The following is a 57,671-nucleotide window of genomic DNA, read 5'->3' on the forward strand; positions in this document are numbered from 1 at the left end:
ACCTCGCTACGATATAAAAGCTATTATGTTAAAGATATTGAGGACATAAGAGTTGCCTATGAATCTTTTTTTCAATTAAAAATATATAATTTTTTCTGCCGCGAAGCTGATGTCTTAACTTTCGATTATATTGAAAACACAAAAGAAGAAGTGAATTATTACTCAGTTAACAGTCTGCTTCAAGAAATAAAAGAAACAATTAATTATAATATTGTTGATCCAAAATTAATGAATTTAATTGAAAAATTATTTTTTAAAAAAATTAAACCCAGTTTAAGTTACAACTTATATTATTATTGTTATACATTTTTATCATCCATACTAATGGATAAGTATCATAGGGACTATAGTAAAGATCTGTTGCAAAGCCACTCACCGCAAGAACTTTTTTTTTCGTCCATCGAACAAAAGTATAATGAATTTATTGAACTGCTTCATTTAATAAAAGGAGACCCTTCTAATCGACATATGATAAAAAACCCTATTGTTTTTCAGGCAATAGACCTGGTGCACAACCAATATCAAAACAGTATTTCTATTAATTATATGGCTAAACATTTAAACGTTAGTCAGCCGTACTTAAGTCAAATATTTACTAAAGAAATGGGAATTTCCCTACAAAAATACTTAATTACTTATAGAATGCAGAAAGCAAAAGATATGATATCTACCAGCCATGATCCTATTTATTCTATTGCCGCAAAGGTGGGTTACTTGGATGTAAAACATTTCTCCAAAACGTTTAAAAAAGTAACAGGCTTCTCTCCTATGCAGTACAAAAAAACACTTCAACAAAGTGGAAAAGGTAGAAGTGTATGCTAATATGAGAGCATACCGACAAACACCTTCCCATACGTTCACAAAGAACATATGGGAAGGTATTTCTATCATTACATTATCCCAGTAATATTGTTCAGTAAGCCGGTAAGTTTCGATTCAAAATTAGTGAATAAGAAAATCTATTATTCTTAATCAGTAAAGCACTAGTTTAAGAAGAAATTGTGGATGAAGTATGCTAATAACTAACGTCCTTATCGTCTTTTAGAACTTACTATCACTCACTTATGATATCTAAGCGTGTCAATAAAATCTTCAATATACATTCAGATCAAATCTTATTTCCAATCCCCATATCAATAGACGTGAAATCAATTGAAAGGACAACTTATTAACCACTTGCCATAACTATAACCACTTTTAAATGATGTAGCGCCAAACCAGCACAATAATACCAATAACAACGATTCCTATCGGAAGCCAGATAATATAAATACTAAACAAATTTGCTAAGCTTGACTCGCTGCTGTAGTTTTTATCTTCTACCTGAGTCAGTACAAAGGTAATGACAGCCGCTATAACACAAGTAATTATTGCAAGAATTAAAGAAAAAGTCATTCTCTTCCTCTCCTTTTATATTTGCTAATCTGCTTTCACCATTATAAATAGCAGCGACTGCTTTTTCTTCCATTCAAGTATAAAGAAGGTCGGAACTTTCGTATTTTGTATGTTCTCATTTTCTGAAATCCCAACAAACATGGCAGAGCCTAAAAAAAGGAACCTTCAATCTCCTGCCAGATCAAAGGTTCTTCGTCTTGTTTCTAATGACATGCTGTTATCTGCTCCATTTTTTTCTGTTTGTTTGATGTAACCTCTGCTTTTTTGAGCATTGTGTTTTCCGTTTTTCCATTCATACAAACAACACTCTTATGCTGCGTATACTTTTTCCTGTAACAGCTCAGTTTCTGTGTTCTGCCGCTGATTAACTAAACACTGGCTCTTCTTCTTGCAGACTATCATTCTCCGCTTCATTTAAGCCCAGTGCCTGCGCCGTGGAAGCATGGACCTCGCGCAGAAGCTCCGGATTTTCCATGAGAGACAAGCCATAAGAAGGAATCATTTCTTTGATCTTTGGCTCCCATTCTTTCATTTGTTCCGGGAAACATTTTTCAATAACTTCAAGCATCACATGAACAGCGGTCGAAGCGCCTGGAGAAGCTCCTAGTAACGCAGCAATCGAACCGTCAGAATCTGTAATTAATTCCGTACCAAATTGAAGAGTCCCTTTACCGCCAGCTTCTGTATCTTTGATAACTTGTACACGTTGTCCAGCTACGACTAAGTCCCAATCCTCTGACTTAGCGTTTGGAATAAACTCTCGCAGCTCTTCCATACGCTGTTCTTTTGACAACATGACTTGCTGAATCAAATATTTTGTCAATGGCATTTCTTTCGCCCCTGCTGCCAGCATCGTTAAGACATTATTCGGTTTGACAGAAGTAACTAAATCCAATAAAGAACCAGTCTTTAAAAACTTTGGCGAGAAGCCGGCAAATGGCCCAAACAGCAGCGACTTCTTATTGTCGATATACCTTGTGTCAAGATGCGGGACGGACATAGGCGGGGCACCAACTTTGGCTTTCCCATATACTTTTGCATGGTGCTTCTCCACAACATCCGGATTATTACACACCATAAATAAACCGCTGACCGGGAATCCGCCAATATGCTTCCCTTCCGGAATTCCGGATTTTTGCAGTAAATGGATACTGCCTCCACCAGCTCCTATAAAGACAAACTTGGCTGTATGACGCTCAACCGTACCGCTATCAAGATTACGTATTTTCATCTCCCACAAGCCATCGCTCGTGCGCTTGATATCATCCACACTGTGTTTGTAGTTGATATCGACACCTTGCTTTTCTAAGTGACCGAACAACACACGCGTTAACGCACCAAAATTCACGTCTGTTCCAGAGTCGATTTTTGTTGCTGCTATCGGCTCATCCGACGTACGTTCCTGCATAACAAGCGGAATCCATTCTTCCAGAGCTTTTGGATCATCAGAAAACTCCATTCCTTGGAAAAGAGGGTTTTTTGTAAGCGCTTCAAAACGATTCTTCAAAAACTTTACATTTTGCTCCCCTTGTACCAAACTCATATGAGGCAGCGGCATGATAAAATCATGCGGATTATGTATTAGCTTTCTGTTAACAAGATAAGACCAAAACTGCATTGAAACCTGAAACTGCTCATTAATTTTTACCGCCTTACTAATGTCTACAGAGCCGTCTTCTTTTTCGCTCGTGTAGTTCAGCTCACACAATGCTGCATGTCCTGTTCCTGCATTGTTCCATTCATTGGAACTTTCTTCCCCTGCATCCGCGAGCTTCTCAAAAACCTTTACTTCCCAGTCTGGTGCTAATTCTTTCAAAAGTGTTCCTAACGTTGCACTCATGACTCCGGCGCCAATTAAAATGACGTCTGTTTTGGTTTCTCTGTTGCTCATTTTTATCAACCTTTTCCTCTAGAATTGCAGAAAAGATGCAAGCGTCACACCAAATGAAAGCGAAGCCACACCTTTTCTATGTGGATTGTACTTATATCACAGCATATAACAGTTATTATAGATGACCATTTACTATTATATGATAATTTGACAATATTTAAAAGGTGGTAAAAGGTAGAAGTCCGTCATAAGTGGATGGAAGACCAGCGACTGCGTAAATGTTATCATTTTATACTAAACAGCTTCTTCCACATTCTAGTTCAAGGCAATCAGCTATATGCCTGCGAGAAAAGCAGCACCGGAGCATTCCTGAAGTATAAAGACCCCCGCTTCTCACAGCCCACAAGGGGACGAAGCGGGGGCAGTTCAAGCATTCATTGCTTCTTTCATTTCCCGTGAACAGCATCATACTCATCAAGAATATCCTGGCTTGGTTTTTTATCTATCAAACTTACCACAATAATAGCAATCATCCCCAAAACAAATCCTGAAACGATTTCGTACAAATCAAATAACCCTCCCTCAACTTGGGCCCAAAGAATCATAGTCACTCCTCCAACGATCATTCCAGCCAAGGCTCCCCATCTTGTCATCCGCTTCCAAAATAGAGAAAGAATAATCACAGGTCCGAACGCAGCTCCAAACCCGGCCCATGCATAACCAACCAAATCAAGGATGGTGCTGTCCGGATTATAAGCAAGAAATGTTGCAACAAGGGCAATGCCTAATACGCCAAACCGGCCTACCCATACCAATTCACGTTCGGTCGCTCTCGGCCTCAATAATCCTTTATAAAAATCTTCCGCTAACGCACTCGATGAAACGAGAAGCTGGGAGTCAACCGTACTCATAATCGCTGCTAAGATGGCCGCAAGCAAAAATCCAGCGACCCATGGGTTGAACAGAACTTGTGTAAAAATAATAAAGACGGTCTCTTCAGACCCCTCTGCAATCACTGTCCCTGGTCCGTTTCCTGTAAAGTAGGCAATGCCCACAAACCCGGTGAAAATAGATCCTAAAAGCGCAAAAACCATCCATGTCATGCCGATAAAACGTGCTTTCGGAATTTCTTTTTCCGAACGAATCGCCATGAACCTTGTAATAATATGAGGCTGGCCAAAATACCCTAATCCCCATGCCAGCATTGAAATAATCGAAATAACACTCATACCGGCAAATGCATCTAAATAATCTGGATTGACCTCTCCTGCATACTGAACAGTCTGCTGCCATCCATTCATTTCATTAATCGCGACAATCGGCACAACAATTAAAGCGAGAAACATCAAAATCCCTTGAAAAAAATCCGTCCAGCTAACAGCGAGAAATCCGCCAAGAAACGTGTATGTAATAATAATAATCGTTCCAACCCATAAAGCATTTTCATATGGCAGACCAAACGAAGATTCAAACAAACGAGCTCCACCAACTAACCCTGAAGATGTATAAAAGGTGAAGAATAACAATATAAAAACAGCCGAAACGATGCGTAAAACTTTTGTCCGATCGCGAAAACGGTTCTCGAGAAAGTCGGGAATCGTAATCGAATCGTTTGATTTTTCCGTATAACGGCGCAGCGGGCGGGCTATATACTGCCAATTCAAGTACGCACCAATAGCAAGCCCTACCGCAATCCACATTTCACTCATTCCATACATATAAATAGCACCAGGCAGAGCGAGTAACAACCAGCTGCTCATATCGGATGCTCCTGCACTTAAGGCTGCAACCCCGCCGCTGAGTTTACGTCCTCCGAGAACATAATCCGATAAGTTCGTTGTTAATCGGTAAAAGATAAGACCGATGCACAGCATTCCAACTAAATAAATAATAAATGTTAACAACGTAGGTAACGACATGAACTATTCTCCCTTCAACTTTGACCCAATATAAGAAACAAACGACAACACCACGAGCAGCGGCATTGGAATCAATAATAACAACCACGTGGCAAGCGGCAGTGAATATTCCACACTCAACCCCCCTTACTTTTTCATAACTATCATAGACAAATAACATGAGATGTAAAAACAGAGATATAAACAACATCACTGTATAATGAGTCCTTCTACTATTTATCCTCCACGAGAATCATTTTTATTATATAATTCCCTTTGTTACTACTGCAAATGACTATGACCACACCAGCCTCTCTAAACGTTTGCGATAATTGTCATGGCTTTTCCTGCATACTGCCACACATGTACCAATCAAAAAAATGTCCGTCCTCCTCAACAGACATTTAAGCAAAACTCGTTTTAAGAAAGAATGACGTTTTGTATGATTCGGTATGTATCATGCTTATCAATTTATACTCTTTCATCCTCTCTACGCCCGCTTTTTATCTACACTCCTCCAAACTCCTTATCCGCTTGTTATTACGACCTCTCATTCTTTTATTGTACGACAGCCCAAAATGAGGTATGTGACGTTTGCCCGACACCTCGTTAACATTGCGGATCAGCCGCCGAGCATTTACCGCTCCACCACAACATATTTTAATCATACATACAAACACTTGTAATCAGCATAAAAACCACTCATTTCTAGAAATGCATGCGCATCAAACCCGTTTGTGACAAGTGAAAGCAGCCACAAAACGGGTTTGATTTATTCTGAGTATTGATATCCGTGCAGGCAACACGCATTAATTTGCTTTTGCTGCCTTTTTTGTGTTTTCCTTGTGAAGATAATCAGCAAATTGCAGCACATTCGATAGGGATTTCTCTAACGCTTGACTGCCATGAGCTTTATAAAGCGACACTTTTACGCTTTGACTGTTGCATTCAATAAACTTAATATTGTCGTTCTGATCCAAAGCAAAATCAATTCCCATTTCCGCAAACATTCCATAATGATTTTCCGCTTCTTGATAAATCTTGTATAGAAACTCTTCGATATCAGACAATAGAGCAGCTTTTTTGTCAGATGATAATTTTAAACGTGTAAACAACTCATTGATTGTAACAGCTTTAGCATGTGTCGTTACTGGAGATTTTGCTTTCCCTACCCGGGCACTAATTCCGCAAATAGTGATCATTCCTGTTTCGTCCCGCTGCAATTCTGCACGTAAATCAACGCGTCTTTTATTAATTTCTAATAATGGAATAGCCTCTTGAATCATAAATGTTTTACCTTTATAGAAACTCTCAATAAAAGGAATTAATTCTTTCCGGCTTCTTGCCTGTATCGTCTCAACTTTTTTTGTGACAACGTTATAATACCTGTATCGATATTTTTTTGCCGATACTTTTTCTATTCGGATAACATTTTGACCTTTTCTTCCTGTCTTTCCTTTCAAATAAATAATCCGATGTTTTTTCAACATACTGTATAAATCACTTGGCTCTTTATACAAAATCGTTTCCTGTAAATATTTTTTTAAAGAATGGACTTTTTGAAAACGTTTATAAACATCCCAATTACCTAAAGAAGCTGGATTTAAGAAAATGGTGTTCCTTCTTTTACATTGCCGAAGAAATATATGATACGTTTTTTTATTTTTCTTCACTCCTCCCCGTCTATATAAAAAGTCCGGATATGGATAACGGGCTGTTTTAAACTTTCCTGCTTTATCATCATAATAAATCCCTCGTATCTCTTGTTTTTTGATATTAACTGTCATAACAGAAAAAAAATATAACCGGAATTTTATAGTCTCTTTGTTTACTTTAATTAACTTTTTCGTTCGAAAGTGAGCCTTTTGCTTCAATAGTTTTTGAAAATATTTATGTGAAATCAGTACGCCATAATAGGCCTGATCCTTTTTTTCTTTCGTTTTCTCCTTTATACTCACATTCCTTGGTTTTTCTAACGGTTTTAGTGGAGTAATCGTATCAGCCAATGGTAGTTCCCCTCTCCTTACAGTCGTATTTCTACTTTTACCTATATACAATTGACTCTACTATCTTATGCGCATTGGACATTTTACGGATAGATACTTATAGGAGGGAAAACACCTGTTTTCTAGTTATCCATTCAGGCGCACTTAGAACACGCTTATACACTAACCAACATCTCTGGTAATACAATACTCAGCATTCTAAACATTTCTCTTGCTTCTTCAAAAAAAGCAGTGTCACCGTTTTCTCATCTTCAGCAGGCAATGAATCATACAATCTTATTAGCGCTCTTTACAACCGAGCTTGTAATAATGCCCGGCTGTTCACCCCTGCTTTCCGGTAGATATTTCTTGTATGTTTGTTTACAGTATGAACACTAATGAATAATTTTTGGGATATTTCTTTAGACGTATATCCTTTCTTTAAGTAATAACAAATTTCTTTTTCACGTTCTGTTAATTTATCAAATATCTTGTCATTTTCTAATCTTTCTTCTGTCTTCGCTTTTTCTATAATAACAGCATAATGGCTTTCTTTAGATAGAAACACTTCCTTATGCGCAATAACCTGAATATTATAGCCTTGAAGCTGCAATTTAGACGAAGCGGTAAATTGATTAGAGAACATTGCTATTATATCTTTAATAAAACTGTCGATACTTTTATATAATGCCGTTTCTCTATGAATGTTCCAAACTGCTGGGTTCATATAAAGAACATCAAGCTTATCATCAAGGACAAGCAACCCTGTATTACTTTTATTGGCAAAAGCCTCCAATACCTCTTTTTCTTTACGCTCTTTTTCATACTCTTTTTCTAAATACAATAAATTCGATATAAATGGCGCAATCGCGCGAATTCTGTTTAGATCTCTCTCTGTAAATCTGTTTTCTGATCGCGACCTAGCTATGCCTATTGCTCCAACTAATGTATCCCGTGAATGAAGGAGGAGCACCATTTCATAGTAGTACCTGTGTTTTTTCATAAACTCTGTGTAGTAATTAGATGCCTCATACGTTTTCATAGGAATGACATCCTCTAATCGTAGAACAGTTTCTTTTCGATATGCATGCAGCAGCTTTTTAGGATGTAAATAGTCACGTTCATAAAAATAATTCAAATAATCCTCTACTAAATAATCACTAATGTAATGATTAAGCGGATCCGATAAGCTCCCTTCTTGATCAATTCTCCACAAAATGCTCGAGTGATATCCGAATATTTCTGAGAGTAAATGCTGCAAGCTGTGGGATCCTTTTTTAAAACTAGTGGACAAACCTGAAATCAATTTCATCACACGCTCATTATCAGATTTAGGTAAATGCACTGGAGAAACCATTAGAACCCCCGCCTTCTGATTTTTGGTACTTTATTTAGTACTTTTTTATTGCAAAATGGCTTATATCTGCCATTGTTGTACATGCTGTCTCTAATTTATCATAACATTATTCAGAATATTTTTAACAATATAATGAAAAAGGAGAGGACGGAAAAATGAGTGAAAAGTCTGTATACAAAGAAATAAACATTAAAAAAGAAGACAAGACAGAACTCTGGCAGTGGTCTGCATCTGAACTAGTGCGTGCGATTAAGGCCAGAAAGATTTCGTCCCGAGAAGTCGTGGAAAGCTCACTTGCCCGTATTGAACAAGTGAACCCTAAACTAAATGCACTTGTCGAGGTATATGGAGATGAAGCACTTCTAGCAGCAGATCAGGCCGATCAAGCTGTCCACTCCGGTAAGAACCTCGGCCCCCTTCATGGAGTACCAACATCCATTAAAATTAACAGTGACGAAAAAGGGAAGGCAACCACCAACGGAGTTGCAGCATTTAAAGAAAACATAGCGGCAGAAGACGCACCACATGTAGCCAATTTACGAAAAGCAGGAGCCATTTTTATTGGCAGGAACAATTCACCAGCTTTTTCATACCGCTGGTTTACTAATAATGATGTGCATGGCATGACCTTCAATCCATGGGACAAATCAAAAACTCCGGGGGGATCTAGCGGAGGCGCAGCAGCTGCTGTTGCAGCGGGAATGCTGCCCATTGCCCAAGGAAATGACATTGGCGGTTCAGTGAGATATCCTGCATATGCCTCTGGAATTTCTGGTCTTCGTCCAACTGCAGGAAGAGTACCAAGCCAATACGGGCCAGTGGACCAGGATCAGCCATTGTCCGTGCAGACAATGCTTACACAAGGACCATTAGCCCGAACAGTGGATGATTTACGTTTAGCATTGCAGGCCCTCAGTCCATTTGACCCTCGAGATCCCATTCATGCTTCTGTTCCTTTGGTTGGAGACTCTTTACGCAAGCCCATTCGTGTCGGTCTTTTAAAAGATGTAAATGCAGCTAAACCTGCTCCTGCAGTTGATAAAGCGCTTGACGATGCAGCAGCAAAATTAGCTGATGCAGGGTATGTGGTAGAAGAAGTAGACCTTCCTTTATTTGAAGAGGCGTACAAGCTTTGGTATTTGCTATGCATGGAAGAATTCCGCCAAATGATGCCGCTGGTAAATGAAGTAGGAGACCACGGAATGAAAACAGCTGCCGAACACTATTATGCGGTAGCAGAAGATTGGTGGGGCCCTTCCCCGGGATTAACAGAATATATGAATGGCTATGCACGAAGGGGAACACTCATTTCCAAGCTTCAAGAATTTTTGATAAAGTACCCAATTTTGTTAATGCCGGTGTCAGCTGAACAAGCATTTGAACAAAATGCTGACATTACAAGCGTCGAAAACATGAGACGTGTTATGGCGGCCCAGTGGTCAATGATGGCTGTTCCGTTACTCGGATTCCCAGCGTTATCTATATCAACATCCGTGGAAAACGGACTTCCGGTCGGTGTACAGCTATTAGGCAGAAGATTCCGGGAAGACACGATATTTGATGCTGCAGAAGTACTAGAAGCACATAGTAAAGTGCAAACTCCACTTGACCCGGCATGGTAAAAATAACGACAAAAAAGCGGGAAACCTTTCTGTTCCAGCAGCAGGTTTCCCTCTCTTTGTCTTGAAAGTTGATTGTTTAAACATAAATGCCGTTAAGTGCTTCCTCTACACATTATTGAATTTCTTTATGCGTGCTCGTAAAGGTTTGATCCCATTTACCTGACCTTTTTTAACAGCCATTTGTTTGTGATATGCTGGCTTTGCTTTATAATGAAGTAGAAAAAATCAACAAAGCAGCACACGAAAATCACTTCCCTGTTACTTAAGGCATTGTGTGCTTATGGAAAAAGGTGTTTGGCACAATGGAAATGAAGCATTTGGAATATTTTATTGAAGTCACCGATACTGGCAGTTTTACGCAGGCGGCAGAAAATCTGTATATTACGCAGCCTGCTCTCAGCAGAATTATTAAGTCATTGGAGAGTGAGCTGGGTGCCCCTCTTTTCATTCGTTCGAGAAAAAAGCTGCTGCTGACAGATGTCGGGCGTATCCTTTATAAACATGCTCAAGTCATTGAAAGGCAGCTCAGCCTTCTAGAAGCGGACATTGACAACTTATTAATACTGAAAAAAGGGCGTATTCGTTTAGGACTGCCTACCATTGTTAATTCCTTTTTTTTCTCTCAGCTTATGGCTTCCTTTCATCAACAGTACCCTGATGTGACGTTTCAATTAGAAGAAGATGGATCGAAGCGCATTGCAGAAAAGATTATGAATGATGACCTGGATTTCGGTGTCGTTGTTCTTCCTGAAAACCATGAGATGTTTAATTATTATAAATTTGTGCATGATCATTTAAAACTAGTGGTCCCCTTCTCTCATCGCCTGGCCGCGAAAGAAGAAATCGCCTTGCATGAATTAAAAGACGAATCATTTATCATGTTCAACCGGGACTTTGAGTTAAGAAACTTAATCCTCGAAGCTTGCATAGAAGAAGGCTTTGAACCAAATATCGTTTCTGAAACATCGCAATTGGATTTTATTGAAGAAATGGCGGCTTATAACCTTGGTATCACTCTTTTGCCGGAAAGTACTTGTATGGAGTTAACTAGTGATTTACAGACGATAACCATTGCTAACCCTAAAATAGAATGGAATCTTGCATTAATTTGGAAAAAAGATGCTTATTTGTCACAGGTTGCAAAAGAATTTATCAGATTTGCAAAACTCAAGCTGGTAAAAGAGAATAACCATGCTGATACCGACGAAGATGAATAAAGCAGACAGTCCCCCTATAAACTGCCTTCTCAAGCAGAGTGCGCAGCCAATATAAAAAAGCTAAACGACTTTAGCTCTATGTGCCAGCAGGCTAAGGGCGTTTAGTCTTTTTTTACAAGATTTACGGTCATTCCCCCTGGCTCCTGCCTTGTTTGCCCTCAAACGCTTCTTCCCCCGTACCCGTTACATAATAAAACAACAATACGTAACCCCGTGCACCCTGCGCTTCCTTTCTAAAAACCGCTTACATACTGATTCATTATAACCATCATGTGTGATTGGCATTGTACGTTAAAAGCTTCGCACCCTTATAATGATTTCTGTAACAACATGAATTTACTGCAAAGGTGATAATAATGGAATCCAAAAAAGTGAAAGAAACACGAGTCGTTCAAACAGACCAGGTTCTTATAAATGATTTGAACAATTACCATACTTTATTTGGTGGAGTTTTAATGAAAAAAATGGATGCCTGCGCAACACTTTCTGCCCGCAGACATTCCAGGATAAAAGAATGTGTGACCGCATCAACTGATTCTGTTAATTTCATTGAACCTATTCGTCAAAGTGATGCTGTTTGTATTGAATCATTTGTCAGTTACACCGGGAGTCGTTCAATGGAAATTTTCTGTAAGGTTGTAGCAGAAGATCTTGAAACAGCCAATAGACGCATTGCAGCTACTTCATTCTTGACTTTTGTTGCGCTTGATGAATACAAAAGGCCTGTTGAAGTGCCAAACGTTATACCGGAAACAGAAGAAGAAGCATTCCTTTTTGAAACTGGGAAAGAAAGAGAAAAAATCCGCAAATTGAAAAGACAGCAAAACAAAGAATTAATATCGCACCTCGAGTTGAAGAAGCCTTGGGACTAATACACCGTTATAAAAGGAGTGGTTGCATGATTACATCTCCAAGTTATCAGGAATTGTTAGAGGTAAAAAAAGCCATCGATGAATTAAATAATACGAACCCTGCTATTCACCAAAAATTCTTGAATGTTATTCAGCTTACACGTCAGATGCAATATGGATATCAATTTTTGGGCTGCTTCATGATGGATGAAGAGGCGGGAGATTTTCACCCCGTTGCTCAAGATGAGTATGTGTTATCTGTTTTTCATGAACAGGTAGAGAATGTAAAAACAGATCGAGATTTTCACCATTTACAAAGAATGCTGAATGAAAATAAACAGGTTAGCTATGCTAATATTTGCAAGATAGCATTAGGAACAAATCCAACATCACTGGTTGGGCCAACACTCATCCGAAAATAATAAAAACCTGTTGAAAAAGAAGCATGCTGCTGATTGGCAGATGCTTCTTTTACTACACTAAGGCTCTATCCTACAAGCACAATCACATTCATATACTATTAAAAAATAATGTTCCTGCCTTTGTGTTAAAGACTGTTTGAGAGAAATGCTTCATTAATATGGCTTCCCCCCTCAAACCATCTAAACTCTATTTCTAAATCATTATATTTAGCAGAATGAATGATTCTCGCATTCTTTAAGGAGAGGTAATTTTAGTTAAGTTTTTACCCATTAATACTAATTCATCTGCAAGCGCTGTCATTTTCTCCGCTGTTTTTTTATCAATAATTTTATTATTATCTCCAAAACTATTTCGATGAATCAGCATGTTATTTGTTGTCACATAGGCTTGATAATATCCGGCAATGGTTTTAAGCTGATTTTCAATGACAAAATAATGTTCACTAGATCCGCCTGTTGCCACAAAACCCATTACTTTTTTATGAAAGACAGAAGGAGGAATAAGATCCAGTGTATTTTTTAATGCTCCAGACATCGATGCATTAAAAATAGGTGTTCCAATAATATATACATCTGCATAGGACATTTTTTCAATTACTTTTCTTGTATCTGCATTATAATGATGTGCCTCTCGGCCATCACAAAATTCTATACTATATTCTCTTAAATCAATACATTCTGTTTCAACAGATGTATCTGCTTTTTTTACTTCCTCTAGTATGTGCTGTATAGCTACCGACGTTTTTGAACCTATAATGGTTCCAGACAGACCTATTATTTTCATATCAACCACTCCACATACTTGATTAATTGAAAAAGATTCACCACACTACTCCCCTGTCTCTTCACCCGCTATTCCTTACACTTTGTAGCCAACTAGTTCACGGTCCCACGTATCATCTGTCACTCCATCTTTTCGCAGTTTATATTTCTCAACTCTTAATGAAGTATTTTTAGGCAGTGCCTTCAAGTATCTAATATAACGAGGTACTGCAAAATCGGCTATGCGAGTTTTACAGTAATCAAGTAAATCTTCTGGCTTTAGATTATAACCATCTTTCACAGTAATCGCTGCAAGCACTTCTTCTTCTGAAAGTTCAGATGGGACTCCAATCACTGCAGATTCTTTCACCTTCGGGTGGTCATTCAAGACCCTTTCCACTTCATAGGATGAAATGTTTTCTCCTTTCCGCCGTACAACATCTTTCATTCTATCTAGAAAATAAAAATATCCCTCTTCATCCACCCAGCCCCGGTCTCCTGTATGAAACCAAAGATTTTGCCATGCTTTTACAGTCGCTTCTGACATTCCATAATATCCAGAGAACATAATAGAAGGCTCTTTCGGCCGCACGACAATTTCACCTGCTGTACCCGGCGGACATGGTTGATCGTTATCATCATGTATTTCGACTTCATATATCGGTACCGGCTTTCCGCAGGAACCTAATTTAAATGTATCAGCATGATTATAAATGGCCGTTCCTAACTCTGTTGAGCCGTAAACTTCAGAGATTTCTACTTGAAAACGTTCGATGAAATCATGATATATCTCTACTGGAGTGGGGGCCCCATATGCTTTTCTAACAGGGTTATCTGCATCATTTGGTTTTCTGGGCTGTTTCATCAGAATCGTCAGCATAGACCCCATAAAATTAAAAGAAGTGATTTGCTCCTTTCTGCAAATATCCCAAAATTTAGAAGCAGAAAACTTTTCATGCATGACTACGTCACAATCAGCCATGAGTGCTGTCAAAATAGTTGTGTAGCGGGCATTAATGTGGAACAGCGGAAATACAGTAAACAAACGATCTTCTGGTCCATAATCCATTAGATCACAAGCTGTCTGGGCAAGACTGAAATTTGCCCGGTGGCTTAAAATCACACCTTTAGAAGGTCCAGTTGTCCCTGACGTAAATAAAATAAGGGATGGATCCGTCGATTGAATGTCAACTTTCACGTGGGTATCCCTAGCATTCAGCATGAGGTTTTCATATGAATAAAAAGAAAAATTTTCCTCTTCAATCTCTACCTCTTCTCCTACCACAATGACATGTTGAAGATGTATTAATTCATCAGATAATTCTTTTACTCTCTCCACCCATTGGGAAGAAATTACTAGTGCTTTACATTCCGCTTTATTAAGAATATAAGCCAATAAATCTCCACGAAATGCGACATTAATGGGAACTTCTATGACACCTAGCCTTGCCAGCCCGACCCACATTGCTAAAAATTCAGGACTATTAGGAAGCATAACTGCACAGGTATCTCCCTTCGATAATCCCAAAGCAGCAATCACATGACTCACTTTATTTCCATTTTGATGCAGTTCTTGATACGTGAGATCATAGTTTTCAAATCGTATAAAACGTTCATATGGCTTGCTATCCGCACGATGTTCTACTATTTTTCCGAATGTCTCTACCCCTTCGTACATATTTCCCCCCCTAAGTCTTGATCAAAAATGTTTTCATAGCATAAAGATGTCAAAATATTATAATAATATTTTAATATCTTCTTCTAATTCCTCCGGTTCAACCGTAGGAGAATAACGCTTTACAACGTTTCCCTTCTTATCAACTAAAAATTTTGTGAAATTCCATCTAATGAGTGATCCTTCCAATAATTCTGGAACATTCTTTTGTAAATGATTGTACAAGCGGCTTTTTTTATCTAAATTAGTATCCTCACTGGCTTGTTCACGTAAATATTGATAAAGAGGGTGGGCGCCTTCTCCATTCACCTCTATTTTTTCAAATAACGGGAAGGTTACATTGTAATTCTTTGAGCAAAAACTTCTGATTTCTTCATTCGTTCCCGGCTCTTGGCCTCCAAACTGATCACAAGGGAATGCTAGTACAGTGAATCCGTTTTCCTTATATGTTCTATATAATTTTTCCAAACTTTCATATTGAGAAGTTAAACCACATTCACTAGCTGTGTTTACAATCAATAAAATATTATCCTTATATCTTTTCAAACTAACTTTTTGGCCGTTTGATAAACTTGCTTGGAATGAATATATCGACATTGTTATTTCTCCTTCATGAAATTGTTACTCAACTGCTTTTGTTTGGTACGCATGGACAACATTTCCGCCGTAAGAGTTACTATATTTATCTTGAACTAACCACATAGCCATTGCCGCAATAAACCCTGGTATAGCATAGGCGATAAAATTAATTTGAAGAGGAAGACTTAATTCGAGAATAATTCCCCCAACGGCTGGACCTATTATTGCTCCTATTCGCCCTAAACCAAGTGACGAACCGACGCCGGTAGACCGAACATAAGCTGGATAGAAGTTAGTAATATAAGCTAAATTAATAACCTGGGTCCCTTGTGAACCTGCTCCTGCTAGTGCAACCAAAAGATATAACAATACAATCCCTGGTTCCAAACCTAGTAAAACTAAACACAAACCACCACATGTAAAAAAAGTAACCAAAATTCTTTTGACACCAACGCGGTCAGCTAACCAACCTCCCCATACTTGACCTACTATAGCCCCAAAGTTTAAAGCAAACAGGAACGATAAACTTGATGTTAGCGGGTATCCTGCTTCTACCATGAGTTGAGGCAGCCAGGTACTCAGCCCATACATCATGTATAAAACACAAGCTGTCGCGATCCAGAATAGTATAGTTGAAAAGCCGCGTTTTTCTTCAAATAGCTTAGCCACTGGCATACCTTTTTGGGGTAAATCAATTTCATACGTATCTTCTTTTTCCGGAGTATAAGATGGATTAAGACGCTTTAAAATCTGACCTACTTGTTCATACTCTCCCTTTGCAATCAAAAAATTTAAAGACTCCGGCAAATACTTTATTAAAAATGGGGCAGCTAATAGAGGCAGACCTCCGATAAAAAACATCCATTCCCATCCAAGATTTGGAATCACATATATGCCTAACAAAGCTACAACAATCCCGCCAGTAGCAAAACCAACACAACTAAGACCGACCAGCATATTCCTCATGGATTTTGGGGCATATTCTGTCGTTAGTGCTATTACAATTGGCATGATTCCCCCTAATCCTAATCCACCTATGAAGCGGTAAATCGCAAAATCGATTACTCCCTGAGAGAAACCTTGTAATAATGTCATTAAATTAAAAAGAATAAAAGCAGAAACAACCACTTTCTTTCTTCCAAATTTATCAGCCAGTATTCCACAAGAAAATGCTCCTAATAAAGCACCAAACAAAGTCAAGCTTCCGATAAGACCAGCCGTACCCGATGCCATCCCCCATTCTTCAGTTAAACTAGGAATGACAGAACCAAGTACTGTCAAATCAAACCCATCACACCAAAGAATAAAGGCACACCACAGTAAAACTTTTAAATGAAAAGAATTAAATCTACTTTCATCTACCATCTGTGCTACATTTATCTTTCTCACGGACACCCTCTCCCTTTATAATTTCTTATTCTCCTATTTCATTTTAAATATTATATGAGGTACTAAACATTGAGAATAAGACCTATTTAAGGTATTAACTTGTAAGGATAGCAGCAGATGCTTCAATCAGCATCTGCTGTCATATGATAAACTATTAATCATACATTTTATTCCAATTCAAACAAATGGTAGTTCAAATTTTATTAAAAGCTGCTTATCGAACATCGTTATTCACAATGATACTCTAATAAATTGAAACCACTTCCAAAAAAATACTCTGATAAATATTGATAGAAACTTTCTATTTCATTGGATCCTCAAACCCATATAAATCAACTGCATTTTTATAAAGGATTTTATTTCTAACTTCAGCTGGCAGCTTAGCCAATGCTTGTTGTGGTGCATCGAATTCCCAATGCGGATAATCACTTGCAAACAAAATTTTATTTGTACCGATCATTTCAATGATTTGCAGTACGTGCTTCTCGTCTTCAGGGTGTTCAGGTTCAATAAAAGGTTGAGTACCAAACCACATATGTTCTCTTACCGTTTGGCTCGGCGGACGTTTCACCCATGGAACTTCTCTCCTCAAATTACGCCAGTGAGTATCCATCGTATACATTACACTTGGAAGCCATGCAAAACCGCCCTCGACAAATACCATGCGCAAATCGGGAAACTTTTCAAACACCCCGCCAAAAATGATACTTGAAATTTGATTTTGATACGTTAAACCATTATTGGTTTGGGTTTCAGGATAATAGTTTCCTCGAACGGGCAAAGCCTGAAATATTCCTCCGGGAACCGAAACATGAAAAGTACAGATGAGTCCATTTCGCACGGCTGCTTCCCATATTGGATGATACCGTTTGTCTCCCCATCCTCCATACGGGGAATGAATAGACAATCCTACTTGAATCATTTGTGGGTGGCTTCCTACACGGTCAATCTCACGTGCAGCTTCTTCTGGATCTTGAGATGCAATAACGACTGTACCTCGGAGGCTGGAGTCTTTCGATAACCAATGATCAATTTGCCAATCATTATAAGCTGAAGCTACAGCCGTCGCCATTTCATGTTGAGGAGAAGCCGCTAACATAAAGGTGGAATCTGGATATAGAATCGCATTTGCATAGTTATACTTATCCACCACTTGTTCTTTAAAGAAGCTAAGCGAAGAACATCCAAGACCTCCTTCAGGCGGAATACTATCCATACGGTGTCCTGCATTTGCAACAATAGCCATAACTGGTATACCGGGAAAAACACCCTTCCACTTAGCATCAGTCAAAAAATCTTTCCAATAGTCACTTAAATAAGGTAAAAGATCATCATAGCTTTTAGGATTGGGATGGACATCGACATCGATTACAGCTGTTTTACGCTTTTTGGTTTTTTGTTCTTCGCGTTTGTCAATAGTAGTAGCCATATTTTTCTCCCCTTCATCAATAAAAATAGTTTACCTAACCTTTCCATTTAGGCATATAAAACGACGTCATCGCCTTCGACTTTTACATCATATGTTTTCACTTTAATTTTCTCGTCATAAACGGAACAACCAGTTTCTACATCAAAACTCCAATGATGCCAAGGGCAATAAAGAACTTCTCCCTGCTTTTCATAGCAGTATTCTTTCACATCAGAAGGTGGAGCAGCTCCTCCCAGGGATCCTTTTCCTAACTCTGCTCCTTGGTGGGGACATCCGTTTCTAATAGCAAAAAACTTGTCTTCTTTTCTTACAACAACAATAGATGTTTTTTTAACTTGAAATATCTTCTTATCACCAGGCGGTATCTCATCTCTTTTGCATAACACATTTCTCATCAATGATCATAAACCTCCTTTGAAATAATTAACTTTGATAGTTATTATTTTGATTAATCACAAAAAACTTAGTGATTTTCATATTTATAATCATCCAAATATTATTCGTGTACTTGAACCGGAATACATGTCTACCCCTTTATTCTACTTTCTGGTTTATTTGACCATGGCTCTAGTACAGGTGTCATATAATGAATTCGTAATTTCCTCTCTGTAAACCTCCACTTGCCTGTGCGATTACTAAAACTATCATAATATGTCGCTGTTATAAGCAAAGGAACACCTTTTGCATTTGTAGCAGTAGCTTTTAGATCTGCAACAGCTGTGGCAGTTCCGTTACCTATATCAATTTCTATAACTGGATTTAAAGTATGATGATGATTCTCAAACATATTCTTCCAATTCATTTGTATTTTCTCTAAAATTTCTTGTTTATTTTTAGCCGCTGATGAAGGATCTCCTAACTCCCACACTGCATCTTCTTCCCAAACATCCGTAAATAATGGCTCATCTTCTTTGTCTATACCATGACAATAGTTAGCCATTACTTCTTTAATCTCTTCACGCGCTTCTAATTTCAATAATCTTGTTTCTAAACTCTTTGACATTTCTATTCACGACCTTTGTTGAAATTTATTACTTCTTAAAAATTCCTCATTCATGGTATAAAGCACCTCCTTCTTATTATTTTAAATATTTTGAATATATGGAATATATGGATAAATTATAAAGTAAAATAACCAATAAATCTATCCCCCCTAAAGTGTTGTCTCCCCCCTATATTTTTGGGGTTTAACAGCATCTTTTTGTTTTTTATAAGTTTCTTGATGATGAATCGCTTTAGAAAAAGGGATAGGTAAGTTTATTTTTACCTACACCAACCCTGTATTGATCCTGAGATTTAATTAACCTATAAAATCAGCATTACATCTGGATCGAAACCTCCCCCCATTTGGTGGATAACATCCACCCTAAATTAGTAATTTTCAGAATTAAATGAAAATAATATGATTACATTATAAGCTATTATGAAAGGACGAGTGAAACAATTATGAAAGCACTAGTGGTAACTGAATTAAAAAAAGATCTAGAAGTAATGAACATGCCTGACCCATCTTTGACTCCTGATGGGGTTGTTATCCAAGTAAAAGCTAATGGAATCTGTCGAAGTGACTGGCACTTATGGCAGGGAGATTTCAGCTGGGTTGGCTTAGACTTAGAGTTACCTCACATACTAGGACATGAATTTTCAGGGGTGGTTGAAGAGGTAGGAAAAAATGTCACAAAGATTAAAAAGGGAGACCGTGTGGTTGTACCGCATGCCCACGGAGACGGGACGTGTGAATATTGTATCACTGGTCATGCCAACTTGTGTGAAAACCCTGCGGTTGTTGGCGTAACTTATCACGGTGGGTTTGGTGAATTTGTACACGTTCCACATGCCGATCAAAATGTTATTCGTTTACCAGATAATGTAGGCTATGAAGCAGCAGCTGGTTTAGGCTGCCGGTTTATGACGGCTTTTCACGGCATTGTCGACCAAGTGAATGTCAAACCTGGTGAATGGGTTGCAGTTCATGGCTGCGGCGGGGTTGGACTTTCTTCCATCCACGTTGCTACCGCTATGGGAGCTAATGTTATTGCAGTAGATATCAACGACGAACCTTTAGCACTTGCCAAAGAACACGGTGCAAAAGTAACAATCAATGGAAAAGAAAAAGATGCAGTTAATGAAATAAAAGAATTAACGAAGGGAGGGGCTCACGTAGCCATAGATGCTTTAGGTATCACAGCAACTTGCCAGAATGCGATTTACAGTCTAAGAAAAAGAGGGCGTTTATTGCAATTAGGTATGACATCGAATTCCGAAAAAGGAATGATTCCTTTACCAATAGACTTAATAGTCACAACAGAACTTTCTGTAAATGGCTCTGCGAATATGCCTATATCACGCTTCCCAGATATGATGAGAATGGTTGAGGGCAACTTTTTGCAGCCAGAGAAACTGATTACAAGAACGGTTGGTTTAGAAGAAGCAGGTAAAGTACTAAAATCCATGAGTACTTTCCAAAGCCCGGGTGTCAGTGTTCTTAATAGATGGTAATAGTAATCACCATGCTCAGTTCTAGTCGATAGACTAGGACTTTTTTTCGTCATTTAATAAAATAACTGTCGTGGTTTTAAACAATCGTTATAAGAATTCTTTTTCTCCAAAAAAGCAAACAACTGCCTTCTCGAAATTCTCTTCACTAACTAAACTTTATCGTTATTATCGATTTTGAAATTCAATTCGGTGCCTAATAGTTTGTGTAAGTTCCTTGATACAAAAAAGAGGTAGGACACCCTCAAAATTAACGAGCAAACCAACTCGAGAGGAGATTCTCTACCTGTGTTCACTAGTATAGGATAAAATAACCTAAAAAATTAATTGGATGAAAGGGTCCGTCATTTCGTAAAAAAGAAACTAAAAACCATCATGAAAGAAGAACACGAAAGTTTCTTTGAAAACGAATACCTAGAACCGAAAAACCAAAAAACGGGATCTATATGCGTCAATTGGATATGAAATATGACCGTATAGAGAATCTTCAAGTCCCTCGTGATCAGTATATACCTTTCATACAGAAATATTCTCTCCTTATCAGCGTCGCGAACAATGGCTCGGAGCAACTACGTCATGATGTATCAGAAGGGCATGAGCACGTGTGAAATGAGTCATTTTTTGAACGCACCTTGGACCATTCGTATTCCATTTCCACTATCAGCCACATCACCAATATCGTTATAGAAGACGTAGAAGCCTGACAGAATCCCCCCTTCAAAAGCGTGGCTTGGAAGAAGTCCTTTTAGGCGTGTTTGATGGACTTGCCGGTTTAGAAGAAGCCATGAAAACCGTGTACCCAAAGGCTATTGTGCAGCGTTGTATCGTGCATAAAATGCGCAACGCTTTGAACCCCATCCCAAAGAAAAGCCAATGCCCATAATTGAAGAACTCAAGCCGATTTACCAAGCAAATTCTTTGGATAAAGCTGAAGAACGCTTAAAAGACTTCCGCGCTCAATGGCAAAAGAAAACACCCGAAGATTGTGAAAGGCTGCAAGGAAAACTTCTCCGTCCTGACTACCATCTTAAATTATCCGTTCGCCCCATAATTTATACGACCAACACGACCGAGCGCGCAATGAAGGAGGTTAAGAACGCACAAAGAGTATGAACAGGTTCCCCGCCGAACAGGCAAACCGTGTACCTGTAGGGCCCTCCATGGAATTCAGTACGGTCGTCCCAGCCTAAAAATATTTACGAACCAATATGGGGAAGGGCAAAACAAAGAACAACCTCCCCTTTAAGAAAACTCAACAAGTTATTCTTAAGATACTCTAAAAACATTACACAAACTTATTAACGGTACTAACATCCCTTCTTCTCTAATAATAGGAAACAATAAAAAATGCATTTTTTATACTATAGGCTTACTATTTAATACTTATATTGCATAACAACCATGAAGTAAATCACTGGTATTAACACATCCCCTGATTATTAACAATGGCACTTTTGGAAGATTCGTCACTATTTTGTTTATTGCCCAGTTTTTTGAGCGCTTCCTTTTTTAATATACGGTAATACTTCCTCAGCAAAGCGTTTCATTTGTTTCATCACTTTGTTGTGCTCCATGCCCCCCATTCTGAACCAACAAGATAAATTAGTAATACCCGCTTCTTCAACTGCCGCTAACCGGTCAATAGCATTTTTATTATTATCCAATAATACGATTCCTGCTTTATCTAATTCAGCTATATCCATCGAGCTATTGAACGTTTTCGCTACTTCTGCAAATTGTTCATAAGATTTTGGCACTGGTTGTCCGTCTGCTCCTGGAATCAAACTTAGAACTCTATTAAAGTAAACTTGCATTTCTTTTTCAACATTCCTTACCGCTTCATCAGGATCGTCTGCGATGTGCATTTGTAAGTTTAACAGAATATCTGGTGTAATTCCTTTTTGTATTAATCGTTCTCTAGTTTGCTTCGTATATCTCATAACTTCATCTAAAACCATAAGAGTTGGGGTTACCATAAATTCGCGGGCACCTTTTTCAACCATGTAATCAAACGATTCTGCACTTATAGCTGCGTAATAAAATGGTATTCTTTCTTGAATCGGTTTCGGTGTTAGTACAATATCTTCTACTTGGTAGTGTCTGCCGTAATAACTAAACGATTCATTACTGCTCCACAATCCTTGAATGATTTCAACCGCTTCCCAATACTTTTCTCGGGAATTTTCCATCGATATACCTAATCCTTTTGCTTCTTTTGGCTGATATCCTCGTCCTGATCCAAATTTTAAACGTCCTTCACTTAAAATATCTACCATTGCATAATCTTCAGCAATTCGCACCGGATTATTAAAGTTTAATATACTGACAGCAATACCTATATCGATTTTCTTAGTTAGTTGTGCAATAGCCGAAGCTGCAACCGCGGGTGAAGGCATACTACCATATTCGTTGAAATGATGTTCCGCTAACCAGACGCTTTCAAATCCTAACTCTTCTCCATATTGAATTTGCTCTAACATTTCGCGATATGCACGATCATGTTTCCCATCATGACACTCATTGACATAAAACATTCCTATTTTCATTTTCACAACATCCCCTTTTTATATATCCAGCTTTTATATAAACCACTGAAATTGTAAGGAAAGATTATTTATTCCAAAAGGTTGCCTTCACCAATACAAAAGGTTTACCATAAAACTAATTAAAACAAACATTTGTTTTATTAAATAAGAAAATACCCCATACTTTGTTAAAAAATGTTTTAACTACATCAAATTGTTTTAATAACTGAATCTTTTTCGTCATTCAACTGTTTTGGTTAAAATCCAAACCATTTTATAAAGGGTAGGAAAGTTGATTTCTACCGCAGGCGGACGCTTTCCGTCGGCATAACTTGTCCCTTCTCGTCCGTCTTTCTACTTACGGGGTCTCAGGACTCATGTTTTTCCCGCTGGAGTCACTACCTTCCGTTAAAATTAATAGATTCTCGTAATTATTTGCGGATAATTTTGAGTTATTTCATGTAGTTGTTCGTTTTAATTCTCTAATGAAACACTGATGAAATTGACTCAGCTTATTAAAATAAAGTATAAAAGGTCGCGCATCCAAATGAAATATTTGCACGACCTTCGTGTCTTTATTTATTCTGTTAGTCTAGATTCACCCAAACATTTTTTATTTCAGTGTACATATCAATAGCAGCTGATCCGTTTTCTCTTCCAATACCACTCTGTTTATACCCGCCAAAAGGAGAAGTAGCATCAATAACATTGTACGTATTCACCCATACATTTCCTGTTCTCATAGCATGCGCGACTCGATGTGCTTTTCTAACATCTGTCGTGCAAACTCCTCCGCCTAACCCATATTGAGTTTGATTTGCAAGATCAACAACCTCGTCAACGGTTTCAAACGGAAGGGCGCCTACCACAGGACCGAATATTTCTTCTTGGGCGACACACATATCATTATTGACATTAGCAAGAACGGTAGGTTTTACAAAATATCCTGCAGATAGTTCTTTTTCGTCACCGCTTCCTCCTTCTAGCACTTCACTTCCTTCTTGTTTCGCTAGATCCCGGTATCGATTCACCCGTTCGAGCTGATCTTTTGAAACGAGCGGACCTAATACACTTTCAGGATTAAAACCATTTCCTACCCGGTAATTTTTAGAATACTCTACTAAATCACTTACAAAACGATCGTATATTTTTTTTTCTACAAACAAGCGTGAACCTGCACAGCATACTTGGCCTGAATTCCAGAAAATCGCATTTGCTGCGTTGGCAATAGCTTGATCATAATCGGCATCCGCAAATATAATATTTGCGGACTTTCCGCCAAGTTCAAGGGATACTTTTTTAACATTTACTGCTGAAGACCTCATCACCTGTTTTCCTACTTCAGTGGAGCCGGTGAATGCTATCTTATCCACTCCAAGGTGTTCGGTTAAAGCAGCACCTGCAATCGTACCAAAGCCAGAAATAATATTAATAACGCCATCTGGAAATCCAGCTTCTTGAATCAGCTCTGCCAGCCTTACTCCACTTAAAGGCGTCTGTTCTGCCGTTTTTAATACGACTGTATTCCCGCAGGCGACAGGAGCTGCTATTTTCATAACGGCATTAACAATTGGCGAGTTCCAAGGAATGATCTGACCGCAGACACCAATAGGTTCCCTTCTAGTATAATTAAACAATTCTCCCGGGATATTATTAGGCACCGTGTCCCCTTTTATAATAGAAGGCCAGCCCGCATAGTAACGCAAGTGACCCACTGACGCCATCACAAAGTTTTTTGCACCTTCTAATGGAATTCCATTATCTAGCGTTTCCATTTGTGTCAGCTCTTCTATATTTTCTTCTATTAAATCGGCAAGTTTATGCAGAAGTCTTGAACGTTCAGCTGGCTTTGTTTTAGGCCATGGTCCACCGTCAAATGCTTTCCTCGCTGCCTGCACAGCAAGATCAACATCTTCTTTTCCAGCTTCAGGTACCGAAGTAATAGCTTCGCCGGTTGCCGGGTTGTATGTTGTAAATCTTTTACCTGAAAGAGCATCGACGAACTTTCCATCAATGAACATTTGCTTAGGTGTCGCGGTAAACTCTGCCACCTTTGAATTCAAAGCAGTCATTGTCGCCATATTAATACCCTCCGTTTATCATAAAATTTTTTATAACATTCCATAATAAATGCATCTATCTATTATGGGAACGGAACACTTTGATAACGTGATACCTAAAAAAATCTCCAAGGGAAATACAGTTATTCGTTATACTCGTCATCCTTCACCAATTGATACTTCCATCTTATAATTTTCTATTTAATATGAATATTCCCAATATTATATGGGATTCTTCCCTCAAAAAGAGGTGGTATGTACTGCTGATTCCCAAAGAAAGACACCTTCCTTTCATTATTAAAATGAAAGATTAGGTGTCTTTACTAATATTTCATTTATGAAATTAAACCTCTTCTTAGTAATTCGGCTACCGCTTCGACACGATTATTAACTTCTAATTTTTTAATAACAGATTTAATATAATCTTTTACAGTAAATTCACTTATGCCCATAGAAACGGACATTTCTTTTATACTTTCTCCCCAGGAAATTCTTTGAATGACTTCGGTTTCCCTTTTGCTCAAACAGCTGATAGATTGTCCTTCTATATTGCTCTCTATCACTTTGCCCACTAGTTTGCCATAGAGAGTTGTAGTAGAAAGAAGTTCTTCGGTGCAAACAAAGTTCTTGTTACATTCACGAGCTACAAAGTAACCTATAACATTCATATTAGAATTAATCGGTACGATGAGATGTTCATTTTTTTCATTCGGATTCGTGTAGGCGCAACCATACTTTTCAAAAAATTCACACTGTGATATAAAAATTGACTTTCTTTTTTTTATCGCATTATAAATGGGGGGGAGATTTCTAATATCATCTCTCATATGGCCTATATAAAAAACCCCGTCTTTATTAACTTTAACAATTCCTTCGACCACATATCCAAGAGGAGAGTATCTAAAGAGATGCACTTCATTAAACGGAAATAAATCTATCATACCTTTTGTTATGCGTATGATTTTCTCATTATGATCCAATGATTTGTCTAGAAAGCCCACGTAATCATGAATAGTTGCTTCCTCAACCATTCGAATTCTCCTTTCTTTTTAAATGACAGGCACAATAGAACCTATCACCAAAATTATATCGAAAGTGCTTTCTAAAACTGAAGGCAACTGAACATTTTCTATTTTGCTGTTTCAACTAACTTTTGACCACTCTCTGTATTGTGATTGTTAATATTAAAATCACTATATTTATCTTGAATAATGGTAATTCCTATCGCTGCTATAACACCAGGAATTGCAAAAGCGATAAAATTCATTGGAACAGGCAAACTTAAATCTAGCAGTATTCCGCCAAATGCTGGACCAAAAATGGCCCCAAAACGCCCCATGCCAAGTGCCCAGCCAACTCCAGTCGTTCTAATGTGAGTAGGATAAAATTTAGTTGCATATGCATTATTTACACACTGAGCCCCTGTAGAGCACGCTCCTGCTATAGCTACTAATAGATACAATGTAACAGCAAGCGGTTTAAATCCGATTAACGACAAACAAATGGCACCAAGTATAAACATTACGAAGAGAATTTTTTTAGATCCCATGCGATCGGCTAACCAGCCTCCTCCTATTTGGCCAACCATAGCTCCAAAATTTAAAGCAAATAAGAATGCTAAACTGGATTGTAATGGAAAGCCAGCTGATACCATGAGTTGAGGAAGCCATGTTCCCAACCCATATACCATAACTAAAGCCATAAAGGTCACAATCCAAAACATTAGAGTGGACAACCCACGTTTCTCTGTAAAAATCTTGGTAACAGGCATACCTGCTTTTGGTAAATCTACCTCAAATATATCGTCTTGTTTGGATACGTAATTTCGGTTTAATTTTTCTAAAACTGGTTTGACTTTTTCGTAATCTCCTTTTGCCACATGAAAAGACACCGACTCCGGCAGTGATTTTATTAAAAATGGCACTGCAAGTAAAGGAAGAGCGCCTAAATAGAACATCCATTCCCAGCCTAAGTTGGGAATAACAGGTATTCCCAGGAGAGAAACAGCAATACCTCCAACAGCAAATCCTGATGACATTACTCCAACAAGCATACTTCGTAAAGATCGCGGTGAATATTCAGAAGCAAGTGATACTACAATTGGCATAATGCCTCCTAATCCTATCCCTCCTAAAAACCGGTAAACAGCAAATTCTATTGGCCCTTGAGAAAAACCAGTTAGAAGAGTCATAAAATTAAAAAGAACAAAACAGGAAATAATCACTTTTTTTCTTCCAAATATATCTGCTAAGATTCCACATGTCAGAGCCCCTACTAGTGCCCCAATTAACGCCACACTTCCTATAAAACCTGCTGTGCTCGATGTCAATGACCAAGATTCAGTTAAACTTGGTATAACGGAACCGTATACTACCAGGTCATAACCATCACATAAAAGAACAAACCCACACCACAGTAGAATTTTTAAGTGGAAAGCATTGAACTTGCTTTCGTCTACTATCTGCGCTGCGTTAATTTGCCGCATGCTATCTTCCTTCCTAAATAGCGTAATGTTCCGGATTGTTACCGATGAACTTGATACCCAACACTTTCACGGTCCCATGTGTCTGATGTCACGCCTTCTTCTTTCAGCTTATATTTTTCCACCCTTAAAGAAGGTGTTTTGGGAAGCGTTTTCATAAAACGAATATAGCGAGGAACGGCAAAGTGAGCCATACGGGGCTGACAGAAGTCTAAAAGTTCCTGTGGCTTTAATTCGTTTGGTTCTTTTACCACGATAACAGCGAGCACCTCTTCTTCAGATAGTTCAGATGGAACTCCAATGACAGCCGCTTCTTTTACCTTAGGATGTTCGTTAATAACTCGTTCGATTTCATAGGAAGATATATTTTCCCCTTTGCGGCGCACCACTTCTTTCTCCCTGTCAACAAAGTAAAAATAGCCGTCTTCATCCATACGGCCGCGATCGCCTGTATGAAACCATAAGTTTTGCCAGGATTTAACCGTAGCCTCTGGCATACCATAATAACCTGAGAACATAATCCACGGTTCTTTTGGACGTACAACAATCTCTCCAACAACACCAGTTGGACACTCCTTATCATTCTCATCATGAATTTCCACATCATAAAACGGAAGGGCTTTTCCACATGAACCTTTTCGAAAGGTTTCTGCACGATTAACCATAGCTAAACCTATTTCTGTCGAACCGTATGCTTCTGTAATTTTTATATTAAATCGTTGTTGAAAGCTGTCATATATTTCAAGAGGCGCCGGTGCTCCTTGAATTTGTCGGACAGGATTATCGGCATCATCTGGCTGTTCCGGCTGTTTCATTAATATATTGAGCATAGAACCCATATAATTGAAGGTTGTTATGTGCTCCGTTCGGCAAATCTCCCAAAATTTTGAGGCAGAAAAACGATTGTGCATTACAACTGTACTGTCAGCCAATAAAGCTGGTAATATCGTCGCATATCGGGCATTGATATGAAATAATGGAAACACCGTGAATAAACAATCATCCGGACCATAATTCATCAGATCACAACATGCCGAAGCAAGAGCAAAATTTGCTTTATGACTCAGTATCGCCCCTTTCGAAGGCCCAGTGGTCCCGGAAGTGAAAAGAATAAGCGAAGGATCTTGCGGTTGAATCGTCTCACATACTGAATCCATTGCAGCTTCTCCGATAAGATCTGCGTAAGAATACCAATTCATTTTTTCAGAAGAAGGTTCATAATCATCACCTACGACGATGACATGCTGAATATGATGCAAATTTTCTGAAATAAAATTGACTCGTTCCACCCATTGAGAATCAATAATAAGAGCTTTGCATTCCGCTTTATTAAGAATATAGGTAAGCAGATCACCACGGTATGCGACATTTATTGGTACCTCTATTACGCCGAGGCGCGCAAGCCCCAGCCATGTTTCGAGAAATTCAGGAACATTTGGAAGCATCACGGCGCATGTATCACCTTTTGTAAGCCCCAGCGCTTTTATCATATTTGCTGCTCTATTTCCGTTTCGGTGAAATTGTTCAAAAGTCAAATCCGTATTTTCAAAACGGACAAATGTATCATGAGGACGAAGATTTGCACGATACTCTACTACTTTTCCAAATGTTTCTTTCCCTCTGTACATTTGAACCTCCAAATTAAAATGTTTTGTATTTCTAATTCACTTTTGAGGCACGAATTTTGGAATAGAAATATCCTCCGACCAATCTTCAAATACTACATTTACTTTCATACCGATAAATACTTTTTCTGGTTCACACTCCACTATATTACTCATCATGGTCGGGCCTTCATCAAGCTTAATCAATGCTACCACATAAGGTGCTTCTGCCTTATAGGCTGGCGAAATGGGCCGTCGGATAACCGTGAAACTAATTACTCGTCCATTACCAGACACAGTGACCCAATCCATATAACCATGAGAACAATGAGTACACATCATTCTCGGATAAAACTGGTAATATTCACACTTAGGACATTGTTGAATGACTAATTGATGATTACGACATCCTTCCCAATAGGGGGCTGTTTCTTTGGTTGGAGTGGGAAAATTTTTTCCTGAGTGATCAGCCATCATCATCCTCCTCGTATCAATATTTTTTCTTCAATGACACTCCGCTTTTTTTGAAATCGAGCTTTCTTTACTAGTGTTTATCCCTGCCAAGTATTAGTGTAGTGTGACTTGATAATATGCCGCCCTGTCCATGTACCAGCGAAATGTTAGCATCCTTGACTTGCCGACCACCCGCTTGGTGTCTAAGCTGTGCTACTGCCTCGGTTAAAGCAAACATAGAACCAGGATTTCCAGGATGGCAATGCGAGAGCAATCCACCATGAGTATTAACTGGCAGCGATCCTCCTAATTCCACATTACCGTTTTCCACAAATGCTCCCCCCTCCCCCTTTTCACAAAATCCTAAATCTTCTAATTCAATTAATACAGTTGGGGTAAAGCAATCATAAATTTGAGCTACATCGATATCACTTGGACCTACACCAGCCATATCATAAGCACGCTGCCCAGATTCTGCTGCTGCTGAAGTGGTAAGATTACGAGCCTGGCTTATATGTTCATGACTATGTCCTTCTCCCACTCCTAGTAAATAGACAGGTGGACTTTTAAAATCAGCTGCTCGTTCTGCAGAAGTAAGTACTACGGCTGATCCGCCATCAGAAATCAAAGAACAATCCAATAAATGCAAAGGATCTGCAATCATTCTTGAATTTAACACATCTTCTACTGTGATGATTTCCCGTTTTTGTGCAGCGGGATTAAGATTTGCATGCTTACGACAAGCAACAGCAATGGCTGCAAACTGTTCAGGGGTCGTCCCATATTCCGCCATATGAGCCTGCCCGGCAAGAGCATAAAATGCTGGAACAGTTGGACCATATGGTATTTCAAATTGCTGGTGACCTGTTGAAGCCTGCATGGCCATTGCCTGTTCTTTGGATAAGCCGCTGTGCAGACTGTCTGCCATTGTAATTAACACGGTATCGCAAACCCCGGTAGCGATGGCTGATGCCGCATGATGCAGAACAGAAAATGTCGTACCTCCTCCTGTACCAACTCCTAGACAATAACGGGGAAAAATCTGCATATACTCAGCAATTGCTTCTGCATGATACATATAAGGTTCAGCCATCGAATTACATGTAATCAATCCATCTACTTGTTCCTTATTAATACCAGCGTCATCTAGCGCACGCAGTGCTGCATCCACACAAAGCTGGGTCGCTCCCATATGTGGAACAACTCCTACTTCCGTATCCGCAGCACCAACTATTGCCACTTTTCCATTTAATGAATTCATGTATCATATACCTCTTTCATCCGTTAATTGTTAATATTTGACAACAGTCGTACCAGGGACAATCTTTTCATTTTTCTCATTTTTTATATAGACTTCAAGCTCCAATTCCCTGTTTCTCCTTATAAGCAGCCTTGTGGTTAGGGTATTCTATCGATGGTAATTTTCTGTTCCCTTAACCACTTCAAAACTGTTTTAAACAAGTCTCCCATTAATTGCCCTGTATAACTCAATCCAACAATTCTCTGCTTTTACAATATAAAAATTGATAAAATAAATGTGATGGGTTTGAAACAATACCTTTATTTAAAGTTGATAACACTAGTCATAAAAATATTAAGATTGAAGGCTAAAATTTAATTTGTCCTTATGTTTGTCTTAGTACGTGCTTTACCAATTTGTGTTTTTAACGCCCCATACAAAATGAACAATGAAAACAAAGAGAAGGGGGGAATTAAAATAAGATAAATTTTTATGGTCTAATAAAATAAATAACTATCAACTAAAAGTTTTTAATATTAAAATATATTTCAAACAAATATTTGTTTGAAATATATTTTTCTGAATGTGAATATTCCTGTTGTATTTTTTCTTTCTTAAAAAATAGAGAAACAGTAAAAAATGACAGCGTGCATTGTACATTCTTAGTTATGTCTGTGTCCCGCTTTTATCGTTTAAAGGTTAGGAATCTGTTCATTGGAATAGCCTAACTCCCTTAATATTTCATTATTATGCTCGCCTAATCGGGGAGACGGCCTCCGGATTTCTCCTTCTGTTCTTGAAAGTTTAATTGGAATGCCCAGCTGTTTCATCTTTACTCTCCCTGGATAATCAACTTCTTCAATCATATGCCGGTGCTTAATTTGAGGGTCTTCCATCATTTCCTCTGCTGTTAATACAGGAGAAACACATGCTTCTATTCCTTTAAATAATGCTGTCCATTCTTTTAATGATTTTTTACTGATAATGCATTGAATCTCTTCTTTCATCCACGTCTGCTCCTCAAGAGGGGCATTCAATTTAGCAATGAATTCTTCTTTTCCTATTAATTTACAAAAGTGAATCCAAAACTTTTCTTCCAACGCTGCCACAGCTAAATAACGATTGTCTTGTGTTTTATATACTTCATAACAAGCTTTCCCTCCACTTAATGGAAGTTCTCCTCTTTGCGGTTGACTTTTTGATACAAAGAAGTTAGGTAGGATGGTTTGCATCCAGGAAACTGCTCCATCTAACATGGAAATGTCTATAAATTGTCCTTTATCAGAGCTCTTTGATTCTATGATTGATAACAAAATACCGATTGCCGCCATGAGAGAACCTCCCCCAATGTCAGCAATTTGAACTGATGAAAGCAGTGGCTTTCCACTGCGTTCTCCTTGCAAATTCAACATGCCTGAGTAACTCAAATAATTAAGATCATGGCCAGCAGATTCCGCATAAGGACCGCTTTGTCCATAACCAGTAATGGCACAATAAATTATCTTTGAGTTATATTTTTTGAGTTCCTCGTAATCTAAACCGAGACGTTTCATGACACCTGGACGGAAAGATTCTACAACGACATCCGCTGTTTTTACTAAATCTATAAACATTTTTTTCCCTAATTCACTTTTCAAATCTATGGAAACACTTCGTTTGTTTCTATTGAGGGATGCGAAAATAGCACTTTGCTCTTGATCTCCGATTTTTGGCTCTTCTCCTCTCGCATAATCCCCTCCATTAGGTGCTTCAATTTTAATAACGTCAGCACCAAAATCAGCGAGTAGTAACGTACAATATGGACCGGGCAGCAGTCGGGTTAAATCTAACACTCGAAATGATTCCAAAGGCAGCGTCATTAATATCTCCCCTTTAGATAAATGCCTCTACTCTGATAATGTTCCTCCATCTATACTAAATGTTTGACCAGTAACATACTTTGCCATATCTGATGCAAGATAAAGAGCAATAGATGAAATGTCTTCTGGCGCTCCTAGCTTTCTAAGCGGAATAGTTTTCAAGATCTTTTCCAGCCACTCTTCGTTTTCCATCTCTTTTTCATTTATCTCTGTACTAATCAAGCCTGGGGCAATGGAGTTTACAAATATTCCATACCTGGCCCACTCTGATGCAAGCGATTTTGTTAAATGAATGACAGCCGCCTTACTAGCAGTATACGGCGCAATTCTTTTATACGGTTTTATACCTCCCACCGATGAAATGTTAATGATTTTACCACCATTCTGCTCTATCATAATCTTTGCAGCTTGTTGACAGCAGAAAAATAACCCTTTCGTATTTACATCAAAAATATAATCATAGTCTTCTTCCGTAACTTTAGTAGCCGGTTTTGTCGTATTGACCCCCGCATTGTTTACTAAAATGTCAATTTTCCCGAACTCTTCCATTGTTTTTTCAAACATTGCAGAAATTTCATCCATATTAGAAACATCACATTGAATAGCGATTGCTTTTCTTCCTTTTCCCTGCAGTTCCTCGCTTAATTCCATGCATTTCTCTATATTTCTGCTTGCTATAGCAACAGCTGCCCCGTGTTCTGAAAAGTCACGGACCATTTGTGCCCCTATTCCGCGGCTTCCCCCTGTCACTAAAATTACTTTTCCTGCTAAATCGAAAACTTTATCCATTTTGAATATGCCCCCCACACCTTATTTCACTAAACAGTCAATTCTTTTTCTCGTTTTTTATATTCTTTAAAGATTCGTTTAGCTACGACCATACGATGTACTTCATCTGGACCGTCATATATATGTGCAGCCCTCGCTTCTCTATAGAAGCCTTCTAACGGAGTATCCTTGGAATACCCTAGTGAACCATGCACTTGTATAGCTCTATTAATAACGTCATTCAATATTTTAGCTCCATGAAACTTAATTAAAGAAATTTCTTTTCTAGCATCTTCTCCTTGATCCATTTTCCATGCTGCATGAAGCGTTAACAGTCTTGCTGAAGCCATTTCAGCTTCAGAATCTGCTACAAAGTTTTGTATGGTTTGCTGTTCTGCTAAAGGAACCCCCCGAGTCTTTCGTTTTAAAGCATAAGAGACCATAAGATCAAAACTTCGGTTCATTACACCGAGCCAGCGCATAGCATGTGTTATACGGCCAGGTCCTAATCTCATTTGTGCTAACTTAAAACCTTCACCAGGACTGCCCAGCATGCTGTCTTCTTTAACCCGGCAATTATTAAAACCCAATTCCCAGTGGCCTCCTTCACTGTAATCTCCCATTACCGGAATATCTCTTATTTTTTCAACTCCGGGGTTATCCATGTCTACAATAAACATACTCGCACGCTCATGCGGAAGAGCTTCTGGATTTGTTACAGCCATAACAATAACAAAGGAAGACATTCCTGCATTGCTTATAAACCATTTCTTTCCATTAATTACCCATTCATCGCCATCTTTTTCTGCGTGAGTCTCTATCCCTGTCGGGTCGGCCCCTGATACATCCCGCTCCGTTAAAGCAAAACAGGATCTTATTTCATCATTTACTATTGGTTCAAGATATTTTTTTCTTTGTTCTTCAGTCCCTGCATTTAAAAGGATTTCTGAATTTCCTGTATCAGGAGCGGCGGTGCCAAATACACGTGGTCCAATGGCGCTGCTTCCTAATATTTCATTAAGAAGACCTAAAAATACAGCTCCAAGTCCCAAACCACCAGCATGTTTTGGTAAATGTGCAGCCCATAGGTTCTGGTCTTTTACTTTTTGTTGTAACGGTTTTAGAATTTCATCCGGCAAACCTTTCCCTGGAATAATGTATTCTTCAGCCGGATAGACATCCTCTTCCATGATCTTTTGCGCTTTTTGCAGTAATTCGTTCTGTTCTTCGGTTGGACTAAAATCAAACATGGTTATCTAGCTCCTTTTTTGATTGTCTCTAATTAAAACATTTTTTTATCAACTACTTCATAAGCGTGTGTCATCATATTCCGAGCTCTTTTATCAAATGTTTTAAATCTCTCATCATTTGATTTTCCAATTTTCCAACGATAATAAATTTGCTGGAATACAACGGCAAGTTTAAAGTAGGTGAAAGCCATATAAAAATTCATATCCGGAATATTTTTTTTCGTTTTAAGAGCATAGCGGTGGATAAATTCTTCCCTTGAAATAAATCCAGGCGTTCCAGTCAAAGATGGTAAACTTTCTTTAAGTAGGTCTGGATCCTTCTCTTCTACCCAATAACCTAATGCTCCGGCTAAATCAAAAAATGGATCAGCAACCGTTGCTAGTTCCCAATCAAGTACAGCGTTAATCTTACGCAGGTCCTGGGAAAACAGCATGTTATTTAATTTATAGTCGTTATGAATAACTGCGCTGTCATGGGAGGCGGGAACGTGGTTCACCATCCACTTACTTAGTTCCTCAAAATAAGGAACATCGTCTGTTTTGGATTTATTAAATCGTTTAATCCACCCATGTACTTGCCTGTTCAAAAAACCTTCAGGATACCCAAACTCAGAAAGGCCCACCTTTTCGTAATCAATTTGATGCAAATCTGCTAATGCATCAACGACATTATAAGAAATCGTTTTTAATTGGTCCGCTGAAATGTTTTGACCTGGGGGAAATGATTCATCTATAACGATTCCCTTTTTATGCTCCATAACATAAAACGGAACGCCAATCACGCTTTTATCATCACAAAAAACATATGGTTTCGGAACGAATGAATAATAAGGGTACAGCTTCTTTAAAAATTCTGACTCTCGTTTCATATCATGAGCTTTGGGCGGCAATGGACCATTGGGGGGACGCCTCATCACCGCCTCCCAATTCCCAGCACGTAAATGGTAGGTCAAATTTGATACTCCCGTCGAAAACTGCGTCACTTCTAAAGGCTCTTCTGGGAAACCTTCTATACTTTCTCTTAAGTATTTTTTTACCGCATTTTGATCAAAATCTTCCCCCTTACGAATAGGAATAGTTTCTTGAAACATGTGTTGATTCATCAATTCCCCTCCTCAAACAACAGTTATCATGGTGGAGCGGATGATCACTAATATACCAAACAGTCGTTTTAATTTAAGTCATAAACTTGTTGTTTACCAAGTCGTTTATGGCAAATGTCCCGGTTTGCTTTTATCAGCCTAACACTAGTGTTATTACTCGTCTTTTTCCAAAATTACTAGAAAATATATCTTAAAGAAGCTGTCCCATTAAGTTAGTTCTCGGTAAGCACAATTGGAATATACCCGTGTTCCTCCTGATAACGGCTCCTTATGAGCAAATCCCTTCACTGTGGCATCTGCACATTTCCCTATTTTCCTTAAGAGTCTCGTATATTCAATTTGCTAGATAACATCACACCCTAAACTAACCTGTTGAGACAGCTCTCTTTAACATTGAATATTTATAGACTCCCCACTCTTTAAGTGAGGTTTATTTACGGTAATCATGATGTTCAAAAATTATTCCGTATGATAATGTGTTTTTTAACCCCACAGATTTGTATGCACTTTCCCTTGAAAGTAGAGGTGAAATAAATATACCTTTAATCCATCTTCGGATTAATACGGGTCTTCGGATCATTTGACCATGGTTCTAATACAGGTGTCATATAGTATATTTTCACTTTTCTTTTTTTTAGACGCCATTTCCCCGTATGATTACTAAGATCATCCCAATATGTCGCTGATATTAATAAAGGTATGCCTACAGCATTTGTAGCCGTAGCTTCAACATCTGCAACAGCAGTAGCAGTTCCCTTTTCAATATCTACATTAATAACATGATTTGTGGCATGATGGTGCGTTTCTGGAAGGCCTTCCCATATTGCTTTCGTTTTTTCCAGTATTTCTTTTTTATTCGAACAGTAACCCCACGGGTCCCCAATATCCCAGACTGCATCTTCCTCCCAAACATCTAAAAACAGTTCTTCATCTTTTTTATCCACACCATGATTATAATTTGCAATAACTTCTTTAATTTCCTCACGAGCCTCTAAAGCAGCAATACGCTGTTCCAACGTTAAGTTACTCACCGTACTCATAATTTCACTGCCCCTTCTTTTTTAAAATTTGAATGTGTGTGAATGTAAAAACATCCTTTAGAAAAAATAGGCTTGATGAACCCTTATCGCAAAGACTGTTACGTTAAAACGAGTATGAACACATCCATCTTATCCAGTGTTTGAAGTACGTCCTGTATCAATCCCAAAACTACCCCGAGCAGAACGTACCAATTTTCAGAAATTTCGAGGACTGATTTGTAAACGCTCAGCATCCTCTGTCAAAGCTTCCGTATGTTTTACTGAGTAATAGTCTTTTTTCCTGTTGGCTTAAAATACGGCATGACATCACGAGCAAAATTTTTCATTGTTTTCATGACTTTTCGATGTTCCATATCACCCATTCGGAACCAGTTAGACATACTAGTAATTCCATATTTTTCGATATCTTCAAGCTTTTCGATAGCAGTATCAGGATCTTCTAATAGAGCAATGCCTGCTTCATTCAAACTTTTCACATCAACCGGTCCAGACATTTCCTGAGCGACTTCTGCAAATCTTTCATAACTTTCTGCAGCTTTTTCCCCTCTTGCACCAGGCACTTGGTTTAGCACGGTGTCGAAATACCGGGCCATTTCTTTTTCTACATTTTTAATCGCTTGTTCTTGTGTATCAGCTATATTCATTTGCAAGTTCATATGAATAGAAGGATTAATTCCTTGTTTGATCATTCGGCTTCTAGTCTCAGAAATATATTTTTTCAATTCATTCATATCCATTAATGTAGGAGTACACATGAACTCAGTCATCCCTTTTTCAACCGCAATATCAAAGGTAGCCGGGCTTATAGCAGCTAAATAAAATGGAATTCTCTCTTGTACAGGTTTTGGTGTTAATGACACATTTTCTAGTTGATAATGTTTTCCGTCATAGCTGAAGGTATCGTTATACCATAATCCTTTAATGATATCTACACTTTCCCAAAACACTTCTCTAGTATCTTTCATTTCAAGTCCAAGACCTTTAAACTCTACTGGTTGATACCCGCGGCCTGCACCAAACTTCAGACGTCCGTTACTTAAGTTGTCGACCATCGCAAAGTCCTCAGCAATTCGAACAGGGTTATCAAAGTTTAAGTTACATACGGCCATTCCGATATCCATTGTCTTAGTTACCTGAGCAATAGCAGCAGCCGCTACTTGCGGAGACGGCATACTTCCGTAAGCTGTAAAATGGTGCTCTGCCAGCCAAACACTTTCAAATCCTAATTCTTCCGCATACTGAATTTGCTCTAGCATTTCGTTGTAAGCTTTTTCATACTTGCCGTCATAACATTCCAATACATAAAAAAGTCCAAATTTCATTTAACAACACTCCTCATAAAATATTTATTTTAATAACTGCTATAGCAGTTATTAATAAACTTATTTCAAACATTAAATATATTCTATCTACTGAGATTCCTGTCCTCCGCCTAATTTCCAAACTTGACCAGTAATAAAATTAGCTTCTTTAAATGCTAGAAAAAGTATCAAATTATCTCCTTTTTCTAGTTTCCCTAATCGCCCAGCCAAGATGAACTCGGAAAAAGACTTTCGACATTTCTGGGGTGTTGTTTCCTAAAATGAGGAAGGCAATTATTCCGGGTGAGACAGCATCAATAATAAAGCGAAGAACCTTCTCTTAAACAGACAATAAATGTCCTAACTTTTTCTGCTTTGTTCTAAGGTATTTTTCGTTATTTTTATCGCGAGGAAACTGAAGCGGGACACGGTGAATCACTTTTAAACCATAACCGTTTAATCCTTTGATTTTTTTGGGGTTATTCGTTAATAAGTTCATCCTTGTTACCCCTATATCACGAAGGATTTGAGCCCCAATACCATAATCCCGCAGGTCAGGAGGAAACCCTAATTTTTCATTAGCTTCAACAGTGTCATAACCTTCTTCTTGCAACTTGTAAGCTTTCATTTTGTTTAAGAGACCTATACCTCTTCCTTCTTGTCTCATATACAACAATATGCCGCAATCTGACATTGATATCTGCTGCAGTGCTGCTTCAAGCTGTAATCCACAGTCACATCGGCAAGATCCGAACACATCACCTGTTAAACACTCAGAGTGTACACGAACTAAAGGTGCTTTTTTCGAAGTAATATCTCCTTTTATTAAAGCGACATGATCTTTGTTCTCCACTGTGTCCGAGTAACCTAAGGCTCTAAAAGTTCCATATTTTGTTGGGAGGTTGATTTCTATTTCTTTAGAAACTAGTTTTTCTTTTTGACGCCGGAATTGAATTAAATCCTTTATCGTAATCATTTTCAAATCAAATTGTGCTGCAATTTTCGCTAGATCCGCACCCCTGGCCATACTGCCATCTTCTTTTATAATTTCACAAATAACGCCTGCTGGTTTACTGTCACATAACTTTGCCAGATCAACAGCAGCCTCCGTATGACCTGCGCGCCTCAATACGCCTCCGTCTCTGGCTATTAAAGGAAATATATGTCCAGGTTTTTTAAAGTCAGATGCTGTGGTTTCACTGTTAACGATTGCTTGTATCGTGGCTGACCGATCAAAAGCAGAGATACCTGTGGTGGTCGATGTATGATCTACACTTACAGTAAACATGGTATGGTGTGAATCCGTATTATTATTTACCATCGGAGCAAGACCAAATTTTGCAGCATAGTCTTTTTCAATCGGCGTACACACAAGCCCCCTGCCATACTTAATCATAAAATTAACTGCTTTCGGTGTGGCTTTTTCTGCTAATACTAAAAAGTCTCCTTCGTTTTCCCGGTCTTCATCATCACAAACAATGACTATGTTTCCTTTTTTCAGTTCTTCCACAGCCACTTCTATTGAATCAAACACCCTCACCATCTCCTTGAATGAACATTCATGACAGAGTTGGAAAATTTTCAAACAACTGTTTGTTTGTTTATATTATAAAAGCATACGTGATATTTGTAAACTTCTATTTTAAATTTTTAGAATTTTTTAATTATTAAATTGGCATTACGCTTGTTTTGTCTGAAAGTACTTTAGTAGAAATTAAGTGAAACAGATTTTTCAATAAACAGGGGGAAAAATAAAATGCCCCAACTACTGTGAAGCATTTTCGTGTTAGCAGAGTATTTTTATTGATAAGTATATAAAAGAAGGTAGGTGAAGCATATTACTTTTCCAAATTTGCAACAGCTTGCCGCACAAACTTTTCGAATTGTTTTCCTATTTCATCCATGGAATAGTGGCTCTCCATAGAATACCAACGCTGCATATAATTGTATATTCCAAAAATAGCAAAAACCATTAATTTAGGATCTAAATCATTTCGAAAGTTATTCGTTTCGACGCCTTCTAAAATGATTTTTCTAAATAAACGATCATATTCATTACCTAAATCGGCAATTTCCCCGCCAAAATCAGAATGAAACCATTCTATGGAAATCCAAACAAAAAGTTCTGATTGATATTTTTCAAAACTATACACGTGATTTTTTAGAGCCCGTCCTAATTTTTCTGCAGGGCTGGATTCGGATTCTGCTATATTTTTTAGATTCATGGTCATTTCGTATAAAGGTCTTTGTACTACCTCATACAGTAGATCCTCTTTTTTGCTGATGTAGTAATACAGACTTCCTTTTAGCATTCCAACTTCATTCGCAATATCTTCAAGTGTTGCTTCTTTGTACCCTTTCATCCTAAAAACTTCCGCAGCTGCACTTACTATTTTTGCAAATTTTTCGTTTGATTTTTTTGTATTAAAGGAACGTTTTTTTACTTCCTTCAACATGACGACCGCCTTCCTTTAAATTTCAAACAGTTGTTTGTTTTATTATAACAACCTTTTATTTATTACTCAATCTTTTCTTCATTTAGATGAAAAACCTCCATTTCCAATCTATCATCCGTTATTCCGCATATTACTTAAAAAAGCCGTCCCCCTGTGGAACGGCTCTTTATCAATTGGATTTTATTATTAACTAGAATGCTTGTACGAAAGATTTTTCTTTAAGGAGTTTCCGACTTGTTCAATTGACCTTCTCGCATCATCCATAATTCCAGACATCCAGAAAAATCCGTGAATCTGACCATCATATCGTGTGCGTTCAACAGGAACCCCAGCTTCTTTTAGACGGTCAGCATATTCCTCGCCCTCATCTCGTAATACATCGTATTCTGCAGTAATTACCAGTGCGGGGGGAAGATTGCTCAAATCATCTGCACGAAGCGGTGCAGCATAAGGGTTTGTTCTATCTTCTTTGTCAATATAATGGTCAGAAAACCAATGCATCCCTGCTGTCTCCAAAAAGTGACCTTCTCCATTTTCCCGATATGATCCCGTATCAAAAGTAAAATCAGTTACAGGATAGATTAAATACTGATAAGCGATAGATGGGCCGCCACGATCTTTAGCCATCAAAGGCACTACTGCAGCCAGATTGCCGCCGGCACTGTCTCCTCCTACAGCCAAACGTTCTGGATCTCCATTGTACTTAGAAATGTTTTCTGAAACCCATTTTGTAGCTGCATAGCAATCTTCAGGTGCAACAGGAAACTTATGTTCAGGGGCAAGTCTGTAATGAACAGATACAACCAAACATTCAGAAACATTCGTAACAGTTCGTAGAGTGGAATCCGCAACCTCTAAATCCCCTGTTACCCAGCCGCCGCCAGGATAGTAAACAAATACAGGAAACGGACCTTCACCTTCAGGAGTATAAATGCGAATGTCAATGTCTGTACCGTTAACTGGAATGGATAAATCTTCAACCTTTGCCACGTTTTCGGGTTCTCCGCCTATGGCTTTAAAGTTTTCAAGAAGTGCATTTCGGTTTTCTTCCACCGTCATTTCCTCGATTGCAGGAGCACCTTCTGCTTTTGCTGCTGCAATTTGATCCAAAAAAGCTTTCGCTTGTGGATGTAATGGCATACTTTATCCCCCCAACTTTGGTAATCGCTTTCAACGACATTATATACGCACATCAAATTAAAAAGCAACTCAATTTTAATAAAATTAAGAAAATTAAATATATTTTACAGTGTTTATTAATTACTTCTTTAAGCTCGTAAAAGGATTTTTGCCTGCTTCACACTTTGATTTGTTAAATTATTATGTGATGAAATAGCCCAATCATAAACTCCCCCGCGCACCCATATTGTAATTAGCAAAGTCATTTCTTCCGAGTCGTAAACCATAGTAAATTCTTCATTTTCTTGACCTTCGCACACGTATGAATTCACAAGCTGATAAATTAACCTATCCGTTTTTGCAAGATGACTTTAGCTTTCAGGATTACTAAGATAAATGATTGTTACCAATTCTTTACCAATTGTGCCTCTTATATATTCCATCTGCCCTTCCGTTAATTTAACTATTTTTTCTGCAGCACTCAAATGACTTGGCAGCACTTTTGTAAGATTTTATAAAAGTAATCCATTTCGTTGAAGATATGGAGAAAGATTTCATGTTTTGTTTTGAAATATATATATAATGTACCTTTTGATACACCAGAATGTTCAACAATTTTATCTACGGTTACATGCTGGTAGTCACACGTGCTTATTAATTGAATGGCTGAGTTTAAAAGCTTCTTTTTTGTTTGTTTTACTTGCCGTTTTTGTGTCGTCATGAAAACACACACTTTTTTGAAAATATGAAATATTGACAATTATAAAAAAATAATATACCATAACTTTACTAAGTGACCAATAGTCATTGATGTTACAAATAAAATTTTTAGCGATTTTAAGCAGATCCTCATACTATTTACTGCCCCTTGCTCTTTTACGTTGCCGCATCAAATAAACCAGCACACGTCTGCAGTAATGGCTTTACGGCATTTACATGTATCTCAATAACTCTCCTACTCAACCGGAACAACTAGGCGGTATAGAAGTATTGAAAAAAGAATAATGAAAGGGTTTTTGTTATGATTTATCAAAACCTTCCTGTTAATCGAATTCATTATGGAGTAAACGTCGTGGAGCAGAAACTTCTTCATGAAATACAGCAGTTAAAAGCTAGTAAAGTCTTAATAGTAACTACTAACAGTATAATAAAAACAAATCCATACAAGAACTTGATTCATCTGCTTCATGAAAACCACGTCGAAACGTATGAAACAATTTTAAAACAACATGTACCAGGTAATGTGTTAATGCAAAACATTCAAGATATAACCCGTTTTAATCCTGATCTGATTATCAGCTGCGGAGGTGGCAGTCCGATTGATGCCGGAAAAATTCTATCTTTTATCCTAGCTGAAAACATTCAGTCGGAGGAAGATATTTATCCTTATTCCGTCAACGTTGCAGAAAAAACTCTAAACATGTCTCATTTTGTTCCCCACATCACTATTCCAACGACATTGTCAGCCGCTGAATTTACAAGTATCGCGGGAATCACAAACAGTAAAAACCGTGCCAAATATAAGTTTTCGCACTTAAATATGACTCCATCTTTCGTCTTTTTAGACCCAGTTTTTACAAAAGACACACCAGACTGGCTTTGGACTTCCACTGGTATGCGAGCTGTCGATCATGCAGTAGAAACCCTTTATTCTCCTTTTCCTAATCCAGTAAACACCGGCTTAGCTTTACAAGCTTTAAAGAAACTGTATAAATACTTACCGCTCAGTAAAAACAACCCTTCGCAACTAGAATACCGTCTCGAGTGTCAAATGGGGGCTTGGCTGTCATTGTTCTCTGTTGTAAATATTAAGTTAGGACTTTCACACAGCATCGGTCATCAGTTAGGCTCTACGTATGATATCCCCCACGGAATGACATCAGCTATTATGCTTCCGCATGTAATGACGTTTCTCTTGCCGCGTACCTATGAGGAACAAGCTCGGATCCCGGAAGCATTAGGAAAAACAGATCAAAATAAAAGTGTAAAAGAAAAAGCAGAAATGTCTCCAGACCTTATTAAAAATCTTATTCTAGAGTTAGACATACCTCATCAATTAAGAGATTTTAATGTAACAAAAGAAAGCCTTCCGGAAGTAGTCCACCATATACTTATGGACATTCAGGGTGAAGAAAATACAGTTGTTTTGGAAACAACGGACTTGAATAAAGAAATATTTTCTCTATTAGAAAAGGCTTGGTAAATAATCCCTTTTTTGAAAACGCTTTAAAATCCATTGACTTTTTGGGGTGATAATAATGAAATACGAAGAGCTGATGAATCGTTTTTCATGGGAAGAAGTAATAAAAACATTTGATTGGGATATGAATGAATACTTTAATGCTGCCCATGAGTGTTGTGACCGTTGGGCAGATGACCCTAATCGTATTGCCATTTACTGGGAAAATGAGGCAGGACATAAAGAAACATGGACGTTTCATAAACTAAAAGAACAGTCTAATCGAATGGCTAATGCACTTCGAGCGAAAGGAATAAAAAAAGGTGATCGCGTAGCTGGTTTACTAGGGAAGGATATGGAACTGTACGTTACTGTACTGGCAGTGTGGAAAATTGGTGCTGTTTATGTTCCTTTATTTACAGCATTTGGTCCTGAAGCAATTAGATATAGACTTGAGAATGCTGGATGTAAAGTTTTACTTACAAACCAAGAACAAGCAAATAAATTGAAAAGGACAGATATTTCCACAGAACTTATACTTATTGACGGCCTTACAAAAAACGGACAAACATTTTGGGAATATATCAACTCTTTTTCTGATGAACATGAAACAGAAAAAACCGATGTGATGGACCCATGCACTATTCAATACACTTCTGGTTCAACTGGTTTACCAAAGGGGGCTGTATGGGCGCACAAAATTTTTGTCAGTTCCTACCCATTTTTGCGATACGGCATAGGTGTTGAACCTGGTGATAGATTGTATGGAGGAGCTGATCCAGGCTGGGCATTCGGTCTTATCAATTGCACTTTTGCTCCTTTAAGTTTTGGAATTTCTATTCTTTCCTATAAAGGACCATTTGACGTTGCTACTGTTTATAGATTACTTGAAGAATATAAAATTTCCAATTTTGCTTATGCACCTACTGCTTTTAGAATGATGATGGCTGCAGGTCCTGAACTTGTCAAGAAATATAACATCCAAGTCAAAAAATTCAGTAGTGCTGGAGAGCCTCTAAACGCAGAAGTAGTACGCTTCTTTAGAGAAAATTTCGGCCGGGAAATTTATGATCAATATGGTGCAACAGAAACAGGTATGATTGTTAATAATTTAAATGTGACGGACATGACGGTTAAACCAGGTTCTATGGGACTGCCTGCACCGGGTTTTCATATTGCAATAGTAGATAATGACGGAAATCCAGTGAAAAAGGGGGATGTAGGGCAAATTGTAGTAGACACCACTCATTTCCCTCAATTTTTCCTTGGGTATTGGAATGCTCCCGAAAAAACGGAAAGTAAAATGCTCGGAAAATGGTTCCAAACTGGTGACTTAGCAAATCAAGATGAAGAAGGGTATTTTTGGTTCCAAGGCCGCGATGACGATATTATTTCAAGCGCAGGATATCGAATTGGCCCATTTGAAGTAGAGAGCAATCTCATTGAACACCCAGCAGTGAGCGAAGCTGCTGTCGTAGGTAAACCTGATAGCGCAAAAGGCGAAATAGTAAAAGCATTTGTCGTTTTGAATCCGTCTTTTCAAGGGTCTGATGAGCTGGCAAAAGAATTAAGTAATTTTGTAAAGGGAAAATTATCTAAACACCAGTATCCAAGGGAAGTGGACTTTGTCGAAAGTCTTCCTAAAACACCAAGCGGTAAGATTCAGAGATACCTTTTGAGAAAAGAATCGGCTAAAAATTAAAGGCACAAGGTTCATTACTCTAAAACAAAACTCTCTGTCAAATACTGTATGGATTAGATTCCCTACCCTATTTTTTTCTTCCAGCTTCCGTTGTATTAATCAGACAGACGCATCGTGCGATGAACGGTCAAACCAGGATATTCTCCTGTTTGCATAAAAGAAAGGTTCACGGTGAAAAACAGGACTTCTTCTGTCAACACCGAGGTCTAGCGTTGATAACGCTTGACCAAAAGTAGCCGTTATGGGAACCTTTTATTCCCATACACTTTATGACAGGTTCATTATGCACCCATATCCTCTCCTTTGTCCTTTGGTCCGTCAACTTAAGGGTAACAAAATGAGAGGAATGGGTGTTCTTTTTTTCTTTCACTAATACAGCGTCTGTCTTATGAATCAAATGCATGTAAAGCATTCACACTATGCGCAAACGCTGAACCTGCCTTCAGTGCCGTTGCCACCATAATAGATTCAGCTAATTCTTCTTTTGTTACGCCTGCTTTCTTTGCTCCTTTTGTATGAATATCAATGCAGTACGCACAACCTGTGGTGTGAGCGACAGCAACAGCAATCAATTCTTTTTCTTTTACGCTTAATATACTTTCTTTCATGGCACGTTTATCAAAATCAATAAACGCCTGAAATACATCTCCATTTAACTCCGAAAATTCTTTTAATCGCTTGAAATAAGATGCTTTATAGAAGGATTCTCCGCCCTCTTGATCATAAGCATTCAATGCATTCACTCCGTGAGCAAATGCAGAACCTGCTTTTAATGCCGTTGCTACCATAATGGCTTCAGACATTTCTTCTTTGGAAACATCCTGTGATTTTCCTTGCTTCACATGAAGATCAATACAATAAGGACAACCTGTTGTATGGGCAACAGCCATAGCAATAAGTTCTTTTAATTTTTTTGAAACTTTTCCCTCTGCTAGTGCCTGCTTATCAAACTGCATAAAAGCTTTGAATGTGTCTGGCACAAGATCGCTTAGTTCCCCAACACGATTAAAATATGACTTTTTATACAATTCCTCTGTACTCAACTGTTCGTCCTCCCCATTCACTATATTTATTGTTTTGTTGTGCAGTAGAAGAGATCATGTGTCATTGGCGGAAATTTTCGTTAAGTACATATTATCATCTTCACACACAAGAAAACAAAAATTATGAATATTTCAAACGGAAGTTCATCTTCATAACACAGGCATGTATGTATCATTTCCTCCGTTGCTCCTCTTTTTTTGCCGAGAATGAAACAGCGTGATAAGGGATAAACCTGCGTATTCTACGCAGCGCTTTGAGGCTGTTTAATTTTCCTGGTACGAATGAGCATTTTTCTTCTGTTCCTATCAATGCAGCTTTGAATTACCACCACTTAGCTAATACTTGAAATGGCGGTAATTCAAATAGTCAATGAGTGATTTTTCCTGTTTTACCGACGTGAAATTCCTCTGTACTGTTCCTTTCATTATCTTCTGCATGTTTCTGTCCATTCTCATACGCTTCTAGGAGGAAATCCGCGATGTGAACAGCTTCTACCTGATCAAAAAGGCCTTCACGTTCAATTCCAAGTTTCATCTGGAGCAGACAGCCTGGGTTAGCTGTCACAACCGTCTTGGCTCTTGTTTGTTTCGTTTGCTTCATTTTATAATCCAGGATTTGCATCGACATTTCTGACTCGGTAATATTATAAATTCCTGCCGATCCGCAGCAGCGTCCAGCATCCTTCATCTCAACATACCGGACACCTTCGATGGATTGCAGCAGTTTTCGAGGTTCCATAAAAATTCTCTGGACATTTCTTAGGTGGCAGGAGTCCTGATACGTCACAACCCGCTCCTTTACCTGAAGAGGTAATTGATCAAATCCTGCATCCATTAGGACACTGGTGACATCTTTAATTTTTCTTGAAAATGCCTTAGCTCGCTCTTGCCATTCAGGTTCTCCCCTCAATAAATGGCCGTAATCAACAAGAAACGCTCCGCACCCGCCGGCGTTAGTAATGATATAATCGACATCTGCAGCTTCAAATGCTTCGATGTTCCGCTTTGCCATTTCTTTTGCATTATTAACCTCCCCGCTGTGCCCATGTAAAGCACCACAACATCCCTGAGTTTCTGGTATAACAATCTCACACCCAGCATACTGCAGCAGTTTCGTAGTAGCTTCATTGGTTTGCCTGAAAACTGTGTCCATTAAACATCCCGCAAAGAATGCCACCTTTTTCGTTGACCGATTGATTGGCAGAAGGTGTCGCGGGCGTTGTTGCATTTCACGTTTTGTCGGGACACTCGGCAGGACTTTTTCCATCATTTCTAATGTGTCGGGCAGCAATTTCATGATACCGAGTCTTTTTGCGGTGTTTCGAAGACCAGAACGTTGGTAGAATCCCAATAACCCGGTCAGCCTAATCATCCTATTCTGGTGAGGAAATAGCTGGTTGAACACGAGATTCCGAATAGTTTTTTTCGGCACGGACTTTTTCTCATGCTGATGCAGGGCATCTCGGGCCTGTTCCAATAAGTGTCCAAAGCGAACACCAGAAGGGCAGACAGGTTCACATGCTCTACATCCCAAACACATATTTATCGACTGTTTCACTTCCTCGCTTGGCTCAATTTCTCCATCAACCAAGCCTTTCATCAAAGCAATCCGGCCTCGGGGGGAATGAACCTCATTTTTCCCTGTTTCTATATAGGTCGGGCAGCTCGGCAGACAAAATCCGCATCGTGTACAATTCAGGAGTTCATCATAGTCGATTCTTTCCTTCATGGCACTTTGGATATTTTCCTTTTCCTTCTTTCCCGTCATTTATTAACCACCACCCTATTTCTTTCCGCTTGAGTAAAGACCTTGCCCGGATTCATAATGCCGTTGGGATCTAGTGCCGCTTTGATGCTTCGCATCGCTTCAATTCCAGCTTCTCCTGCTTTTAGGTGCAGATGTGGAAGTTTCATTGCCCCAACTCCATGCTCTCCCGTAATAGTTCCGCCTAGTTCTACTGCTTTATGAAAAATTTCCTCAAATGCTTTTTCCACTCGCGTAATCTCATCTTTATTTCGGATATCCGTAAGACATGTGGGGTGCAAATTACCATCCCCTGCATGGCCAAATGTACAGATAGAAACCTCATATTTAACGGCAATGTCGTTAATCGCCCTTACCATTTTAGCAATCTCGGAACGAGGCACTGTAGCATCTTCCAAGATTGTAGTCGGTTTTAGTCTAGAGAGAGCGGATAACGCTGTCCTTCTAGCAGAAGTCAAAGCATCCGCTTGTTGTTTTGATTCAGCAACGGTAACTTTAAATGCATTGTTTTCTTTACATAGTACAGCTATCCGTTCCATGTCTCTTGCTACCACTTCAGATGCACCGTCTTGCTCAATTAATAAAACGGCTTGAGCATCAGTAGGCAACCCTATCTGAGCAAAGTCCTCGACAACCCTCACAGTAGCCTGATCAAGAAATTCCAAGGTGGCCGGGATGATTCGATTGGCAATAATGGCAGATACCGTCTCTGCTGCAGATTCCAAATCCCGGTAGAGCGCAAGCATTGTTTTCTTTGTTTCTGGCTGTGGAATCAACTTTAATGTTGCCTCAGTAACGATGCCCAATGTACCTTCTGAGCCAACATACAGCCTGGTCAAATCATAACCCGCCACGTCTTTGGCCAGCTTGCCGCCAGTGCGGATGATTTTTCCATTAGGAAGGACAATTTCTAATCCGAGGATGTAATCTCTGGTCACCCCATATTTTAACCCGCGCAATCCTCCTGAATTTTCACTGATATTCCCGCCTATCTGGGAGATGTGCATCGAGCCTGGATCGGGTGGATAAAAAAGCCCGACTTCTTCGGCGACTTTGTTTATGTCCTTAGTGAATACACCGGGCTGGGTTCTAATAGTGAGATTTTCCTCATCAACTTCTATTATTTGATCCATTCGGTTGAACAAGAGTACAATTCCACCTTCCAAAGGGGTAGTACCAGCGCACAAATTTGTGCCAGACCCCCTTGGAACAATCGGTATGTTCTCGTTATTGCATACCTGAACGATGGAGGCCACTTCATTCGTTGTTGCAGGGGATACCACTGCATCAGGCATCGCCTGATATTGAGAAGTCGAGTCATAGGAGTAAGCAAGCAAGCTTGCGGTATCCGTTTTCATGTTCTCCTGCCCCGCAATCGATGCAAGTTGATCTCTCGCCTTTTCCGTTAGCATAAGCATTCTCCTTGTTTTCTTCCTATACTAATAGGAAAAACAGTGAAATTATACGGGTAGTTATCCAAAAAAAACCCCTCTACCACTTAGTTAAATTGTGTTATTAACCAAAATTGTTTTCTTCTTGGGTATATCCTGTTTTAGCAGGCAGATGGCGACATAAAACAGAGCGATAGCCTCTGTCTTTCTTGGATCAAGACCCGTGATCTTTTTAATTTGTTTTAAGCGATAGTGAAGAGTATTGGTGTGGATATGCATATAAGAGGCTGTCTCTTTAATCGACTGGTCATGATTCAGATAGATAGCTAGAGTTGCCAGCAGTTCATCGTCTCGACGTATTCTCCCAAGTACCCTTTGAATAAATTCTTGACTGGTCTCTTCCTTAATCTCCTCCAAAACAATATCGAGTAGTAAATCTTCATATTGAATAAAACCTTCCTTGGTCTTTGCAACGTTTAACGCGATTTCTGCTTCCTTATAAGCCTTATGAATTTGATAGGTAACAATCGACTTGCTAAGACCAACAATCAGATTAGCCTGATATTTAACCTTGATAGATTGCTGACATCTTTTTAATTCACTCTTTAGACAGTCTTTTGATTCTTTCCCTTTATAAGTTTTGAATACCATAAAACGTCCGTCTCCCCACCGAATCATAAAGTCTTCTTTCTTTGGAAAATGCCTTTTGAATACGTCAAGAAGGTACGTTTGTATCTGCTTGAAATCCTTATCAGACTGTTTAGCATCCAGCTCCACAAAGGCACAGATGTAAGGGGTGCCGATAGCAACTCCTAATACTTGTCCCTTGCGAATAAATTCCTCGTCCACTTCTTTTGCATATACCCATTCGTGGAAATACGCCTCAAGTCCCCTCAGCTCCCATTCCTTTTGTTCAATATGATAAGCTTCTTTAATCATTAATTCGGTCATTTTTCGAATTAGATCTGCATATGGTTCTACTGTTAAAGGATCCCCGGTTATCCCAATGACACCGATCACTTCATTATCAAAGAATATGGGAAGATTAATTCCTTCTTTCACCCCCTGTAGCACCTGAGTTTTCTCCTTTGTTATATAATATTTATACTCCATTTTCATGGCAAACACAGCACCTTCATGAAAATTCCCTATACGCTCTTGGTCCGTCGAAGCAGTGATTATACCGCTTTTATCAACGATGATTAGTTCTTCTTTGATGATATTATGTACTTCCTTGATGATCTTTACAGAAAGTTCTGGTAATAATTGCAAGGGATATCTCACCAACCTTTTCAAAAGAATCTCAATTTTTAATGAAACATTTATTATAGTTTCTAAAATCAAATGCTGTGGCGGGATCTATGAGCTCCTGTTCCTTTATCCTACCTGAATTGTTTGTCTTTTTAACTAATGGTGTAATAACTCTCTTATGCGTGAGCACTCAAAGTGTTTAAAACCAACCGCATGTCGTTTTCATCACTTTGGTTATTCAGCCCTTCCATCGTTTCGTAACCGCAGAAGAAGCAGTACGGAACGGTTGTACTGCATTCTTAAAGGTTTTGTCCTGAATAACACGTAACACAAAGACTTAAGTCCACTTCGCACAATGCCTTTAATACAGAAAAAGCTGCAGAACAATTTTCTGCAGCTTCACCTGGATATAGAATTCCTATACTTTAGCACTCTCTTTAACGTTCAATAGTTTAAAGAATTCTTTCATAAAGCCAGGTAAATCCGGCCATGCATGGCCGGATACAATATTGCCTTCCACATGCAACATCTTTTCCATGTACACAGCCCCTGCAGCTTCAACTTCTGGTCTGCAAGCGGAATAAGCAGTCATTTCACGCCCTTTAATAAAATCACGAACGGTCGTCAAAACCAGTTGGCCATGGCAAATAACACCAAGCGGCTTGTTTTCCGAAAGGAAATGGGCGGTAATTTCCTGTATTTTTTCATCCATACGAATATATTCAGGAGCCCGGCCCCCTGGGATAATCAGACCGGCATAATCAGCTGGGTTAACATCTTCCACAGCTGCATGAGCATCAATTTTATATCCCCATTTCTCCGTAAATGTATCCATTTCCGGCAGAAAATCATGAATCACTGTCTGAAGGCTTTTCTTCTTAGGTGCAGCAATGGTACAACTGATATCTTCCTCAATACAACGGTAATAAGGATAGAATACTTCCAATGCTTCTACTGCATCACCTGTGATAATAAGTACTTTTTTGCTCATTTTACCTCACCTTTCTTTTTTAATTGATAATGTTAAGAGCTCTTCTAATTTTTCCCGCTCAAGTGATAGCGGGCTTCTAGAAGACCTCTGCAATAGTGTCCATTGAACTCCATGCTCAACCGGGTGCTTTTTATACCAAACATATAGCCCGGCAATTCTTCGATGGAAATCTTCTTGCCTTCATGATCCGTGATAGCATATACATTAGCTTCTGGATGCATTAATTCCTGTTTTTTCACCAAATATTTCTCTCTTAAACTTGCACCTTCCCAAGACAAGTTCAAGCATTTCAGTTGGTCAACAGTCAATGCAATCACTTGCTTTTCATCCAGAAGATCATTGTTCAACAAGTGCCTAACTAGCCGGTCTTGCCGGGCGTAAAAAGCTTTAATCTGGAACTTTCTTCTAAGTCCTTCTAGTTCCCCGTCTGACTGACCATTGAAGGAATTACTGAATTTCCTCCCGCGAGTCACTCCTTCATTGATTTCCTCAGAAGCGGAATGATCAATTAGTCGCACCTTAATAGATTCCACCCAATCCAATTCAGAGACGTACAGCCTGATATCCTCAGCCATAATATAAGCAAAATTGGGAGAACACCAGTACGTCGGTAGCCGGAATACGATTTCAACATCATTTTCATCAATGATAGTCCGATCAATAAAACCAAGTTCTGGTAGCGGCTGATCCAATTCTGGATCGTGTACCTTCTGCAGCTTGCCCTGAACTTCCTGCTCTTTCTGCATACACTCACCCTTTCTGATTATATGGGGAGCCTCTTTAAACTTTAGACATGTTTAACTGTCTGTCGATCTTGTCATTTTTTATTTTTTCCTTCTGGGATTTGATATCGATACCATAGAGTCTGGCAGCATTCTCGGCAAGAATTTTTTTCTTCACTTTATCATCAAAAACGGCGCCAGTTTCCTTTGCAATGTCTTCTGGCAACTCAAATTCAGCGAATTTCTCGATTAACCAGCCCGGCTCCCAAATGGCATAGTCACTGCCAAATAGAATTCTGTCTTCATCTAGCCAAAAGAGTAATTCTCCCATAATCTCCGCGAAATAACGGGGACGGGCATGGATAAATGGCATGACAACGGACAGGCCGCCGTAGACATTCTTCTCTTGAGTAGCAATCCAACAAAAATCTTCCAAACGAGGTAATCCAAGATGTTCTACAATGAAATTTAGTCCTTGAAAAGTGGTAGCTACATCATCCACATCAGCGACATCAAAAGCATCTCGATTGAGCGGTGTAATAGTAGGTCCTTTGTGTATATGGATATTCTTAATCCCGAGTTCTTCGCATTTCTCCAGATAGCGAACAGCCCATGGATCCGAAAGCTTATATCCTTTGGAGTCGCCGTACCAGTCAGCAGTATAAAGCTTGACGCCCTGTAAGTCATATTTTTCTTTCATTGCCTCTAGTACTTCTAGACCTCGGCTGCCATGTCGGGGATCGAATGTTCCATTGCAAATGAAACGATTCGGATATTCCTTGGCAAGTTGAGCATTGGCCTCTAAGTTACCAAACCCGTTCTTATAAAATTCATTCAAAAAGACAGGTTGAAAGAAAGCCATGTCAGCGTGTCCCTTTATAAATACATCTTTCACCAGCCGCTCTTTACTGTATTTCAGAAAATCATCCTTTGGCCACCAGTACTCTTTTGGGCTTAGACTAGTGTGGTAGTCATAAAAGCAATTAATAAATTGCTCGCCATGAACATTGCGCTGATTCTCCTTGCTGGCGTCCCATAAAGCAATATGGGCATCGATAACAAATATTTCCTCCCCACTTGGTAAACGATACATATAGAACCTCCTCGTTCGGTATTTACTTGGCTAACCGGCCAAAAGTAACCGCTTTCATAAAAGTGGGAAAACCCCTTCTTTGAATAAATTTAGACATAATTTTTTATCTATTTCTAATTATCATTATAATCTATAAACTATTTCCATTATATGGGCTAAGATATAAAAATCAGAGAAAATTCAGGGGGAATTTTTGTGGATGTATACAACACTTGACAGGGAAAATGACCATCCCTTCAACCTCGTTTTTTCCTTCTTTTCGGGAGTGAAACAAAGAATTCACCACCTTGGAAAACAATTCGTTGTAACAAATGAACTCGATGAAAAACAAAGGCTGCCGAGATTTTCTCGACAACCTGAAAGCGAGGTGAAAAATTTAGTTTTTTCATTGCCTGAGACAGTTCCTGCGCTTTCGCTCATTGATTTTTCTTCGTTAATGTAAAGAAGATGATACAACCAATAGATGCCGTAGTGAATAAAATTGCTCCCATCGGTACTGCGGTCGTTTCATTCATCCCAACAATAGGAGAAACAAGGGATCCAAACAATAACGGAAGCATACCTAATACGGCACTTGCACTTCCTGCACGATGTCCTTGATACTCCATTGCAAGGGTAAAAGTACTTGTTAGGACCATCCCCATCGACGTCATGTAAATAAATATCGGAATGACCAGTGTGGCTAGCGGCCCTTCGATAACGGTCATGATCAAAAGAAAGAACGTCGCACTTACAGCAATGATAACAGCAGCGCGGAGCAGGCTTCTTTCGTGAATGATGCCACCCAGGCGCCCGATAATCATACTTCCAGAAATGATGGCAAGTCCGTTTATTCCGAACAATACACTAAAAACTTGCGGGGACACTCCATAGATATCCTGATATACAAACGGAGTTCCCGAGACATAGGCAAAACTTCCCCCATGGACGAACCCAATGGTCAACGTATAACCGATAAAGGATCGGTCCTTCAGCAAGTCACCGATTGTGCGAAAGGTATCACCTAACTTACTTGGAATCCGTTTCTCTGTTGGCAAGGTTTCAGATAACTTTATATATATTGTAAAAACAATAATCAATCCAGCTAAACCTAAGAAATAAAAAATCGTACTCCAGTTGGCAAATGGAAGAAGCAAAATCGCTCCCCCAGCCATAGGTGCAACCATCGGTGCCGTTGCATTGATGACCATCAGAAGTGCGAAGAATTTCGTCATATCCCTTCCAGTAAATACATCCCGTACAACAGCGCGGGATAGAACAATACCCGCCGAAGCAGTGAATCCTTGTAAAAACCGGGCGGCCACAAATATATAAATGTTTGGAGCTAGAGCGCATAGAAGTGAAGACAAAGCAAATAGGAAAATAAATACCAGCAGGGGTTTTCTCCTCCCCTTAGAATCACTGATGGGACCAACTACAATTTGACCAACAGCAAGACCAATCAAGCAGGTAGTTAAACTAAGCTGTACAAACGAGGCAGTCGTACCGAAATCATCAGCAATATCAGGAAAACTTGGCAAATACATATCGATATTCAGCGGCCCTAAAATTCCCAGCATACCGAGCAATAACGCCAGCCCAAAACGCTCTTTTCCTGTTGAATTATGTAACATTTTCTCATACACCTTTCGTAAATCGCGAAAAACCCTATTAAACCCTAACTTTACTTTTATTAAATAAAAAGTACTACTATTTTTATAAATAACTCTTTTTTCGTTTATACATTTGGGCTTTATCTCCACAAAGAACGGATAACATGTAACATCAATATAAATCGAATAAACCTTTTAATAACAAGGCGTATTCTTCACTTACAATAAACTAATCTAAAACAACAACTCCATTCTCTACCATTGACAAGAAATTTACCTGGCTGCTGTCTACAATACGATTTGCAAAAAATAAACACAGCTATAAAAGGCATAGAAATGGAATCATAGCTGAAATTTGCACGAACATTTGTAGAGTCTAACAAAAATAAAAATATGAAACACATGCGATCTTCAATCATTATTCAAGCTTTCGTCTTGTTTCTCTTTCTTAATCCGTCTTATTCATTTCACATTTAAAAATTCGCGCAATCATGTCGTATTTTGTGTATATTTGTCAAAAATGAATCTATGAAAGGAAAGCGTGAGAGAAAAACGGAAAGTCATACTGAATAATTTCTCAATAACTGTTAAATGTAAGCACTGTTTTTCATTCTTCCCTCAGCTGCTACCCTTGCTTTCCCCTCTGTCATCCTTTTTGATTGGTTAAACTAAACGATGAAAAATACGGTCTGTTTCTTTGTTGTACGCTTCTTTACATTCTTGTTCCATCCCCATTATCTCCTCAATGATATAGACAATGTCCCCACCGCTAACAGAAAAATTGTCTATTCAATGATTTATAAAAAGTATGTGTAAACCGATAACTGCTGCATTTTCTCATTTCATTTCCTTTATTACATGTTGCACCTGTTTACTTGTCAGGCCTTTCTTTTGTGTTTATGAAACCTCTCTCCTTTAGAATAAAACATTCTCTCACCTTAATAACTTCTTTATCGAGGCATGTGATTTCAGACGAAAGCTTATACTCATTCTCCCTTGCTTTTGTGGTAGTTTTAATCAAAAATTCTTCAAAAAAACGAATGTTTATTCATAAAAATAATGTTTTTATACGGATTTTAACCATTTATTAAGATAAGTGCAGTATAAGACAGATAAAGAGCTTTCTTTTGAAAAAAACTCATCATTTGCGATTTGAGATAAAACTCACATAGTGATACTTTATGAAAGTTGCACTTCCTTAGGACACCCTTGAGATATGGACTTTAAACATTACAATAAGGAGCTGATCATATGGAAGCATATCAATCTCAAGAATCTGGCCAGTCACAGGGAAACGGTGATGATTATTCACTTGAAAAAGTCCCTCGTGCCAAGAGAAATATGGGTTGGTTAAGCATAACTAATATTACATTCGGGATTGCAACGGCAATCTTTTACTTTCAAATGGGAAGTGTCATGGCACTTCAATTCGGAGCAATCAATGCCATCATTTCTGCCGTTTATGCCATTGTGGTAGCAGGGATACTAGGGACATTTATTGCTTATTTGTCTGCAAAGTCTGGAATGAACGTAAATCTATTATCAAGGGGGGGAGGATTTGGCTATATCGGCGCATCCTTGACCTCATTAATTTATGCTACTAATTTCATTATGTATTGTGCACTCGAAGGTTTAATACTCGTTGCTGCAATTTACGAGTTTTTTCCCGTTATTCCAGAATGGGTGCTGATTCTATTCTTTGGGGCCATTGTTATCCCATTAAATTGGTTTGGAATTAAGCAATTAGATAAACTGCAGAAATGGTCTTTACCTT

At 38.7% G+C, this 57,671-nt stretch carries 46 protein-coding genes and 1 pseudogene (1 of these 47 running past the window's edge); 10 read left to right on the top strand and 37 right to left on the bottom strand.

Translation table 11 applies throughout. From position 1 onward, the window contains the following. Nucleotides 1-822: helix-turn-helix domain-containing protein (locus BLT18_RS13865; RefSeq protein ID WP_139184745.1), on the top strand; the 822-nt coding region annotated here is incomplete at its 5' end. 375 nt (nucleotides 823-1,197) lie between these two features. Here BLT18_RS13865 and BLT18_RS13870 read toward each other — a convergent pair. From BLT18_RS13870 to BLT18_RS13890, 5 genes are all read right to left on the bottom strand, one after another. After that, nucleotides 1,198-1,395 (bottom strand): hypothetical protein, encoded by a 198-nt coding sequence (locus BLT18_RS13870; RefSeq protein WP_091275252.1) that lies wholly within the window; start codon nucleotides 1,393-1,395, stop codon nucleotides 1,198-1,200. Between the two features lie 364 nt (nucleotides 1,396-1,759). Then, nucleotides 1,760-3,286 (bottom strand): malate:quinone oxidoreductase, encoded by a 1,527-nt coding sequence (locus BLT18_RS13875; protein ID WP_091275256.1) that lies wholly within the window; start codon nucleotides 3,284-3,286, stop codon nucleotides 1,760-1,762. A 386-nt stretch (nucleotides 3,287-3,672) separates the two neighbouring features. After that, nucleotides 3,673-5,145: a sodium/proline symporter PutP gene (gene putP / locus BLT18_RS13880; protein WP_091275259.1), complete on the bottom strand. Its 1,473-nt coding sequence runs from the start codon at nucleotides 5,143-5,145 to the stop codon at nucleotides 3,673-3,675. A 788-nt stretch (nucleotides 5,146-5,933) separates the two neighbouring features. Continuing rightward, on the bottom strand, nucleotides 5,934-7,130 hold the full coding sequence (locus BLT18_RS13885) for a YheC/YheD family protein (RefSeq protein WP_091275261.1): 1,197 nt from the start codon (nucleotides 7,128-7,130) through the stop codon (nucleotides 5,934-5,936). Between the two features lie 289 nt (nucleotides 7,131-7,419). After that, on the bottom strand, nucleotides 7,420-8,466 hold the full coding sequence (locus BLT18_RS13890) for a helix-turn-helix transcriptional regulator (RefSeq protein WP_091275264.1): 1,047 nt from the start codon (nucleotides 8,464-8,466) through the stop codon (nucleotides 7,420-7,422). Between the two features lie 155 nt (nucleotides 8,467-8,621). Here BLT18_RS13890 and BLT18_RS13895 point away from each other — a divergent pair, with 155 nt between their 5' ends. The 4 genes from BLT18_RS13895 to BLT18_RS13910 all read left to right on the top strand — a co-directional run bounded on the left by BLT18_RS13895 (nucleotide 8,622) and on the right by BLT18_RS13910 (nucleotide 12,578). Next, complete coding sequence (locus BLT18_RS13895) at nucleotides 8,622-10,088, top strand: amidase family protein (RefSeq protein ID WP_091275266.1); 1,467 nt, start codon at nucleotides 8,622-8,624, stop codon at nucleotides 10,086-10,088. Between the two features lie 302 nt (nucleotides 10,089-10,390). Continuing rightward, nucleotides 10,391-11,305: a LysR family transcriptional regulator gene (locus BLT18_RS13900; RefSeq protein WP_091275268.1), complete on the top strand. Its 915-nt coding sequence runs from the start codon at nucleotides 10,391-10,393 to the stop codon at nucleotides 11,303-11,305. 356 nt (nucleotides 11,306-11,661) lie between these two features. Continuing rightward, entirely contained in the window at nucleotides 11,662-12,177 is a 516-nt protein-coding gene (locus BLT18_RS13905; protein WP_091275270.1) for an acyl-CoA thioesterase, read from the top strand. 26 nt (nucleotides 12,178-12,203) lie between these two features. Next, nucleotides 12,204-12,578 carry a hypothetical protein gene (locus tag BLT18_RS13910; protein ID WP_091275273.1) on the top strand — a complete coding sequence of 125 codons (375 nt, stop codon included), beginning with the start codon at nucleotides 12,204-12,206 and terminating at the stop codon, nucleotides 12,576-12,578. Nucleotides 12,579-12,813: 235 nt separating this feature from the next. Here the strand turns inward: BLT18_RS13910 and BLT18_RS13915 are convergent, their stop codons facing one another. The 7 genes from BLT18_RS13915 to BLT18_RS13945 all read right to left on the bottom strand — a co-directional run bounded on the left by BLT18_RS13915 (nucleotide 12,814) and on the right by BLT18_RS13945 (nucleotide 19,415). After that, nucleotides 12,814-13,362 (bottom strand): NADPH-dependent FMN reductase, encoded by a 549-nt coding sequence (locus BLT18_RS13915; RefSeq protein WP_091275279.1) that lies wholly within the window; start codon nucleotides 13,360-13,362, stop codon nucleotides 12,814-12,816. Nucleotides 13,363-13,437: 75 nt separating this feature from the next. Then, entirely contained in the window at nucleotides 13,438-15,018 is a 1,581-nt protein-coding gene (locus tag BLT18_RS13920; protein WP_091275281.1) for an ATP-dependent acyl-CoA ligase, read from the bottom strand. Nucleotides 15,019-15,075: 57 nt separating this feature from the next. Then, entirely contained in the window at nucleotides 15,076-15,612 is a 537-nt protein-coding gene (locus BLT18_RS13925; protein WP_091275284.1) for a glutathione peroxidase, read from the bottom strand. Nucleotides 15,613-15,636: 24 nt separating this feature from the next. Continuing rightward, nucleotides 15,637-16,983 (bottom strand): MFS transporter, encoded by a 1,347-nt coding sequence (locus BLT18_RS13930; protein ID WP_091275286.1) that lies wholly within the window; start codon nucleotides 16,981-16,983, stop codon nucleotides 15,637-15,639. Between the two features lie 301 nt (nucleotides 16,984-17,284). After that, nucleotides 17,285-18,412 (bottom strand): amidohydrolase family protein, encoded by a 1,128-nt coding sequence (locus BLT18_RS13935; protein ID WP_091275289.1) that lies wholly within the window; start codon nucleotides 18,410-18,412, stop codon nucleotides 17,285-17,287. Nucleotides 18,413-18,459: 47 nt separating this feature from the next. Further along, entirely contained in the window at nucleotides 18,460-18,807 is a 348-nt protein-coding gene (locus tag BLT18_RS13940; protein WP_091275291.1) for a Rieske (2Fe-2S) protein, read from the bottom strand. A 131-nt stretch (nucleotides 18,808-18,938) separates the two neighbouring features. Then, nucleotides 18,939-19,415, bottom strand: a complete 477-nt coding sequence (locus BLT18_RS13945; RefSeq protein ID WP_091275294.1) for a nuclear transport factor 2 family protein — start codon at nucleotides 19,413-19,415, stop codon at nucleotides 18,939-18,941. 443 nt (nucleotides 19,416-19,858) lie between these two features. Here BLT18_RS13945 and BLT18_RS13950 point away from each other — a divergent pair, with 443 nt between their 5' ends. Together BLT18_RS13950 and BLT18_RS18790 are read left to right on the top strand one after the other, a co-directional pair. Then, nucleotides 19,859-20,911 carry a zinc-dependent alcohol dehydrogenase family protein gene (locus BLT18_RS13950; protein ID WP_091275296.1) on the top strand — a complete coding sequence of 351 codons (1,053 nt, stop codon included), beginning with the start codon at nucleotides 19,859-19,861 and terminating at the stop codon, nucleotides 20,909-20,911. Nucleotides 20,912-21,659: 748 nt separating this feature from the next. Further along, a pseudogene (locus BLT18_RS18790) lies at nucleotides 21,660-22,021 on the top strand (transposase). 365 nt (nucleotides 22,022-22,386) lie between these two features. Here BLT18_RS18790 and BLT18_RS13965 read toward each other — a convergent pair. The 17 genes from BLT18_RS13965 to BLT18_RS18795 form a co-directional block, all read right to left on the bottom strand. After that, nucleotides 22,387-23,454, bottom strand: a complete 1,068-nt coding sequence (locus BLT18_RS13965; protein WP_091275302.1) for an LLM class flavin-dependent oxidoreductase — start codon at nucleotides 23,452-23,454, stop codon at nucleotides 22,387-22,389. A gap of 566 nt (nucleotides 23,455-24,020) precedes the next feature. Further along, complete coding sequence (locus tag BLT18_RS13970) at nucleotides 24,021-25,514, bottom strand: aldehyde dehydrogenase family protein (protein WP_091275304.1); 1,494 nt, start codon at nucleotides 25,512-25,514, stop codon at nucleotides 24,021-24,023. A 314-nt stretch (nucleotides 25,515-25,828) separates the two neighbouring features. After that, complete coding sequence (locus BLT18_RS13975) at nucleotides 25,829-26,524, bottom strand: response regulator transcription factor (RefSeq protein WP_091275307.1); 696 nt, start codon at nucleotides 26,522-26,524, stop codon at nucleotides 25,829-25,831. A 98-nt stretch (nucleotides 26,525-26,622) separates the two neighbouring features. Then, nucleotides 26,623-27,978 (bottom strand): MFS transporter, encoded by a 1,356-nt coding sequence (locus tag BLT18_RS13980; RefSeq protein ID WP_091275310.1) that lies wholly within the window; start codon nucleotides 27,976-27,978, stop codon nucleotides 26,623-26,625. Between the two features lie 38 nt (nucleotides 27,979-28,016). Further along, entirely contained in the window at nucleotides 28,017-29,603 is a 1,587-nt protein-coding gene (locus BLT18_RS13985; protein WP_091275313.1) for an AMP-binding protein, read from the bottom strand. Between the two features lie 36 nt (nucleotides 29,604-29,639). Then, entirely contained in the window at nucleotides 29,640-30,053 is a 414-nt protein-coding gene (locus tag BLT18_RS13990; RefSeq protein WP_175487520.1) for a Zn-ribbon domain-containing OB-fold protein, read from the bottom strand. 70 nt (nucleotides 30,054-30,123) lie between these two features. Next, the gene (locus BLT18_RS13995; protein WP_091275317.1) at nucleotides 30,124-31,293 is read right to left on the bottom strand and encodes a thiolase C-terminal domain-containing protein; all 1,170 of its coding nucleotides are present in this window, start codon (nucleotides 31,291-31,293) and stop codon (nucleotides 30,124-30,126) included. Between the two features lie 671 nt (nucleotides 31,294-31,964). Beyond that, on the bottom strand, nucleotides 31,965-33,131 hold the full coding sequence (locus tag BLT18_RS14000) for a CaiB/BaiF CoA transferase family protein (protein WP_091275320.1): 1,167 nt from the start codon (nucleotides 33,129-33,131) through the stop codon (nucleotides 31,965-31,967). A 27-nt stretch (nucleotides 33,132-33,158) separates the two neighbouring features. After that, nucleotides 33,159-33,920, bottom strand: coding sequence for an SDR family NAD(P)-dependent oxidoreductase (locus BLT18_RS14005; protein ID WP_091275322.1), 762 nt, complete (start codon nucleotides 33,918-33,920; stop codon nucleotides 33,159-33,161). Between the two features lie 29 nt (nucleotides 33,921-33,949). Continuing rightward, a complete protein-coding gene (locus BLT18_RS14010) occupies nucleotides 33,950-35,149 on the bottom strand; it encodes an acyl-CoA dehydrogenase family protein (protein ID WP_091275324.1) in 1,200 nt (399 codons plus the stop codon). Between the two features lie 32 nt (nucleotides 35,150-35,181). After that, nucleotides 35,182-36,252 (bottom strand): phosphotransferase family protein, encoded by a 1,071-nt coding sequence (locus BLT18_RS14015; protein WP_175487521.1) that lies wholly within the window; start codon nucleotides 36,250-36,252, stop codon nucleotides 35,182-35,184. 542 nt (nucleotides 36,253-36,794) lie between these two features. After that, complete coding sequence (locus BLT18_RS14020) at nucleotides 36,795-37,292, bottom strand: nuclear transport factor 2 family protein (RefSeq protein ID WP_091275326.1); 498 nt, start codon at nucleotides 37,290-37,292, stop codon at nucleotides 36,795-36,797. Between the two features lie 257 nt (nucleotides 37,293-37,549). Next, nucleotides 37,550-38,614, bottom strand: coding sequence for an LLM class flavin-dependent oxidoreductase (locus tag BLT18_RS14025; protein WP_091275329.1), 1,065 nt, complete (start codon nucleotides 38,612-38,614; stop codon nucleotides 37,550-37,552). A gap of 319 nt (nucleotides 38,615-38,933) precedes the next feature. After that, nucleotides 38,934-40,127 carry a bifunctional 3,4-dihydroxy-2-butanone-4-phosphate synthase/GTP cyclohydrolase II gene (locus BLT18_RS14030; RefSeq protein ID WP_091275330.1) on the bottom strand — a complete coding sequence of 398 codons (1,194 nt, stop codon included), beginning with the start codon at nucleotides 40,125-40,127 and terminating at the stop codon, nucleotides 38,934-38,936. Between the two features lie 304 nt (nucleotides 40,128-40,431). Further along, nucleotides 40,432-41,049, bottom strand: a complete 618-nt coding sequence (locus BLT18_RS14035) for a TetR/AcrR family transcriptional regulator (protein WP_091275333.1) — start codon at nucleotides 41,047-41,049, stop codon at nucleotides 40,432-40,434. A gap of 186 nt (nucleotides 41,050-41,235) precedes the next feature. Beyond that, a complete protein-coding gene (locus tag BLT18_RS14040) occupies nucleotides 41,236-42,189 on the bottom strand; it encodes an alpha/beta hydrolase (protein ID WP_091275334.1) in 954 nt (317 codons plus the stop codon). Nucleotides 42,190-42,649: 460 nt separating this feature from the next. After that, on the bottom strand, nucleotides 42,650-42,889 hold the full coding sequence (locus BLT18_RS18795; protein ID WP_091275337.1) for a TetR/AcrR family transcriptional regulator: 240 nt from the start codon (nucleotides 42,887-42,889) through the stop codon (nucleotides 42,650-42,652). 300 nt (nucleotides 42,890-43,189) lie between these two features. On the opposite strand from BLT18_RS18795, the gene BLT18_RS14050 reads away from it, so the two are divergent. Together BLT18_RS14050 and BLT18_RS14055 are read left to right on the top strand one after the other, a co-directional pair. Beyond that, nucleotides 43,190-44,371, top strand: a complete 1,182-nt coding sequence (locus tag BLT18_RS14050; RefSeq protein WP_091275340.1) for an iron-containing alcohol dehydrogenase — start codon at nucleotides 43,190-43,192, stop codon at nucleotides 44,369-44,371. A 55-nt stretch (nucleotides 44,372-44,426) separates the two neighbouring features. Next, on the top strand, nucleotides 44,427-46,049 hold the full coding sequence (locus BLT18_RS14055; protein WP_091275342.1) for an acyl-CoA synthetase: 1,623 nt from the start codon (nucleotides 44,427-44,429) through the stop codon (nucleotides 46,047-46,049). 386 nt (nucleotides 46,050-46,435) lie between these two features. Here the strand turns inward: BLT18_RS14055 and BLT18_RS14060 are convergent, their stop codons facing one another. From BLT18_RS14060 to BLT18_RS14100, 8 genes are all read right to left on the bottom strand, one after another. After that, complete coding sequence (locus BLT18_RS14060; protein ID WP_091275345.1) at nucleotides 46,436-47,092, bottom strand: carboxymuconolactone decarboxylase family protein; 657 nt, start codon at nucleotides 47,090-47,092, stop codon at nucleotides 46,436-46,438. Between the two features lie 367 nt (nucleotides 47,093-47,459). Next, a complete protein-coding gene (locus tag BLT18_RS14065; protein WP_091275347.1) occupies nucleotides 47,460-48,860 on the bottom strand; it encodes a (Fe-S)-binding protein in 1,401 nt (466 codons plus the stop codon). After that, nucleotides 48,857-50,269 carry a glycolate oxidase subunit GlcD gene (gene glcD, locus BLT18_RS14070; protein WP_091275349.1) on the bottom strand — a complete coding sequence of 471 codons (1,413 nt, stop codon included), beginning with the start codon at nucleotides 50,267-50,269 and terminating at the stop codon, nucleotides 48,857-48,859. Before glcD ends, BLT18_RS14065 begins: the two co-directional genes overlap by 4 nt. 90 nt (nucleotides 50,270-50,359) lie before the next feature. Continuing rightward, complete coding sequence (locus BLT18_RS14075) at nucleotides 50,360-51,520, bottom strand: CdaR family transcriptional regulator (RefSeq protein WP_139184747.1); 1,161 nt, start codon at nucleotides 51,518-51,520, stop codon at nucleotides 50,360-50,362. A gap of 397 nt (nucleotides 51,521-51,917) precedes the next feature. Next, nucleotides 51,918-52,490 (bottom strand): DJ-1/PfpI family protein, encoded by a 573-nt coding sequence (locus tag BLT18_RS14080; protein WP_091275353.1) that lies wholly within the window; start codon nucleotides 52,488-52,490, stop codon nucleotides 51,918-51,920. Between the two features lie 44 nt (nucleotides 52,491-52,534). Continuing rightward, entirely contained in the window at nucleotides 52,535-53,236 is a 702-nt protein-coding gene (locus BLT18_RS14085; protein WP_091275355.1) for an iron-sulfur cluster assembly protein, read from the bottom strand. 34 nt (nucleotides 53,237-53,270) lie between these two features. Further along, on the bottom strand, nucleotides 53,271-54,305 hold the full coding sequence (locus tag BLT18_RS14090; protein ID WP_091275356.1) for an amidohydrolase family protein: 1,035 nt from the start codon (nucleotides 54,303-54,305) through the stop codon (nucleotides 53,271-53,273). Between the two features lie 416 nt (nucleotides 54,306-54,721). Beyond that, entirely contained in the window at nucleotides 54,722-55,918 is a 1,197-nt protein-coding gene (locus tag BLT18_RS14100) for a Bcr/CflA family efflux MFS transporter (RefSeq protein ID WP_091275360.1), read from the bottom strand. Between the two features lie 1,230 nt (nucleotides 55,919-57,148). Between BLT18_RS14100 and BLT18_RS14105 the strand changes: the two genes are divergently transcribed. Continuing rightward, on the top strand, nucleotides 57,149-57,671 hold the beginning of the coding sequence (locus BLT18_RS14105; protein WP_091275362.1) for a purine-cytosine permease family protein. Its footprint extends 878 nt past the window's final position; the window shows 523 of its 1,401 coding nt (coding positions 1-523); it begins with the start codon at nucleotides 57,149-57,151; the stop codon falls past the right edge of the window.

Source organism: Alteribacillus persepolensis, from assembly GCF_900099605.1.
In the GTDB taxonomy this organism is placed as follows: Bacteria; Bacillota; Bacilli; order Bacillales; family Marinococcaceae; genus Alteribacillus; species Alteribacillus persepolensis.

Excerpts from the sequence above, each read along its gene's own strand:
- BLT18_RS13925 (WP_091275284.1), bottom strand. The coding sequence starts at position 15,612 with ATGTCGATATATTCATTCCAAGCAAGTTTATCAAACGGCCAAAAAGTT.
- BLT18_RS14035 (WP_091275333.1), bottom strand. The coding sequence starts at position 41,049 with ATGTTGAAGGAAGTAAAAAAACGTTCCTTTAATACAAAAAAATCAAAC.
- BLT18_RS13900 (WP_091275268.1), top strand. The coding sequence starts at position 10,391 with ATGGAAATGAAGCATTTGGAATATTTTATTGAAGTCACCGATACTGGC.
- putP (WP_091275259.1), bottom strand. The coding sequence starts at position 5,145 with ATGTCGTTACCTACGTTGTTAACATTTATTATTTATTTAGTTGGAATG.
- BLT18_RS14100 (WP_091275360.1), bottom strand. The coding sequence starts at position 55,918 with ATGTTACATAATTCAACAGGAAAAGAGCGTTTTGGGCTGGCGTTATTG.
- BLT18_RS14040 (WP_091275334.1), bottom strand. The coding sequence starts at position 42,189 with ATGCCATTACATCCACAAGCGAAAGCTTTTTTGGATCAAATTGCAGCA.
- BLT18_RS14010 (WP_091275324.1), bottom strand. The coding sequence starts at position 35,149 with ATGTTTGATTTTAGTCCAACCGAAGAACAGAACGAATTACTGCAAAAA.
- BLT18_RS14015 (WP_175487521.1), bottom strand. The coding sequence starts at position 36,252 with ATGAATCAACACATGTTTCAAGAAACTATTCCTATTCGTAAGGGGGAA.
- BLT18_RS13985 (WP_091275313.1), bottom strand. The coding sequence starts at position 29,603 with ATGTACAGAGGGAAAGAAACATTTGGAAAAGTAGTAGAGTATCGTGCA.
- BLT18_RS14025 (WP_091275329.1), bottom strand. The coding sequence starts at position 38,614 with ATGAAATTTGGACTTTTTTATGTATTGGAATGTTATGACGGCAAGTAT.
- BLT18_RS13965 (WP_091275302.1), bottom strand. The coding sequence starts at position 23,454 with ATGAAAATAGGAATGTTTTATGTCAATGAGTGTCATGATGGGAAACAT.
- BLT18_RS13905 (WP_091275270.1), top strand. The coding sequence starts at position 11,662 with ATGGAATCCAAAAAAGTGAAAGAAACACGAGTCGTTCAAACAGACCAG.
- BLT18_RS14005 (WP_091275322.1), bottom strand. The coding sequence starts at position 33,920 with ATGGATAAAGTTTTCGATTTAGCAGGAAAAGTAATTTTAGTGACAGGG.
- BLT18_RS14085 (WP_091275355.1), bottom strand. The coding sequence starts at position 53,236 with ATGCAGAAAGAGCAGGAAGTTCAGGGCAAGCTGCAGAAGGTACACGAT.
- BLT18_RS13950 (WP_091275296.1), top strand. The coding sequence starts at position 19,859 with ATGAAAGCACTAGTGGTAACTGAATTAAAAAAAGATCTAGAAGTAATG.
- BLT18_RS13875 (WP_091275256.1), bottom strand. The coding sequence starts at position 3,286 with ATGAGCAACAGAGAAACCAAAACAGACGTCATTTTAATTGGCGCCGGA.
- BLT18_RS14080 (WP_091275353.1), bottom strand. The coding sequence starts at position 52,490 with ATGAGCAAAAAAGTACTTATTATCACAGGTGATGCAGTAGAAGCATTG.
- BLT18_RS13940 (WP_091275291.1), bottom strand. The coding sequence starts at position 18,807 with ATGAGAAATGTGTTATGCAAAAGAGATGAGATACCGCCTGGTGATAAG.
- BLT18_RS13975 (WP_091275307.1), bottom strand. The coding sequence starts at position 26,524 with ATGGTTGAGGAAGCAACTATTCATGATTACGTGGGCTTTCTAGACAAA.
- BLT18_RS14000 (WP_091275320.1), bottom strand. The coding sequence starts at position 33,131 with ATGACGCTGCCTTTGGAATCATTTCGAGTGTTAGATTTAACCCGACTG.
- BLT18_RS13995 (WP_091275317.1), bottom strand. The coding sequence starts at position 31,293 with ATGAATTCATTAAATGGAAAAGTGGCAATAGTTGGTGCTGCGGATACG.
- BLT18_RS13895 (WP_091275266.1), top strand. The coding sequence starts at position 8,622 with ATGAGTGAAAAGTCTGTATACAAAGAAATAAACATTAAAAAAGAAGAC.
- BLT18_RS14020 (WP_091275326.1), bottom strand. The coding sequence starts at position 37,292 with ATGAGTACGGTGAGTAACTTAACGTTGGAACAGCGTATTGCTGCTTTA.
- BLT18_RS18795 (WP_091275337.1), bottom strand. The coding sequence starts at position 42,889 with ATGACGACACAAAAACGGCAAGTAAAACAAACAAAAAAGAAGCTTTTA.
- BLT18_RS14050 (WP_091275340.1), top strand. The coding sequence starts at position 43,190 with ATGATTTATCAAAACCTTCCTGTTAATCGAATTCATTATGGAGTAAAC.
- BLT18_RS13890 (WP_091275264.1), bottom strand. The coding sequence starts at position 8,466 with ATGGTTTCTCCAGTGCATTTACCTAAATCTGATAATGAGCGTGTGATG.
- BLT18_RS13870 (WP_091275252.1), bottom strand. The coding sequence starts at position 1,395 with ATGACTTTTTCTTTAATTCTTGCAATAATTACTTGTGTTATAGCGGCT.
- BLT18_RS14090 (WP_091275356.1), bottom strand. The coding sequence starts at position 54,305 with ATGTATCGTTTACCAAGTGGGGAGGAAATATTTGTTATCGATGCCCAT.
- BLT18_RS13915 (WP_091275279.1), bottom strand. The coding sequence starts at position 13,362 with ATGAAAATAATAGGTCTGTCTGGAACCATTATAGGTTCAAAAACGTCG.
- BLT18_RS13935 (WP_091275289.1), bottom strand. The coding sequence starts at position 18,412 with ATGGCTACTACTATTGACAAACGCGAAGAACAAAAAACCAAAAAGCGT.
- BLT18_RS13970 (WP_091275304.1), bottom strand. The coding sequence starts at position 25,514 with ATGGCGACAATGACTGCTTTGAATTCAAAGGTGGCAGAGTTTACCGCG.
- BLT18_RS14065 (WP_091275347.1), bottom strand. The coding sequence starts at position 48,860 with ATGACGGGAAAGAAGGAAAAGGAAAATATCCAAAGTGCCATGAAGGAA.
- BLT18_RS13945 (WP_091275294.1), bottom strand. The coding sequence starts at position 19,415 with ATGTCAAAGAGTTTAGAAACAAGATTATTGAAATTAGAAGCGCGTGAA.
- BLT18_RS13920 (WP_091275281.1), bottom strand. The coding sequence starts at position 15,018 with ATGTACGAAGGGGTAGAGACATTCGGAAAAATAGTAGAACATCGTGCG.
- BLT18_RS14055 (WP_091275342.1), top strand. The coding sequence starts at position 44,427 with ATGAAATACGAAGAGCTGATGAATCGTTTTTCATGGGAAGAAGTAATA.
- BLT18_RS13980 (WP_091275310.1), bottom strand. The coding sequence starts at position 27,978 with ATGCGGCAAATTAACGCAGCGCAGATAGTAGACGAAAGCAAGTTCAAT.
- glcD (WP_091275349.1), bottom strand. The coding sequence starts at position 50,269 with ATGCTAACGGAAAAGGCGAGAGATCAACTTGCATCGATTGCGGGGCAG.
- BLT18_RS13910 (WP_091275273.1), top strand. The coding sequence starts at position 12,204 with ATGATTACATCTCCAAGTTATCAGGAATTGTTAGAGGTAAAAAAAGCC.
- BLT18_RS13990 (WP_175487520.1), bottom strand. The coding sequence starts at position 30,053 with ATGGCTGATCACTCAGGAAAAAATTTTCCCACTCCAACCAAAGAAACA.